The organism is Paenibacillus provencensis, assembly GCF_042678545.1.
GTDB lineage: Bacteria > Bacillota > Bacilli > Paenibacillales > Paenibacillaceae > Paenibacillus > Paenibacillus provencensis.
This window is the reverse complement of record NZ_JBHTKX010000011.1, coordinates 1-57,671: the sequence shown is the minus strand read 5'-3', so window position 1 is coordinate 57,671 and position 57,671 is coordinate 1. Positions and strand designations below refer to the sequence as shown.

Below are 57,671 nucleotides of genomic sequence, written 5' to 3'. Positions count from 1 at the left end.
CCTTTTGATAAGTGCGTTTATAAATTCTAGGTTGCAGCATCTCTCCTACCTGCCTTTATTCGATATAGATGTAACAGCTCTCTCGTCATCGGACCCATTCGTCCTTGTGATATCTCCAGTGCTGGATACCCAGCTGCCGGCAAATCCAAGATTGCAGTAATCGGAACCAATTCCTGAATGGAGCTTGTCATAAAAATTTCGTCAGCACCTCTCAGCGCCTCCCAGGTATAGCGCCCCTCAGTAACTGGGATCTTCCGTTCTTTGCAGGCTTCCAGTACGACTTCTCGTGTTATGCCCGGCAAGATACCCGTCGATAATTCTGGTGTGAATACCATCCCATCCTTCACAAAAAAGAGATTGCTGACCATACCTTCCGCCAAATGCCCTTCTGGTGTCAGCATCAATCCCTCTGCTTGAAGCTGAACGGCCTGCTCATACTGCATAAGCTCCCGCTTCGCCAAAATATTATTCATGTAATGCAGCGATTTAAATCGAACCTGCCCCTCAGGGGTATTACGTCTCGTTCGTAGAAGCTGAAGCGCCTTGCCCTTCTCATACCATTCGTCAGACATGGCAGGCAATGGTTTGGCGAATACAATGTGATTCGGCTCAGAATAATTACCTGCTGGAAGTCCCAGCAGCTCCTCCCCTGCAGAGACGGTATAACGAATATAAGCTTCCTCCAATTCATTCGCAGCAAGAAGTCTGGCAATCCATTGTTCAAGCTCATCCGGGTCAGCTGTAAAAGGAATGCCCAGCTCATTACACCCTGCAGCCATCCGTTCCAAATGCCGTCCCAAGATAGAGGGCTTACCGTGATACGTGCGAAAGGTCTCAAACAAGCCGATGCCATACAAGAAGCCGTGATCCATCACAGGGATCGCGGCTTGCTTCAATTCGGTCAACTGACCGTTCATCATCGTATATTTCATCTTAATCATCTTAAGCCTGCTTCCTTGTCCGCAGAAAATTTCGCAGCATCTGGTGTCCATAATCAGTAACAATCGATTCAGGATGGAACTGAACACCTTCAATGGGATACTCTCTATGTCTTAGGCCCATGATTTCGCCCTCTTCCGTCTCTGCCGTAATCTCCAGGCAGTCTGGCAGGCTCTCACGCTCCACCAGCAGGGAGTGATATCTCGTCGCCGTAAATGGCACCGGCAGGCCTTCAAAGACCGATTGTCCACCATGAAGGATTGGAGACGTTTTGCCATGCATTAATCTCTCTGCTCTAATCACGTTCCCACCAAAAGCCTGTCCGATCGCCTGATGCCCAAGACATACACCAAAGATCGGAATCTTGCCTTTGAAATGTGTCAGCACATCAAGACTGATACCCGCCTCATTCGGGGTACATGGTCCGGGTGAAATCAATATATGATCCGGCGCAAGCGCCTCTATTCCTTCAAGGTCTATCTCGTCATTGCGACGGACCTCAATTTCCTCACCTAGCTCACCTAAATACTGTACGAGGTTATACGTGAAAGAATCGTAATTATCAATAACTAGAATCATAATCTAATTAACCTCCTCTATTCTCTTCTCAGCTAAGCATTTGTGCAACAAATGCGATTCACGTTAGAAACGGTACATCACATTATAGTGTATGTTTCTATAGGTGTGAACTTCTAATATCAAGGAATGCAGCCTCTTCACTATATTGTACAGCTTTCATTACCGCGCGTGCTTTGTTTTTTGATTCCCGGTACTCCCGGTAAGGATCAGAATCAATAACGATTCCCGCCCCGGCCTGAATGTATCCTATTCCGTCTATTACCGTCAAGGTCCTTATAACGATGTTCAGCTCCATATCTCCATGGTAGCCAATCCAGCCGATCGAGCCGGTATAGGGCCCTCGCCTAACAGGCTCCAGCTCTTCTATGATCTCCATCGTGCGAACTTTGGGAGCACCTGTAATCGTTCCTCCTGGAAATGCAGCAGCAATGACATCAAAGGCATTTTTTCCGTCTGCAATCGTACCTTCAACTTGAGATACAAGATGCATAACATGGGAATAGTACTCAATCGTCATTAATTCAGGCACTCGGACGGTACCGTATTGTGCAACACGGCCGATATCGTTTCTTTCCAGATCAACAAGCATGATATGCTCAGCCCGCTCCTTCTCTGTATGCAGCAGCTCGCTAGCCATCCGCTCATCCTCTTCCGGCGTAGTTCCTCTTCGTCTAGTGCCTGCAATCGGCCTTGCTACCACTTGTCCATGGTCAAGCTTGACCAGCAGCTCAGGAGAACCGCTTACCAGCTCGAATTCCGGAGTACGCACATACCCCATATACGGAGATGGATTAAGCACACGAAGCCACTCGTATACATCCTCCGGAGAGGTGTGAAGCTCCTTCTGCTGGCGTAGAGACAGATTCACCTGAAATACATCGCCCTGGCTGATATAATCTTGAACTTTGCGGACGGCTTGCTCGAACGCTTCTCGGGCAAACGAAGATTCCCAGTCGGTCGTTACGTCAACAGAAGCATCTCCCTGCTGTGCCGCCAGCTCAATCCGATTTAACCGCTGCTCCAGCTCAAGCTTGTATTTCAAATCACCTGCAGCTTCAATTAGCTGCTCAGCTCTCGCCATCATTCGTTCTGCCCGAAGTCCAGCTTGATGAAATTGCTCCTCAAGAGAAAGCTCGGCATGCCTAAGCACATAAACTGCACTGAAGAGCGTCTTGCTCTCATGATCAATCATCCATACTTCATCAAACCGCATCCAGATATAATCAGGAAGCTCTGGATTATCCTCCGCTAATACAGGCAGCCTCTCAAGCGAGCGAGCAATATCATAGCTCAAGTAGCCGACAATGCCGCCGGAGAAAGGGGGGATCCCTTCTACACGAGGAGCAGTATATGGACTTATCCACTCCTCAAGTACGGGAAGAGGATCTCCTTCCAAAGTATGAGTCAGCTTTTCGTGTGCAGTAACCGTAAGATCCTCTATCTTTGCCCTATTCCCTTTGCCTGTAATAACAGATACAGGATCAAGGCCCAGATAAGTGTACCTGCCGTCTTTACCGCTCTCTAATACAAAAGCGTATGGAGAAGCTTGTTCCCAAGCGGGTTTCCATGAGCCAACTCTATCTCCTCCAGGGAAAGGCTTGCTTATTACATAAGGAAGAATAGTCCAGTCTTCCTTGCTCCAGGCCTGCCAGTGATCATATGTTGTCATTACTTTATTCATGTAAATCTTTATCCCCCAGCCGACTGATCTATTGTTTGTAAGTATACTAGAGCGCGCTGCTTTTTGAAAAGAGCGGCACTGCACCAATCTTGAATTTCAGAACATCTGTTAGGAAAACGGAAATAAAAAAAGACTGCAGGCAAACTCAATTAAGCAGTTTGTCTACAGTCTGCTCAGTTCTTAGCATGACCTAAGAACTGAGAAAAATTGCGTAAGTCAAGGTTCAGCTTACAATTAGCCTTCGAAGTTGTACAGCGGTGTGCTCAAGTAACGCTCACCATTACTTGGTACGATGGCAACGACACGTTTGCCAGCTCCAAGCTGCTTAGCTACTTGAAGAGCTGCACGAATGGCTGCACCAGAGGAAATACCCGCAAGAATACCCTCTTCTTTAGCTACTTGACGTGCAGTTTCAAAGGCATCTTCGTTCTCAATATGAACGATTTCATCATAAATGTCCTGATTCAGAATCTCAGGAATAAAGTTTGCACCAATTCCTTGGATTTTGTGAGGGCCTGGCGTTCCTCCAGCAAGAATCGGGGAGGCTGCAGGCTCAACGGCTACGATCTTGATATCCGGGTACTCTTTCTTCAGTACTTCACCAGCGCCTGTAATCGTTCCGCCAGTACCGATTCCTGCAACGAATGCATCCAGCGTTCCGCCGATGGATCCGATCGCTTCCACAATCTCAGGTCCAGTAGTTTCACGGTGAATCTTCACGTTCGCTTGGTTCTTAAACTGTTCTGCCATGAAATAGTTCGGATTCTCTTGAACGATCTCTTCCGCTTTCTTAACTGCACCGTTCATTCCTTCTGATCCTGGTGTCAGCACAAGCTCTGCGCCATATGCACGAAGCAGATTGCGGCGCTCCAAGCTCATCGTTTCAGGCATAACAATAATGACACGATAACCTTTGGCTGCTGCTACCATTGCGAGACCAATACCTGTGTTACCACTTGTTGCTTCAACAATAGCATCGCCTGGTTTAATACGTCCTTGCTTCTCAGCTTCTTCTACCATGCTGATTGCAATACGGTCTTTAACACTGGCACCTGGGTTCTGGTACTCGAGCTTAACATAGATTTCTGCGCTTCCCTCAGGCACGACGCGATTCAGACGCACAAGGGGTGTGTCTCCGATCAGTTCAGTAACGTTGTTAACAACTTTAGCCATGATAATTGACCTCCTTGAGATGGATGAAATATGAAGAATGCTGCTGCTTCTTGGTTGTTAAAATAATTCGGCTGACCACGCTGTAGAACAGAGTTAACCATGAATAGCGCGTCATGCTTCCGAATTTATAAAGAATTCATACAAGATTGATAAAAATCATTTATATTCCGAGTAAATCAGTAGGTATTTCAAAGTTAATATTATCAACCTTAGGTGCACTTGTCAATATTGCTCAAAAAAAATACTTTGACTTGGGTCTTTAGGGGGTTGTCAAAGTATTTTATAACAAGATTGTCGTCTCACTGAACTCAGACTATGATGCCTTATCCAGCTCTACGAGAATCTCTGCACCGTATTTATTCCGAAGCGACTTCTCCACTTCAGAGAGCGGCCCCGCTTCATTAAGTGCAAGCATTCGTCGAATTTCCTCCATTGCCTGCTCACGGGTCAGGGCGTTCTCTTCGTTAATATCATTGAGCCGGATAATGATATAAGCATCATCTATGAGAAGAGGACCGGCTGCAACACCGATATCCAGCTCCCTAGCAACATCCATCATCGCCTCAGGCTGAAAAGGATCATCCTCATCGATCAGGCCAAGGCTGCCCTTCGCATCCTTGCTATATTCATCGGTCGACAGCTCCTGAGCCAGCGCTTCAAAGCTTTCCCCCTGCTCCAGCCGGGACATGACCTGCTCTGCGGTCTCCGCGTCATTCACCTGAATCATGGAGAGGTCAAACTGTCTGCTTGGGGTATAGCTGTCCAGATGCTCTTCATAATACTGCTCGACTTCTGCTTCGCTGACTTCGATACCTGCAGTGGCTATTTTTTCGAGTAGGATGTGATAGGTCGCCTCCGCCTTCAAGTCTTCTATGCTAAGACCGAATTGGGTGAGCATCTCCTTGTAGTATGCTTCTTCTGAAGTGTAGCCTTCCATCGTCTCCTCCAGTTCAGCTTCTACCTCTGCCTCGGTTATTGATAACCCATTCTCTTTGGCTTCTTCCAAGACCGCACGACGATTCAGCATCTCAGTAAGCATGTTCTTACCGTATCTTGCCTTGAGCAAGTTAACCCATTCTTCCTCTGAAACATCCTGTCCAGCAATCCGGGCTACGGTCTCCTCCTGAGCCTGCATCTGAGAATCTGCTTCGTCAGAAGCCGTGTTCATTCCCTGAAGGATAAAAGTACCCATCATTACGACTGAAGCGGTCAGGACAACAACGGTTACCCACAGTCCTTTTTCCTGTTTCCTCATCCCATCTCATCTACCCCATAACGGATTAGCTTTTGGCTTGCTCAAGTATTGCTTCCAGATCCTCTTTATCAAATTGATAAGCTTCGTTGCAAAAGTGACATACAACCTCTGCTTTACCTTCCTCGATCAAGTTCGTCAGTTCTTCCTCTCCCAAGGAAATCAGTGTTTGCTCGACACGCTCACGAGAGCACTGACATTTGAACTCAATGTCCATCTGATCACGAATTTCCACATCCGGTAAGATCCGGCGCAACATATCCTCTACTTCTAATCCTTGCTCGAGCAGAGTCGTTACTGGAGGGAGCGAACCAAGTGAATTCTCAATTTCTGCAATCTCATCATCGTTTAACCCCGGCAGCAGCTGGATAATAAAACCGCCGGCAACAATCACCGAGTTATCTGTATTAACAAGCACACCAAGACCTACTGCGGATGGTGTCTGCTCCGAAGTTGCAAAATAATACGTAAAGTCTTCAGCAAGCTCACCGGAAACAATCGGGATACTGCCCCGGTAAGGCTCCTTCAATCCAAGGTCCTTGGTCACATGAATGTAGCCTGTAGTGCCGACCGCTCCTGCCACATCAAGTTTGCCCATGCTGTTGCTTGGCAAGTGAATATGGGGTTCATTTACGTAGCCGCGAACTTCTCCCTTCGCATTCGAATCGGCGACGATTTGCCCGACAGGGCCATCACCTTTAACCTGCACGGTTAGCTTTTCTTCTCCCTTGAGCATGGCACCCATCATAGCCGCAGCGGTTACCGTACGTCCCAACGCTGCCGTTACGACTGGAAAGGTATCATGTCTTCTGCGAAGCTCGTCAACCAGATGGGTTGTGCTGACCGCAAAAGCGCGTACACGTCCTCCCAGTGCCGTTCCACGTACTAGATAGTCCTTCTTGTTGTTGTCCATAGCTGTATAAATTGCCTCCTTAAATTAACTGAATGAGGATATATGCATAAATCCTCTATATGTTTATCATCATGCAGTGACGTCGATTTAATCATGCTTCGTTATTTCTTATTGTAATCGAAAAAGATAATGGAATAAAGGCAGCTAAGCTCTCGCCTTCTTCCATTATCTTTTGTAGAGAACAGGTATGATTATCCCTTGTTTCTTTCATATATAATTCGAAGCCCTTCCAGAGTGAGCATGGGATTTACCTCTTCAATCGTTCTGGTTTCGCTTGCGATCAGCTCTGCCAATCCGCCGGTTGCGATTACTTTGGGTGCAGCCTTCATCTCGTCCTTGATTCGATCAACGATTCCATCCACTTGTCCGGCATATCCGAATATGATTCCGGCCTGCATCGCGTGAACTGTATTGCGTCCGATTACTTTTTTAGGCTTCTCCAGTTCAATTCGAGGCAGCTTGGATGCACGCTGATAGAGCGCTTCTGTGGAGATTCCAATTCCCGGAACAATGGCTCCTCCCAAGTAGTTGCCCTCTGCATCAATACAATCAAATGTAGTGGCTGTACCGAAATCGACAACAACCAACGGACATTGATAACGATCTATTGCCGCTACCGCGTTTACGATACGATCTGCACCGACCTCGCGCGGGTTCTCATAACGGAGATTCAGACCCGTTTTGATTCCCGGTCCTACCAGCAGCGGTTTTTTACCAACATATTTGATGCACATCTCCTCCAGCACATTCACGAGCGGTGGAACAACAGAAGAGATAATCACGCCTTCTATTTTGGAAGCAGATATACCTGACATCTGAAATAAGTTATGGATCATAACACCATACTCGTCTACCGTAGACTGCCTGGAAGTACTAATGCGAAAATGGTGAAGGAGCTCCTTCTTCTTATAAATACCGAGTACGATATTGCTGTTTCCTACATCTACAACAAGAATCAAAGAGGATTATCCTCCTTTCTTTTCATTTAAATCTAAACTGATATCAAGGCTTTCGAAAGAGTAGGTTAGTCTGCCGACTGAAATAATATCCACTCCCGTCTCAGCAATACCACGAATGGTAGCAAGCGAAACATTGCCCGAAGCTTCTATTTTAACATGAGGTGACCGGCTGTGGATACGCTGAGTTGCTTCGCGCATCATAATGAGGTCCATATTGTCCAGCATTATGATGTCAGCCCCTGCTTCCAAGGCTTCATCTAACTGTTCAAGCGACTCGACTTCGACCTCGACCGTCATTGTATGAGGTATAGCTGCCCTGGCACGCTGAACAGCCTCTGTAATCCCGCCTGCTCCTTTGATGTGATTATCTTTGATCATGACCGCATCATATAGTCCAAACCGGTGATTATGACCGCCTCCGACGCGAACAGCATACTTCTCAAGTAAACGATGACCTGGTGTTGTTTTCCGCGTATCGACCAGCCTTGTGCTAAGGCCTTCCAGGGCATCCACATAGGAGCGTGTTCTTGTCGCAATTCCGGACATTCTTTGCAGCAAATTCAGAGCAAGCCGTTCTCCGGTCAGAAGACGGTGTGTGCTTCCTTCCACTTCTGCTAGTATTGTTCCCTTGGTTACCGCATCACCATCCTGGACATATGCGGTAAACGCGAGCTCTGGATCTACGATCTGAAATACGAGCTCAGCGACTGTCATTCCTGCAATGATACCTTCATCCTTGGCGTGAATTACAGCTTTGGACTTATGTCCTGGCGGGATGGTCGTCAAGGAAGTAACGTCACCTGCTCCCACATCCTCCTGCAGCCAGCCTTTAATTGATTCCTTCAATACTTCATTATATCCATTAAGCATGACTTACTTCCTCCACAATCTCCCGATCCCGCTGCTGAACCGTATGCTTTTGCCAATGATGATCATTTCTCACAGGATGATCCTCGCGGTAATGGGCTCCCCTGCTTTCTTTTCGGTATAGGGCGCCCTCTGTAACCAGCAGTGCACAGGTCAGCAAATTTGCGAATTCGTATTCTTCTTGCTTATCAAGCTTTGTATTAAAAATAGAACATTCCTGCTCAAGCAGAATCTTACCCTTTAGCAATCCCGATTCGGTTCGGCGCAGTCCTACTTGTCTAACCATGACCTTCTGCAGAGCCAGTCTTCGTACATGCACGGAATCGTAAGCACCAGTGATAAGCTCACGCTGAACACGAAGTCCGAAGGCATGCTGCTCCGTGTCAGGCAGTTGTCTGATTCTATCGACAATGCGTTTGCCAAATACAATAGCCTCTGACAAGGAGTTGCTCGCCAGCCGATTAGCTCCATGAACCCCAGTCGAGGATACTTCGCCGCATGCGAATAGTCGAGGAATACTGCTCTCTCCGTGCAGATCCGTCTTTACACCGCCCATCATATAATGGGCTGCTGGTGCCACCGGAATCCAGTCTTTTGTCATATCAAGGCCATAGCTCATGCAGTTCTCATATATCGTTGGAAAACGGCGCTTAATGAGTTCTGGCGTCTCATGTGTAATATCAAGATAGACATGTGTCGCATGAGTGTCTTCCATTTCACTTACGATTGCACGAGCAACCACATCTCTCGGTGCAAGCTCCAGCTGAGGGTGATATCGCTCCATGAACCGATTTCCGTGTATATTCCGCAGAACAGCTCCTTCTCCTCGAACTGCCTCCGAGATCAGGAATCTAGGCGCCTCTGGATAACATAATGAAGTCGGATGGAACTGGATAAACTCCATGTCCCGAATCTCGGCTCCTGCCCGGTAGGCCATGGCTACTCCATCTGCAGTAGCTACCTCGGGGTTGGTTGTATATCGATACAACTGCCCTGCTCCACCGGAACAGAGAACAACGGCATCTGCTTTCACAAAAGTACGCTGTCCATTCAGAGCCTGGACAAGAGCGCCGATACACTCTCCATCTGCTGTAATTAGATCGATTACAAAATGCTCATCCCATACGCTGATTGACGGATGCTCTGCCGCTTCTTTGGCCAGCGCTCTTACGATTTCATATCCTGTTGCATCTCCATTGGCATGCAATATCCGGCGATGGCTGTGAGCACCCTCCTGTGTCAAAGCAAGCTCGCCGTTCTCGATATCAAAAGCCGTGCCCAGCTGGATGAGCTCCTGAACTCGGTCCGGTCCTTCACTGACAAGTACCTCCACCGCTTCGCTGCGACACAATCCCGCTCCTGCCGTTAATGTATCTTGCATATGATACACGGGTGAATCGTCCTCAGCCGTCACGGCTGCAATGCCCCCTTGCGCATATCTCGTATTGCTCTCAAGGAGTGATTTTTTGGTAATCATGAGAACCTGGTGGTCTCTGCTTGCCTCAATCGCTGTATAAAGTCCGGCAATGCCTGAGCCTATAATCAGAATATCAGTTTCGATTTGAGGCAGATCATTCAAATCGAAATTAACCAAGTAAGAAGGAATCATCGTTTGCTATCTCCCGTCTCTTCATAAAAAGTAGACTGCTGAAAACATAGTGAATTATTTCACCTGCAACATACGCTCAAGGGATAAACGGGCACGATCGGCTACATCCTGCGGCACATAAATCTCAGGCTTCATCGTTTCAAGCGCCTTGACCAGCTTCTTGAGATTATTCACCTTCATATTCGGGCAGACCAAGAACTTCGTTGCAAAGTGGAATTCCTTGTCCGGACTATCCACTCGAAGCTGGTACCCTGTTCCATCTTCCGTGCCTACAATAAATTCTTTGCAAGCAGAGTCTCTGCAATATTCCAAAATAGCTGTCGTACTTCCAACAAAATCACCCATCTCAACGACTTCTGGACGGCACTCTGGATGAACAACAAACTCTGCATTTGGATATTTGGCGCGCATTTCAACGACGTCTTTTACGGTCAGCATGTCATGAGTGTTGCAATATCCTTCCCAGATGATCATCTTCTTGTCTGTATGCTGCTGTACATAATGGCCCAAATTTTTATCGGGAACCCATATAATTTCTTCTGCATCCAAGGATTGAATGACCTTAACCGCATTGGAGGAAGTACAGCATATATCGGTCTCTGCCTTGATCTCGGCTGAGGAGTTTATATATGTAACCACCTTCGCATTCGGATGCTGTGCTTTCAGCTTGCGCAGTCCATCCACATTCACCATGTCAGCCATGGGACAGCCGGCTCTTTCATCTGGAATAATGACTTTCTTGTTAGGTGCCAGAATCTTCGCGCTCTCTCCCATAAAGTGAACACCGCAGAACACAATAACATCGGCATCGGTCTGAGCTGCCTTCTGAGCAAGCAGGAATGAATCGCCCCGAAAGTCAGCTACCTCTTGAATTTCATCACGCTGATAATAGTGTGCCAAAATAATTGCGTTGCGCTCTTTCTTTAACACCTCAATACGTTTTTTCAGTTCACGATTCATTTCTGCCTTACGCTCTAATGCTAATGCTTCCACTTGAAGACCCTCTCCCTTATATAAGCAATAGATAAAAAACCGCTTTCACCTTTGTGATGTCATCGCTTGTTATTTGATTCACAAAGTACGACATACGAATACCATAGGTGGATCAATTTCATTCTCATTGAACGAGCTATAAAGTTGATTCAGGTTTACACCTAATTTACATAAGGTTCCTCTATGTGTCAATTCACAAAATTGTCGCAAATTAAGGGTCATGGTCTATGTTAAATCAAAAAAACCGAAGAACGCTCCTGCGTTCTCCGGTTTAATCTCTTTTATGACTTGTTCATTACGTTGTTGGCTTGTTATTATCCGGTGAATTTGCATCACCAGACTCTGGGTTGGATGGTGTTGTGTCAGGCTCTGTCTGACTAGGACCATCATTGGAAATATCACCAGCCTGGGATCCGTTGTTCTCTTTGCCTTGAATACGGACACGCACATCACCGACATTGTCGATTACAGGCTCGCCGTTCTCCGAAGAACCTCCGGACGAATCAGTACCTTTGTCTGTAATGGCACCTTTCTCAATCAACTGCTTAATATCTTCAAGATCAAGGGTTTCTCTCTCCAGAAGCGTTTCAGCAATCAGGTGTACTTCTTTAGAATGCTTGCTAAGCAGTTCTTTTGCTTGCTCATAGCATTCTGTAATCATACGTCTCATCTCTTGGTCAATTTCATGGGCAATCGCATCACTATAGTTTGGCTCATGTCCAAAATCGCGTCCCAGGAAGACTTGTCCCTGAGAGTTGCCAAATTGAAGAGGTCCGAGCTTCTCACTCATACCGTATTCCATAACCATGCTGCGTACAATGCCTGTCGCTTGTTGGAAGTCACTATATGCACCAGTTCCGATTTCACCGATAAAGATTTCTTCGGCAGCACGTCCGCCGAGCAAACCTGTGATACGGTCAAGGAGCTCCGGCTTCGTAGCAAGCATACGATCTTCTTTAGGCATCATAATAACATATCCGCCTGCACGTCCACGTGGGACAATCGTTACTTTATGAACCATATCGGCATTCTCCAAGAAATATCCGACAATCGTATGACCCGCTTCGTGATAAGCGACAATACGCTTCTCGCGATCACTGACTACACGGCTCTTCTTCTCTGTACCGACAATTACACGGTCAATCGCTTCATCCATTTCACGCATGGAAATGTCTTTGCGATTACGTCTTGCAGCAAGTAGCGCTGCTTCGTTCAGCAGATTCTCCAGGTCTGCACCTGTAAATCCGGTAGTACGCTTCGCAATAACATCCATCTTAACGTCTTTTGTAAGTGGTTTGTTGCGCGCATGTACTTTCAGAACCGCTTCACGGCCTTTGACGTCCGGACGATCTACCGTAATTTGACGGTCAAAACGTCCTGGGCGGAGAAGGGCAGGGTCAAGAATATCTTGACGGTTCGTCGCTGCAATAATGATAATACCTTCATTTGCACCAAAGCCGTCCATTTCGACGAGCAACTGGTTGAGCGTTTGCTCACGCTCATCATGACCGCCGCCGAGTCCGGCGCCGCGCTGTCGACCTACCGCATCGATTTCATCAATGAAGATGATACATGGTGCATTCTTCTTCGCATTCTCAAACAAGTCACGTACACGGGATGCACCGACACCGACGAACATTTCGACGAAGTCAGAACCCGAAATACTGAAGAACGGTACACCTGCTTCTCCTGCTACCGCACGAGCAAGAAGCGTTTTACCTGTTCCCGGAGGCCCGTTAAGCAGAACCCCTTTTGGAATTCTTGCGCCAACCGCCGCAAATTTACGAGGATCCTTCAAGAACTCAACGACTTCGACAAGCTCCTGCTTCTCTTCGTCAGCTCCTGCGACATCCTCAAAAGTAACTTTCTTCTTCTCTTCGTTATACAGACGTGCACGGCTCTTGCCAAAGTTCATCACTTTACCGCCGCCGCCCTGCGCCTGATTGAACAGGAAGAAGAACAGAACAAACATCAAAATAAGAGGTATAAACGATGTTAGCAGTGTCAGCCAGATGCTGTCACCTTCCATCGGTTGTTGCGCTAGTTCAAAGCCATTGGTCTCGCTGGCCTCAACGACTTCCTGTACAGCAGTCTCAGTGTAAGGGATATACGTAATGAAATTCTTTGGTTCGCCTTCAGCTACTTCTTTGTATTGACCTGTTACACGATATGTGTAACCGTCAAATTGGAGGCTCAGATTCTCTACGTTGTTAGTGGATAACTCCTGCCGAAACTGATTGTATTTAGGGGTATCAGCCGCTTCATTTCCACCATTAATGACTTGGTAGATGCCGACCACTACTAAAAATAAAATTAAATAAAAGCCAGAATTCCGGATGAACCGATTCATCCCCTACCTCCTCTCAAGACACTTAAATTATTTTAACATAGCCATTCTGCCCTTCTCAACAAAGGGAGGAACGTCATCCTTACTCAATGGCTGGGATATCAGCTAGTGTAAATTTCCGGTTTCAAAATCCCGATAAAGGGTAGGTTCCGGTATTTCTCTGCATAATCCAAACCGTATCCGACTACAAATGCATCAGGCAGCACGAAGCCTGTGTAGTCAGCCTCCAGATCGACTTTCCGGCCTGAAGGTTTATCAAACAAGGTTACCACCGTGGTTGACTTGGCTCCTCTGCGCTGCAGAAGATCAATTAGATGGGTAAGTGTAAGACCGCTGTCAATGATGTCCTCCACAATGAGGACGTCACGGTTCTCAACGCTAGCGTCAAGATCTTTAATAATTTTGACAACACCTGACGACTTGGTAGAAGCACCGTAGCTCGAAACGGCCATAAAGTCCATCTCAACTGGAACGGTTATGCTCTTCACCAAATCAGCCATAAATATAAACGCGCCTTTAAGTACACAAATGACTAAAGGATTGCGATCTGCATATTCCTTGCTCAGGATTTCTCCCAATTCCTTAATCTTGTTCTGAAGCTCTTCTTCACTAATCAATACTTCTTGAATATCGTTCTGCAACGTCGCGAACCTCCTAAGTTATACTATGAAAGTCATACCTGCACCATTACTGTCACTCGGGCCCACTAAAGTTCCTCCACCAGCATTCGAATGATGGACGTGGAATCTTCACTTACCGGGAAATGAATCGAGCGACGTACGCCCGGAATCCAGATGATGTTTCCGGCACCATCGCATATTACGGGAATACGAGAACGCAGGGACGGAGGAATTTTGGCATCTATAAAAATATCTTTAACCTTTTTGCTTCCGTTTAATCCCATCACTTTCATGGTATCTCCAGGCAATCGCGAACGAATCGTAAGCGGCCATATGAATGTATTCGCATCAAACAGCGCTTCACTAGCAGAAACCGGCCTGGATCGATTACCCAGACAGGATAAATGAAGTCTTGTGCCGATTTCAGTAAGATCCAATTGAGTGTCTCCATCCAAGAAATCCAACTGGTAACTATAATGCTCTAATACAGAAGACCTCTGGGAAGAAAAAATGATATTATCATATTCCCGAATGCAAACAATTCCTTGGCCAATATCGTGGCTCCACGTGGTGGGCTCATGCTGAACCGCACCTCTGCGAATGGTTTCAATCCTCGAAAAATCAACAAAATCATCGTTCGAAGGCAGATAATTTAATATTAATTTAATCAACCTCCGTTGTAAAGCGACATGTAGCTTCTTAAAATCAGTCACTTTAAAGGTTAGGTTGCCCTCTGAATTTCGAACCATTTCGGAATACGTCTGCCGGGAGATGGTATTCATATAATCATCTTCAACACTCATGACCTCAGCCAAGCGATTAAGTGACTCCGTAAGCTGATCATTATATTGCCCCAAATAAGGAAGTACATCCAGTCTAATCGCATTTCTTCTGTACTTCGTGCTCATATTGCTGCTGTCAATAACATAGGGCAGATCATATTGTTCACATTGATGAACCAAGTCCGTCTTGTTAATACGCAAACAAGGACGAATAAGTTCCACGTTTTTTTCAAAACGTTTAATTTTTATTCCGGTGAGTCCCGAAGGACCACTCCCCCTCAGCAAATGAAGCAGAACTGTCTCCGCCTGATCATCCGCATGATGAGCCAGAGCAATACTATCCGCATTGTATTTGGCAGCTATCTGATGGAGAAATTCATACCGCTTCTCTCGCGAAGCATCCTGTGCGTTCCTTCCGCTGTCTTGGACATACTGGGGTATATTTACCCTTGTCATCTCGAACGGAATCAATAGAGACTCGGCGAATTCCCTCACCATCTCCGCCTCCTGATCAGACTCTGCCCGAAATCCATGATGAACATGAGCACAGATTAGTGTAAGCGGTGTGTGATATTTCGAAATTTGATGCAGAATATGTAAAAGAGCCACAGAATCCGCTCCTCCGGATACTGCGACCACGATCCGGTAACCCGGCTGCCATAAATCAAAAGTCTCTGCCGTTTCCAGCACCCGAAGTGCCGTATTGCTCAGCTTGCTGCGTCCTTCCATGCTGCTCCTTCTTTCTATAAATCAAGGTTAGCCTATGTACCCCTAAAACACATCAGCGGAGCAGGAACATAATAGCTCCAGCCATGATTAGAGCAGATAATGCAAACGATGGAATTAACCACCTAGGAGCGGGCTCAGATCTGGACTCACTTTGCCGTTTAACTGGTCCATACACATGCTTCTTCCAATGCAGAAATGCCATTTCCGCATTTTCAAATTTTCCTTGTACTGCTTGTCCAAGCCAGCCTTTATATGGAGAGAGCCTCTCGCTTCGCAGAATCAATGCAGACAATGGACCCATTCCCCTTAACTGGGGAAGACTTTCTCCGGCAAGCCGCTGTAGTTCATCCCCCTCCAAGAGATGAATCAACAGGAGAGCAAAGGAGAATACGTCATATCCAGGATCAGCCACGCGGCTTCCCGCGTTCCAGTATCCCCTATCGTACCATTCTGTAAACTGTTTAGCACTGCGTCCGGCAGGACTTACTCCGCCGTAATCAATGAGCTCAACCTCCCCATACCGGGTGACAAGTACATTTTGCGGCTTTAGATCACAGAATATAAAGCCCATGCGATGCAGCTCGGCCAGCTTCTTCAGCAGCCTTAAACCTGTTATCGTTATCCAGTCCGAGCCATGCTTCCGAATAAAGTGATGAATGGGTTCGCCTCTAACATACTTCATCACGTAGAAAGGAATATCGGTACCATTGATTCGATAATCATCCACTTCCTTAAGATAGGAAGCGGACTTGCGTCCAGCTTGAGAATATTGACTTTCGAGCGATGTCAGGACATTAATTTCTGACTGCAAGTCTACTCCATTAAAGCCCATCTTCAACGCATACCGGCCTCCACCCGGTTCACGCTGAACCAAATAAACGATCCCGTTTGCTCCCTTACCCAGCGTTCTCAGGATAACATACTTGCCCTGTTTCCATTTGCCGGTTACCACTGTTCCAGGAGAAAAATCAGGACCCAGCGGCATAGTCACCCAGCATCCCTTCTTTAGTCCCTTGATCATAAGATATAAGCTCGTGTTCGTTTAGTGTACCATAACGGTAATAATCCATCACCTTTAATATTGCGGGTCCTGTAGGGGTTGCTCCCCTCATCTGGAGTCTGTTAAACATCGAGCGCAGGGCATAAACATCCTCAGTCCAAGGTATATCAATGACAGCCTCCTCGCCCCCATGCTTTCCCGGAAAGTGAAATACAGAAATTTGACTTATACCTTCACGCGCTTGAAGGCTCAGCATCAAATCTCGGATTCCTTCCTCGACAGCCGGAAGCTTAGGCTTCATGCTCGCGCTTGCATCAATTAGAAGCGCAACCTGCAAGGGAGTCGTTTCACTTAAGTTGTCCATTACCTTCACAACCTCCGCGCGCTGATGCGGTGGAAGCTCGGATAACGTCCCTTTTCCCAAAATTTGCTTCAACTCTTTATTAACCGCCATTTCAATGGTCTGAACCACGGTTTTGCGTGTCATCATCTGCATCGTCTTCGCCAAATGAGGCGTACCGACGATTCGGCTGATGCCTCCGCCTGCCTTCGCGATTTCATCTATTTCCTGACTTCCCAGCTCTCCAATGGTCCCATAATCCACTACGCCAACCACATTGACGGTAATGCCCTCCTCCAAGGCATGAGCCGCTGCAAGAACCGGACTTGATCCAACATTCGAACATCCATCTGTAATCAGCAAAATCTGCTTCATCATTCATTCCCCTTTCAAATCAACTGGATTATTCCTATTATTTCCAGTATTGAATTGATTCAAACGGGGGGATTTTTTTCTTCTATATAATAGGTCCTGATCAGCTGACGGTTCTTGGTCGCTCCATTCGATCCATTCCCGGAATTCGGAGTGTTGACCATTCAGGTCTGAAGTGATCGATTTTGCCGACCACAACGGTCATGTCATCATGAATTTTATTTTGCTGATAACGAATAACTCTCTCTAGTAGAATATCGGCAATTTCCTGTGGATCTTCACTATCCAGCTCCTGAATCATCCGCTTCATCCACAATTCTTTATTCACCGCATAGCCGGGCGCATCATAGATGCCATCGGTCATCATAATGACGATATCCCCCGGGTTCAGCTGGATACTGACGAGATCGACCTCAATATCTTTAATAATCCCTATCGGCAGGTTGCTGGCAGATACGGGAATGACCTCATCCCCTCTCTTAATGAAGCTGGGTGTCGATCCGATCTTCAAGAAGGTGGACTGGGCAGAATACTGATCGATCAGTGCCATATCCACTGTGGCATAAATCTCTTCCGGAGACCGCAGCATCAGAATTGAATTGACAGACTTAATTGCTAGCTTCGCATCCATCCCGGATTGAAGAAGCTGCTCCAAGATATTAAGAGCTGTGCTGCTCTCCATTCTCGCTCGTTCACCATTGCCCATTCCATCGCTTAACGCAACAGCAAAAGTTCCATTCCCGAGCTCGACTGTGCTGTAGCTGTCACCAGACAAGAGTCCTCCTCCCTTGGCTGCGCCAGCTACGCCTGTTGTCACTTCATAGGTTTTTGCCGAACCGAAGGTAACGGTCGCCAATCCCTGTTTCGGTAAAGTCATGACCTCCTCTACTACAGCAATATGTTCATCAAGAATATCGGACAGCAGTGGTGCAATAATTTTTCGGCATTCATCAAATCCTCTCGTATAAGCATGTACAATCTCAATCTCGACATGACCTGCGTCCAGGTTAATGATGTCGATGCTGTGAATGGATAAACCGAGCTGCTCCAAGGCGGAACGAATCTGATCCTCCTGCTTATGCATAATCGTTGTTTCGCGCTGGATCTCACGTGCCAGGTCCTCCATTACCTGAGACACGCCGGACAATTGCTCGGCAACCAGCACACGGCTGTCGTATATTTGCCGCTTCCATTGCATATTATCTTGGTATAGCCCATATTGACGCTTCATCACCTCTAAGACAGCATCCGTCTTGGCACATGATTTAGTCCAGGATGCAGGAATATCCCTCGCTTCAAAGTCTGGATTCTCTTCAATCGCCGACATCATTTCCGTCATGTACTTATAAGTCTGATAGAACTTGCCGTCCCAACACTGAGACTGCTTGAAGCAAGCAGCACAGGTCCCGTCAGCCACAGCATTCATAAAATGCTCCATATCCTGTTGTCCTTGCTTGATCTCAGGTGCCTCCGACATCTGATCAAAGCTCTTAGACAGCTGCTTAAACACCTGTGAGAACCGGGTTACTCGTTCAGCTGTCAAATCCCGAATCCGCTTCGCATATTCATGCTGATTATGGCTGTGGTCCTGCGTCCCAGGCACATATTTCGATATGACATTTAATATACTCTTCGGTGTCAGCAAAAAGAGCAATATTGCGGCACAGCTCTCATAGGTTGATGTGATCACATCTCCCGTTCCGCCTAGATAAATGGCCAGAATGGAGGAGCCAAGCAGCATCCCAAGCGAGACAGCCAGCTTCTTTCCTTCCTTCAGCATCCCCGCCAGCATGCCGGAGAAAGCAAGCAAGCTCATCTGATATATCGCTGACATATTGGCAAGACTCAGAATTAGTCCCGTGATTACCCCGACCGATGCGCCAAGCGGTGCACCTCCCATTAGAGCAAAGACAAGAATAAGATATCGTGACAGCACATTCTCAGCGGATAGATTATATACCGTAAAACCGACAGCCCCTGTCATGACGGATGCCAGTAGAATTATAAGACACAGGATCTCCTCGCTGCGGAGGTTTACATTTTTCTTGCGATAAGTGAACACGGGAATGGCCTGAATAAACACAAGGGTGAGCACGAAGCTGAGTATGGCATCGATCGTCATCATTAGGACCGCGTACCATGTGAATGAGGGTCCGATCAGGACGGTAAACAAATTGACCATAAAGGCTGAAATGAATACCATCACCGGTGCGTAAGACAACTCGGTCTTGCCAAAAGACGAGAGCCCTCGATAGAGGAGATAGAAAATACTGACCTCGGCGGCGATCGTAAATAGTGTGGGATAGGGAGCGAAAAAGCCTCCGGCCAGAATAGCGATCCCTACCGGGAGCAGAAAATCTCTTCTCAGGAACATAATGACGGCGAAGTAGGCTATGGCAAAAGGAGATAACTCGTCCAATATCATAGCCTTGCCGAGCAAAAAACCCATTACCGTCAGCAGAATCATCCATTTCTTCTCCGCAATGAACTGTACGGCCTTCAGCGATCCCGCCCAGGATTTTATTCTCGTGCCTGCTTCTTTACGAATGGCTTTGCCTCCTTTGCCTGTTCTCAGTCCAGGGAAAGGTATTACATTCCACTTGTCCATTACTTTGGCACCCCAATCGTTTGATTTGATGGTACCCATTATAGTCAGCTTGTTCTGTGAAAGTTTGTCAGAAACACAAACCGTGCCAAAAGAAATTTCCGACAAAAATAGGGAGTGTGCGAAAGTTCAGAGAAGCGTAGGCGAATGAAGCAACGGTATAGGCTTGTCCCTTTCTGTTCGTATCAAATTCGTATGTATTTGCCGGATGCGCAAGTCTTCTGTCCGCCTAAATCTGCTAGCGATATGAAAAGAGAATACCGGAATTCGCTTGAAACCTGTCGGACGATTCCTCACAAGCGACAAAAAAACCACAGACTATAAAAAGTCTGTGGTTCTTCTATACGATACAATCTATGCGTAAGATCAGGTTGATAACTTACATACGTTTCGCGCCGCGGCCTCCACGTTTACCTTCAGTGTTCTTCTTCAGCGACGAAATTCGCTCTTCACTGTCTTTCAGGAAGCGTGACATTTTATCCTCGAATGAAGGCTTGCCAAACGAAGGCTTGCCGGCAGAAGGTTTGTAAGGACGCCCTCCCCGTTCACGATTGTTATAGCTACTGCCGCCACTACCGCTGCTGCTGCCGCCGCCGAATCGTTCTCTGTCTCCACCAGTACGTTCCGGTCTTGGTGCTCTTGGTGGACGAGCCTGCTGTTGTACTTCACCTGCAGGGCGATCTACTGCCTGCTTAATGGAAAGTCCAATTTTGCCGTCTTTATCAACGTTAATGACCTTAACGGTTACGACGTCATTAATCTTCAGGTGATCATTGACATCCTTAACGTAATTATCGGCGATTTCCGAGATGTGAACGAGACCCGTGACACCTCCTGACAGATCCACAAATGCTCCAAAATGCGTGATGCCTGTCACTTTGCCCTCTAACTTGGTGCCCACTTCAATTGCCATAGAATAAAATGATCCTCCCTTAAAATTATACAACCCGATTTTTGAATCTGTTGCGGTATGTCAATTATACCTTATGCCCCAAAGCAAGGTCAACTGAGCCGACGCCTGCTTTGCAGCCTATTTTACGGTTATATTTGCATCAAATACCAGTAATTTTGACTGAATGTGATGTACCTGCCTGTCCTATTCATCTACTGGATAAATTGGTGTTTCACCCGGCATAAACATCCCGTACTTCTTCCGTGCCAGCTGCCCGATGTATTCAGGATCCTTCAGCCGCTCCACTTCATTGGACAGTTCGGTCTTCTCCTTCTGTGCCTCAGCATTAATCTTTGTCGCCTGCTCAAGCTTGGCACTCTTGTCCGCCATTTGAACAGATTGACTATAGAAAGTGTACACTGCCCACCCTGTAAAGCAAACCATAAAGGTAAGCCACAGCATGATTCGCCTGCGTGCCCCCGTAGTTGTTGATTTATGGGCGTTTCCTTGAGATGTACTTCGAATATGGCGCCCAGACGGTTTACTCATCCGTGGAACCTCCTTCATCATAATCAGGGCGATCTAGAACCAATAGGTCCACCACTCTTTAATTCGAACCCATACACGTTGCAGCCACATCGGCGTCTTCCATCTGCTGAGGAGTGGCCGGAGCGGCAAATAAAGCAGCTTCAATATCGGTCTGATCAACTGGTACAGCATCCTGATAATAAAAATAAACGCAGCCATTATAAATCCGAATAAAATGCGCAGGACTCTTATAATCCCTTTGATCGGAAGAACAAACAATACATTTAATATCCGGTAGATGCCGTATGCCAAACGTTTTACAATTCCAATTAACATTACCACAAATTTTTGAATCGTAACACTTAAAACCAAAAAATAGATCCAAACCCCTATGAACAGACCTAAAAAGACATAAAACCTCAAGTCTCCATGGTTAACTGTATAGAGTGTTCGAAATATAAATAAGGCTGCGATCAGCCAGTACATCAGATCAAGAATATGGATGCTCCACCGCGGAAATCTTAACTGACCCGACAGTACCCGGTAACTGTCATACACGATTCCCATAATCCCTCCGGAGAGGAGCATCCATCCCAGCGTAAGCCATTGAAGCTCAGGATTCATCGAAACAGCTTGCCAAGAAGCCCCTTGCCAGATTTAGCATTAGAACCGGGATCTAGATATACAAGGGAGCTGACGTACCCTTCAATTGAGAGCAATCCTTCCTCCAAGCTGAGGTTCTTAATATGTAAATTGTTGCCCCGAATTGTCAGATGACCAAGCTCTGTCTTCAGCAGAAATTCCTCGCTGTCAAAGCTCTCTACATTCATGACACCCGTAATATCGAGCAGCTTCCGATTCTGAATCGTCATGCTGTGCTGTTTCAGCTTCGTTTGTTCCATCATGGCATGTACCCCTCCCTTCTTACACCTAGCTTATGGGCAAGATACACAGATTAGAACATACCATGAATAGAAAAAAGCACTCTATCCAACCGAGGGATAGAGCGCTCTTCTGTTATGTTGACGGCATTTAAAAATCAAGTCCATTATTCTTGGCGATGGCTTCTTCCTTCACCACAGAGAATAAGCTGGATGCCTCTTCCTTACGTGTGCTTTCGGCTAATCTTTCGACGCGAACAGTAACGAGCTTCTGCCCGAATTGGACCGTAATCTCGTCACCCACCTTAACACTAGTGCTAGGCTTAGCTTCGCGTCCATTAATCAGCACTCTCCCCTGCTCAGAGACATCCTTCGCCACGGTACGGCGCTTAATCAGCCTGGACACTTTAAGAAATTTATCAACACGCATTTACTTTACGGCTTCTTTAAGTTTATTACCCGCTTTAAAAGCTGGAACGTTAGAAGCAGGGATTTCAATCGCTGTTCCTGTTTGCGGGTTGCGTCCCGTACGTCCGGAACGTTTACGAGTTTCGAAAGTACCGAAACCGATCAATTGAACTTTATCCCCACCTGCAAGTGCATCTGTAATTTCACCAAGGAAATTGTTAAGTACAGATTCTACGTCTTTTTTAGTTAATCCGCTCTTTTCAGAGATGTTGTTGATCAGATCTGTTTTGTTCATGTTTAAAAGCCTCCCAAATTAAAGAAAATGATACGCAACTATAGTGGAGCGTATTAACGCTGTCCTGTCACGTAACTTTACTATGTTTTCTATTCTTGCTTATACCGGAAAAATCCTTCTGTGATGGATCTTTTTTTGTGACATGCCCGGTATTTGTCCCATGGTTTGATCAAGAATACGATATTTTAGGGGCCATTGTCAAACAAGGCCGCCTCAGCAAAATAGGAATGCTATTCCAATTCCCTGTTCGTTGAATCCATTTCTCACAATACCTTTGAGTTGTGAACCATGTTCCATCAAATGTCTTTCAGCACTTTCTTTGCTTCCTGCCAGTATCCTTCCATCTCGTCTAAACTGCTGTCATGAACCGTTCGTCCCTGCTCTGCCAGCCGCTCCTCGATGTAGCGGAATCTGCGGCTAAATTTGCGGTTGACAGCAGACAACGCCTCTTCCGGGTCAGCATCAATGAACCTTGCGATATTAACGGACGCAAACAGGATGTCACCCAGCTCAAGCATTTGCTCCTGCGGAGACTGCCCTTCGGCAATAGATTCCTTCAACTCAGCCAGTTCCTCCTCGACTTTAGCGATGACGCCGCTCACGTCATCCCAGTCAAACCCGACTTTGGCCGCTTTCTTCTGCAGCTTGTATGATTTCATTAATGCCGGGAGATCTCTTGGGATGCCTGCCAGGGCCGATCTGTCTTCGCTCTCTTGACCTTTGCGCTTCTTCTCCTCCAGCTTCATCGCTTCCCAGTTTGCAAGCGCCTCGCCCGCATCCTCTGCTTGATTATCGCCAAAGACGTGCGGATGACGGAAGATCAGCTTATCATTCAACGTTTCAATCACATCATACACGTTAAATGAGCCTAGCTCTTCCTCCATTTGGGAGTGAAGCATGATTTGCAGGAGCAAGTCTCCGAGCTCCTCCTTCATGTGGTCCGGATCATCATCATCAATGGTTTCGAGCACTTCATAGGTTTCCTCGATCAGATTCTTACGGATCGAAGCATGGGTCTGTTCACGATCCCATGGACAGCCTTCCGGACTGCGAAGAATGGCCACAATCTCATGCAAGCGACTGAAGGTACGTCTCCGGAGCTGCTCATCGTATCTTCTCGGTACATAAATCAAGGAGAGATTGCCGTATCCCTCTACCCGATCGAGCTCATATAATGGAACTTCATGAATTTGCTCCTGACCCTCCACTCCAAGCGCATGGCAGGCATATACAAGGGTATCGTCAGGATAGACCTCCATTAGGCTCAGCTTCACATCAGAAGCGGTAAACATATCATATACCTGTCCTATTACCGTATGAAGCTGGGGATGAAACAGGCTTGCGTCAATGACACCGGCATCGAGCAGCTGAAATCCTTCTATCGGATCAAAGCCGAGTCTTGTGAAGGCTTCATCCAGGAAGCTCTCCCCACCGAGCACAGTCAGCTCGATTCCCCGCTCCGGGCAACGCTCCTTCAGCAGACGAACTGTAGCTTCCGCTACCATGGGATGCCCGGGTACAGCGTACACAATTTCTTCCCCTGCGGCCGCTCCGGCTGCCAGGTTCACCAGCTCCTCCGTTATGGCATCATAGACTTCGGGAAAAGAACTCTTGGCTTCATATATATTATCGAAAGAAGCAATCGTTAATTGTAGATCTTTCAGATCATTAAACACGGGATGATCGAATGTCCGTGCATAGATACGCGCAGCTTGCTTCAACCTCTTCAGTATTCCAAGCGTCAGCTGGTCTTCTCCTCCCGAACCAAGACCAACAACCGTGATCGCTCCGCTCATAAGCATTACCTCCAAAATAGTTTAAGTCGTATTTACTATAACACAGCATACATGCAGACATCAGATGACAGGCAGCAGCCACAATAGCATAGGGGGATTGGGATCACCCTGTGCTTGTCTTGCTCACAGCAGCTTCATCTTCTGAAGCAGCTGAGTGAGCTTCGCTCCCTTCGGCAGCACGGCAATCTCTGCTGCCGTAATCAGCTTCGTGCGGATGGCTCCCAGCACGAAGACAAGGACGCCTGCAGAGACGCCAAGCAGGCTCTGGACTAGCGCGGTGATCCTTCCATCCGCGCTAAACCCGGCGGCGCTTGTGCACAGCACAGCAGCGCCTGCGGATACAACCGCCGCGAAGGCTGCCATAGCGGCGGTAACCAGCGCCGGCTTGTATAACGCGGCGCTCAAGGACACGCGCAGCTGCAAGAGTCTTGCCAGCAGCAGCGTGTTCATGGCGGCTGCCGCTGCAAAGGCTGCCGCGGACGAGATTGCCGCTCCGCTGATTCCGAGCGGCGGCACGAGTATAAGGTTCAGCAGCGTCTTGATCGCTGCTGCCGCCAGCATGATGAGCGCAGGCGCTTTGGCGCTGCCGAGTCCCTGCAATAAGGCTGCGGCGATGACGCTAACGGTGCTCCCTGCAGCAGATAACGCGAGTATACGAAGCGTCATTGTTCCTTCTGCATTCATATACAGCATACGGTTAATAGGCTCTGCCAGCACCAAGATGCCCACGCTAGCAGCAAGGCCAATCAGCCAAAACCACTTCAAAGCCAGGCTGCTGTGTCTTTGGATTCCGGCTTGATCCTGTCTGATCTTGGCTTCTGCCAGAGCGGGAACGAATAATACTGATAACGATGTAGCCAGCATAGTGACAAGCTGGACAAGCGGCAATCCCCGATTATAAATGCCGAACGTCTGCATCGCTTCCAGATCGTTCAGCCCTTCTTGCTTTAACAGACGGGGGACGGTAAAGGTATCTACCATATTAATTAGAGGCACGGCGACTGAGCCAAGAGCAATTGGGATCGCATACCTCAGTACGGTACGGAGCAGCGCGCCCGTGGATTTCCTCTCCCGGTCCAAAGGCTGCGCCCCTATACGAGCACTTTTCTGACTTTTTCGAAATCCATTTGAGCGAGATCGTATCAGCCAGAATATCCACATGACGACAAGACCTGCCGCGCCTCCTGCTGCTGATCCCAGCATAGCACCAGCGGCAATACCCTCTGCACCGACGCCATAACCCATGAGCACAAATAATAGAATCAACATGACGGTCACACGTATCGTCTGCTCCGTAACCTGGGACACGGCGGTCGGCACCATGTTCTGAAGCCCTTGAAAGTAGCCTCTCAGACCTGCCATCACGGGCACGAATAATAGGGAGAGAGAAGCTGCCCGTACGGATGCAATCACCTCGCTGTTATCGATCAGGCCTCCAATAAGCGGTGCACTCCAATATGTAAGCACACAGAGACATCCGCCTATGATGGCAAGCAGTATGGTGGTCGCCTTCAGTACTCTTCGGCCTTCCTCTTCGTCTCCTCTTGCTTCTGCCTCTGCCACAAGCTTGGATACAGCAATAGGGAAGCCTGCGGTCGCCAGTGTAACGAGCATGATATAAAAGGGATAGACTGTGTTGTATATACCAAATACGCTGTCCCCTGCGATATTTTGCAGCGGGATCTTCTGCAGTGTTCCAATCAGTTTGGACAAGATGGCAGCGCTGCTCAGAACAAAAGCCCCTTGAAGCAGCTTTTTGCTTGAATCCGATGAGTTCATATATGTATACCTGCTTTGTTCTATAGAATGAAGGTGAAGTATATGAACCTTATTATACGAGCATTTCGCATAAATCCCAAAACAAGCTTCAAAAAATGCAAAAAACTCCTGCCTATAGGAAGGCGGGAGTTTTTCTAACACACTACTGCTCCATTTGTTTTCCAAGGAATGCGGCAGCAGTTTCAGCCATTTTGGTCTCTAGCTGAGACATTTTAGTGGATTCGTCCTTGTTGTACATAATGACTGCACCAATCGGATCTCCTCCCGATATGATCGGTGCCACTACATAGGAAGACAAAGGTTCGATATGATCTTTAGCTAATTCATAAGATCCGTTGCTGTTCTCAAGCAATGTCTTGCGGTTATCCATTGACGTTTCTAACATATGACCAATCTGCTTATCCAAATATTCCTTCTTGGATCCGCCTGCCACCGTAATAATCGTATCCCGGTCTGAGATTAACGTTACATGGCCAGTGCTTTCATACAGTGATTCTGCATACTCCTTCGCAAAATCCCCCAGTTCTCCAATTGGAGAGTATTTCTTCAGAATGACCTCGCCGTCACGGTCAACAAAAATCTCGAGCGGGTCTCCCTCGCGAATTCGCAAAGTACGGCGAATCTCTTTCGGAATAACCACACGACCAAGATCATCAATACGGCGGACGATACCAGTAGCTTTCATTTACATGTTGCCCCACTTTCTCGAGAAGATTTTTCAACTACTGTTCCTTTTTATGAGGAGGGTCCAGGGTAGTTAAGTGTGATTTCTATATAGAGAGAACTAAAGAAAAATATGTTCATCACGGGTAACAGACCAGCCTTTTGTGAAGGGACCCCTAGCAATAACTTTAGGGTCAGTCCGGCCACCAGATCCACCTCTGATCAAAATAATGACGATGCAGAACTTTAGTTCAATCTATCTAGACCATAGTATTCTTCTGTTCCCAGTTCCTTATACATGAAATATACAATAAGTTCCTAAGTGCAAGATCCGTTGAAATAAAAAAGAAAAGACGCAGTTTCCCGCGCCTCTATCTTGTTCTTATTTTCCATCTGTATTCGATTCTGTACTCTCGCCTTCTGCTCCTGAATCTGCTGCACCTTCATCGCCTGTCGATCCTTCTTCAGAACCTTCAGATCCAGCATCAGTGCCCTCAGTCCCTTCAGTACCTTCTGTTCCTTCCGTCCCCTCTGTACCTTCTTCAGCAGCCGGATTCGCAGGTAGTGTAATCTCGCCTTCAATGACTCCATCCACTTCATTCGTCATAAATTCCTGAATTTCTGTGTTGACGACAGAGCTTTTGAGCAGCTTCGTTTGCGCTTCTGTCAATTCTTCAAGTGTTGGCTCTGTACGTTTCTCAACCTTAATAATATGGTAGCCATAATCGGTCTCGACCGGCTCTCCAATGACACCTTGCTCTTGAGTTTTTGCTGCTTCCTTGAAAGCCTCTACCCAATTCGTAACTGGTGTGTCCTCATACAGCCCGCCATTTTCCGCAGATCCCGGATCTTCGGAGTATTCCTTGGCGATAGCAGCAAAATCCTCACCTTTATCCAGCTTGGCTTTTACTTCCTTCGCAAGCTTAAGAGCTTCCCCTTCTGGGCGTGCTTCACCTGACTCAGGATCCGTATTGCTGATCAGCACATGACGAACACTTGCTGTAATAAATTGATCTTTATTGGCTTCGTATTCTGTCTTGACCTGCTCGTCGGTTACATCCTGTGATTTGTACTCAATTAAGCTCAAGACACGCGTCATATAATTCTTAAGCTCGTCCTCTGTTACTTCGTAATCCTTAAGCATTTGATTCCAGGCTTCATCTCCGCCAACCTGGGTTTTCATTTGAGTGATCTGGGCTTCTGCCTCTTCAACGCCTTTTTCCCCAGCTTCTTGAGATACGTCTTTACTCAAATATTCATATGCTACCTGCTGCTTCACAAACATCTCGCGCATTTCATCCATTTGCAGGTACGCCGCAATCGTTGGATTCATGAACTCCATAATCTTGAGCTCTGAATTGAATTCTTTCTCCGTGATTTCGCCGCCTTTATATTTAACAACCACACTGCTCGTGTCGCCTTCAATTGAATTATTGAAACTGGTGCTGCCTCCTCCAGTATCATTGCTTCCGCATGCAGCCAGAAGAGATATCGATAGAGCGCCGACAGCCGTCACCGCGATCGTCTTCCAGGTTTTTCTGTTATTTTGCAACATCCTGTAGTTCCCCCTTTGATTTGAATGCATCCTTCAAGGCTGCAAGAAACTTCTCTAATGTTTGGAGCAATTCTTGATCACTCAGACCCTTGCCTTTAACATGTACGATCATGCTTTGTCCTTGTTCAAATTGTACACGTCTTTCGAATTGATTGCCAATCCGTGCTAGCTTTGCACCATCCACCGCTTTTTCGCGTCCTTCATAGAACTTCACAGAGATTTGATCACCGCGCTGTACAATCGTCTCGATGCCATACTTCTTGCCATACATTTTGAGTCTGGCAACGGACAGCAGATTCGTGACGGCTTCCGGCAGATCGCCAAACCGATCAACCAGCTCATCCTCAAGCTCCATTGCATCATCAAATGCAGCCAGAACCGCGACCTTTTTATAAATCTCGATCTTTTGAATACTGTCATAGATATAATCAGACGGCAGATAAGCATCAATACTGATATCGATCGACGTGCTCCAGCTCTGCTCCTGCGGTGCTTCTTCGCCGAGCATCGTTACTTTACGTCTATTAATCTCTTCTGACAACATCTGAGAGTACAGATCGAACCCGACAGAGGCGATGAAGCCATGCTGCTCCGCACCAAGCAAATTCCCGGCCCCGCGGATAGACAAGTCGCGCATCGCAATTTTGAATCCAGAGCCAAGCTCTGTGAATTCCTTAATGGATTGCAGCCTTTTCTCTGCTACTTCGGTAAGCACCTTGCCTCTTTGGTACGTAAAATAGGCATATGCAATTCGGTTCGAGCGCCCTACCCGGCCGCGCAGCTGATACAGCTGGGACAAGCCCATTTTATCTGCATCATGTACGATCAAGGTATTTACGTTTGGAATATCTACCCCGGTCTCGATGATACTCGTGCTGACAAGCACATCAAATTCGCCATCAAGAAAATCGAGAATTGTTTTTTCCAGTTCAGATTCGGTCATTTGTCCGTGACCAACCCCCACTCTTGCCTCAGGGACAAGTGCGGAAATCTCTGCTGCCATCTCCTGTATACCTTGTACCCGATTGTACAAATAGTACACTTGACCGCCTCGTGCCAGCTCCCGCTCAATCGCTTCACGAACCAGCGTTTGACTATGCTCTACAACATAGGTTTGTACGGGGAACCTGTTCTCTGGCGGTGTTTCAATAACCGACAAATCCCTTACACCCAGCATCGACATATGCAGTGTTCTCGGAATCGGAGTCGCTGTCAGTGTAAGCACATCGACATTTGTCTTCAGCTTCTTCAGCTTCTCTTTATGCGTTACACCGAATCGCTGCTCCTCATCCACGATTAACAACCCGAGGTCCTTAAACACAAGATCCTGAGAGAGCAGTCGATGTGTACCAATAACGATGTCAATAGTTCCTTGCTTAATCCCTTTAGCGGTCTCGTTCTGTTCTTTGCGTGTACGGAACCGGCTAAGAACGCTGATATTAAACGGATACCCGGAGAAACGCTCGCGGAACGTCTCATAATGCTGCTGTGCCAGAATCGTCGTCGGCACAAGCACGGCAACCTGTTTGCCTTCAATAGCCGCCTTGAATGCAGCACGAATAGCGACCTCTGTCTTACCGTAACCTACATCTCCACACAGCAGTCTGTCCATCGGACGACTTTGCTCCATATCCTTCTTGATTTCCTCAATAGCTCGGACCTGGTCTCTCGTTTCGTCATACGGGAACATGTCCTCGAATTCCTGCTGCTCAGCCGTATCCTTATCGAACGCATACCCCGGAGAGGATTGCCGCTCCGCGTAGAGCTTAATCAGGTCATCTGCTATATCCTGGACTGAGCTGCGGACTTTATTTTTGACACGAGTCCACTCATTCCCGCCCAGCTTATAGATCTTCGGCTCCTTCTCTTCGGAACCGACATATTTCTGAATGAGATCAATCTGCTCAATCGGAACAGACAGCTTGTCGCCGCCTGCATACAAAATATGCATGTAATCTTTATGGATACCGCCTACTTCAAGTGTGCCGATACCCATATACTTACCGATTCCATGATTTTGATGTACTACGTAATCTCCAACCTTGAGCTCACTATAGCTCTTGATCCGTTCTGCATTGTCCACATTACGCATCGGCTTTCGTACTTTACGCTGTTTCTGAGAGAACATCTCTCCCTCTGTGATGACAGCCAGCTGGATAGAAGGCATTTCAAATCCGCTCTGCAGATTGCCAATGACCATGTTTGGCTCATGGATGTCATAGTCCTGCAGCACTTTGCGCATCCGGTCAAGCCGTTCCTCTCCGCTAGCCATCATAACTACGTTGACTCCAGCTTTTTTCCAGCGCTCCATCTCCGCCTTGAGCACATTCATTTGACCATGGAAATCCTGCATACTGCGGCTGACCATATTCAGAATGTTCTGTGGCTGTGTGTTTGGTACCTGACGCAGGAAAATTGATACAAATAAAGTCTGGAACGGCCGATGGTACAGCACCTCATCATGGTCAAGCGAGAGCGTAAGCTGCGGCAGCGTTTTGCCATTTTGCAGCAGATGAACACTCCATTCGGATTCGTCGCGTTCGAGCTGCTTGCCCGTCTCCAGAAGTCGTGCCGGCTCATCCATGATTAAAATGGTATCCTCAGGCATGTAGTTATAAATGGTTTGCTTCTCAGGGTACAGCTCTGTTACATATTTATATATCTCCGGAAAATAGACATGCTCACGCAGCAGCTCGATTTCACGATGGATCTCCTCGCGCAGACGCAGCTTCGCTTGGCGATCCGTTGTTTTGTCGAGTTGCTCTTCAAGCAGAATGGCAGTTCGATCTGCAGCCTGTTCCATTCTCTCCTGACTTGCAATCAGTTCCTTACACGGTGTTATAACCACTTGCTCTACTCGGTCAATTGACCGCTGATCTGCGGGATCAAATGTCCGTATGGAGTCAATTTCATCATCAAACAGCTCAATACGATAAGCCAGCTCAGCAGTGAGTGGGAAGAAATCGATAATTCCTCCACGCACACTCATCTCACCTTGTGATTCAACACGCTCAACGCGTTCATATCCGAGCTCAACCATACGCTTGAGAAAATGCTCCAGCTCAATCGTCCCACTCTGCTTAAGGGCGATCTCTGCATTAGCTATCACCTGCGGAGCAGGCAGGTAGCGTCTAGCACCAGAGAGCGGAATCACAACAATGCCCCGAAAACCGGCTGCACACTTCAGTAAAACCTCAATGCGCTGAGCAAGTGTTTCAGGACTGGAAATCGCTGCTTCTGCAGCAATTAATTCATTGGCCGGGTAGAGCAGCACTTGGTCAGCGGAAAGCGCTTCCTGCAAGTCTTCTGCCACTTTCTGTGCCGCAAACATATTATGTGTTACCACGAGCATCGGTCGATCCAACTGTTTATGCATAGCTGCCATCATTACCTGGCGAGCTGAACCCGATAATCCGGAGATAAGCTGCTCCTTCATTCCTGACCGAATACCGGAAGTTATCGATTCAAAATCGGAATCTTTAGTAAAAGCTTCAATAAGTGCTTGTAGCAAAAGGGGCACCTCTCTTATAACTTACTTTACTATTAATATAACCTGTAACGGTTATACAACTGTAAACATATGGATAATGAATCTGATTTTATCATAATCTTTTTTGACTAACCTTACCAGCAAAAGTGGAGAGGCCGCAGTCAGATAACTGAAAAAAAAGCCTCAGCAAACGCTGCCAAGGCCGCAAGGCTGGATGCATAATTCCCATCCTTAAAGCACACTGTTCTATGCTTTTTGATTCCCAATTAACCGCTATTGCAGCGGGCTTGTTAACAGACTAAGCTCTGGGTTAACCAGTATAGCCTCATTACAGTAGTCACACGTAATGTTTACCAGCATTTCGCCTTTTGAATTATAGGCTATTATATCCCTTCGTTCGGCAGGGGTCAAGAAATGAAGACCCAGTCTTGCTTCTGTTACTTCGGATGAATCAATCTGTCCGATTGAAGTTCCACAATGCCTGCAGACATAATGAATTGGCATACTCAATACCCTCCTGAAAAGAAATGATATCTTCTATTCTTTCCAGAAATCACGAGTTTATATAATCCATTGAAAATCCTTCTGTAATTCAATTGATTCAGCTCGGCTGATTCAATTGAATTTCAATGTATATTCAGTTGATTCAGCCCCGCTGATTCAATTGAGTTACAATCTATATTCAGTTGATTCAGCCTCAACGATTAAATTTCGCCATCGTCCGTTCAAAAGTATCCTTCATAGCATACTCGAGGGCGTCACAGGTTGCTTCAATCATAGATTGGACGGCCTCCTGCTCCTTCTTCGCAAACTTAGACAGAACATAATCTACAATTGCGTAGCCTGGCTCCGGTCTCGAAATGCCCATACGAACACGATTGAACTGCTGTGTCCCTGTATGCTGAATAATGGATTTGATTCCATTATGGCCGCCGGCACTGCCTTGGTATCTGAGCCGAATCTTGCCCACTTCAGTGTCCATATCATCATAGACTACAATGAGATCTTCAAGGGCAACCTTATAATAATCCATATATGCTCTGATCGATTCGCCGGAGAGATTCATATACGTCATTGGCTTAATCAGCACAGCCTTCTCCCCTTGTATCATTCCTTCTCCGATGAGAGCCTTGCACTTGCTCTGATTAATAGTGATGCCATGGCGATCTGCCAAAGCGTCGAGTGCCATGAATCCTATGTTATGCCTCGTCTTGGCATATTCGGAACCGGGATTGCCAAGTCCCACTATCCATTTCATATGAGAGGCTGCCTCCTTCATATTTCATATTGCTTCCTTGCCAGCGCACAAATCTTGAACTACCAATTGGACTTACACGCAGTTTCACTTTACAATAAAAACAATTGTTCAGATTCGATCAGCATAACAGCAAGAAAGGATGAACCGGTCATGCGCCATGATATTGAACGTTTAACGCAGCCGTCCCAATTTCAGCACCATTTGGAACAGGCCATACCGGTGCAAGTGTATGACCACGGCAACCATGTCGAGATCGGATACATTACTATTTATGATGAGTACTTTGTTGAAATTAACGGTGCTCTGTTTAACCGATCTCATCATCAGTTCATTTCAAGGCCCGGATATTAAATAACCGGGATACGCCGACAGGGGTTACATTGTCGTCCTAGACGACAACGTAACCCCTTTTTCTTGTTTCATGCAGATCTTTATTCGATTTCAAACAATTTACTAATCGACAATTCCTCGTGAACCCGAATAATGGCTTCGCCAAGCAATGGAGCGACGGATAAGACATTCAGTTTCTTCGTTGGATTCGGATGTGTAATTGGAATCGTATCCGTTACAACAACTTCCTTCAGCGGTGAATTCTCCAGACGCTCCATAGCAGGGCCTGACAATACAGGATGCGTACAGCAAGCGTACACTTCTTTGGCTCCGCCTTCCATAAGTGCGTTGGCACCCAGCACAATAGTACCCGCAGTATCGATAATGTCATCGATCAAGATCGCTGTCTTGCCTTCAATATTACCGATAATATTCATAACTTCACTCACGTTAGGCTCCGGTCTGCGCTTGTCGATGATCGCAAGCGGAGCGTTCAGGAAGTCAGCCAATTTACGTGCGCGTACAACGCCGCCATGGTCAGGAGACACGACAACAGGATTCTCAATTTGCTTGGAACGGAAATACTGTGCCAAGATCGGAACCGCCAGCATGTGGTCTACCGGAATATCGAAGAAGCCCTGAATCTGCATGGCGTGCAGGTCCATCCCGATGACGCGTGTCGCTCCCGCTTTTTCAATCAGGTTAGCTACAAGTTTAGCTGTAATCGGATCTCTTGAGCGTGCCTTCCGATCTTGTCTTGCATATCCATAATAAGGAATGACAACATTGATCGTTTTGGCGGATGCACGCTTCAAGGCATCAATCATAACCAGCATTTCCATCAAGTTGTCGTTTACAGGGGCACAAGTCGACTGAACAATGTAAACATGACTGCCACGTACACTTTCAGACAGCTTCACTTGAATTTCACCGTCGCTAAAGCTAGTGGTACGGGACTCACCCATAGGAATACCAATGTAATCAGCAATTTGGTGTGCGAGCTTCGGGTTCGAGTTACAAGTAAATATTTTTAATTTGGAATCAAAATAAGTCATAAAATAAAAAACCTCCGTGCTGGTTCATTGGAATCTATTTTTAGATCTGCTGTGTCTAAACGTCGGCGCTGCTTTATCGCGAAATGCAGCAAAAATTAGGATTTAACGTTATTCTTCTTGGCTTTCGCACGTCCGCGAATCTTCTCTGCATAGCCAGGTTTATTCTCTTGACGGGTTCTTGCAATAGCAAGGTCATTCTCCGGAACAGCATGCGTAATGGTCGAACCTGCAACAACATAGGCGCCTTTACCTACTTTGACAGGGGCAATCAAATTCACGTTACTGCCGATGAAGGCATCATCTTCAATTTCTGTGACAGCTTTATTATATCCATCGTAGTTCACAGTTATCGCGCCGCAGCCGATATTCACATTCTTACCGACATTTGCATCGCCTACATAGCTGAGGTGAGAGACCTTCGAGCCATTGTCAATGGTCGCATTTTTGATCTCGACAAAATCGCCAACCTTCACTTGTTCTCCAAGCTTGGTTCCTGGACGCAAATATGCAAATGGCCCTACGGTTGTTTCATTACCCACTTCGGCATCGACCAATACGGATTGTTTAACGGTAACGTTATCGCCAATAACACTGTTCTCAATATCTGTATTCGGGCCAATGACCGATTGCTCTCCAATCTTGGTGCTGCCCTTCAGAATCGTTCCAGGGTACAAGACAGTGTCTGCGCCAATCTCTACATCCGCACCAATATAGGTGGAAGAAGGATCAATAATCGTTACCCCGTTCAGCATATGCTTGCGAGTAAGACGTTCGCGCATAAATCCTTCGGCTTCCGATAGAGCTACACGATCGTTTACACCAATCGATTCTGCTGCATCATAAGTCATGAAGGCCTCAACTGTTTCGCCTGCTTCACGAAAAATACCGACAACGTCAGTGAGGTAATATTCTTGCTGTGCATTGTTGTTCGTTACTTTATCCAGAGCTTCAAACAATTTTGCATTGTCAAAGCAATAAGTGCCTGTATTTATTTCTTGAACTGCATTTTCTGTTTCATTGCAATCCTTCTGTTCAACGATCTTCATTACAGAGCCATCTTCGCCCCGAATCACACGGCCATAACCCGCTGGGTTGTCCATATGAGCGGTCAGAACAGTAGCTGCAGCACCGCGGCTTTCATGCAGCTGCATCAAGCCTTCAAGCGTTTCACTTGTAACGAGCGGGGTGTCGCCGCAAATGACAATCGTGGTTCCTTTCTCAGAACCTAGCAAATCCTTAGCCTGTTTAACGGCATGTCCCGTGCCAAGCTGCTGCTCTTGTAATACGTATTCTGCGGAAGCTCCCAAGTAGGATTGCACAGCCTCTGCTCCATGTCCTACCACGACAACGTTACGAGTCACGCCTGCACGTTTTACGGTATCTAGAACGTGGCCGACCATCGGTTTGCCGCATACAGGATGCAACACCTTATATAATTTGGACTTCATTCGTTTGCCCTGCCCGGCGGCAAGTACAATAGCCATTTTCTTCAACATCCCGACCTCCTGCGCTGAAATTGTAATGTTATCCATTCTGCTGTTACAGAACGATAAGGATCCCATTTTTCGTTCACTTTGAAAGGAATAACGGTCTAGTCAACATCAAATTGGGCACAAGCAAGCAACCCATAATCCAAATTATGGGAGATAATTGATTGGTGCTCCAATATTGCTCATTAATGAATATACTTCATTCTTGAAAAAAAGAAAAGAGAGCCATAAAATGACCCTCTTTTCTTTCGAACCCCAATAATGTTCTTAAGCGCCTTCTTCGATAACCTCTTCCTCCGTCGCAGCACGTTCGTATTCAGCTAAAACAGCCGCTTGAATCTTCTCGCGTGTACCGGAAGAAATCGGATGGGCGATGTCACGGAATTCTCCATCGGGAGTCCGTTTGCTTGGCATAGCAACAAACATTCCGTTGTTACCATCAATAACGCGAATGTCATGAACGACGAACTCATTATCGATCGTAATCGAAGCTATAGCCTTCATTCTCCCCTCAGAGTTAACACGGCGGAGTCTGACATCTGTAATCTGCATGTGTGTTCACCACCTTTTTCCATCGGAACTTGGTGTATAATTCCACACAGCATGCAGAAACTCCTTCTTTTTATTTCCATAAAAATATCCTAATTTAAGGAATTTTTTGAGTTTTGGTGCGATTCAAGGGCTATTCGACAAAACTTGCGAAAGATCGATAGAAATCCTTCTGCATCGGGGAAGTTTATGTCACTCGCTTCGATTGAAATAATTACCCGGTACTACCGTGATTTGTTTCGTTTTGGGATCCACAGCCGTCAGGGTTGCCAGTGAAACATAATCATGAAGCAGACGTTCTTCAGAATCGACTTCGCCCGACTCAACAAGCACGCCGACTCCTGCCACTTCCGCATTGAACTCGCCCAATAAGTCGATCATACCTTGCACTGTTCCTCCCGCCTTCATAAAATCATCGACGATGAGTACGCGAGACTTCTCTGGGAGTGCCCTTCTAGACAGGGACATCGTGTGCAGACTCTTGTGAGAGCCGGATACGTAATTGATACTAACAGCTGAGCCTTCTGTCACTTGATGATCTCGTCTAACTAGGACTACAGGAAGATTGAGCTGTGAGCCTACCGCATAAGCAAGCGGAATTCCCTTGGTCTCTACAGTCATCACGACATCAATGTTTCGTCCTGCAAATGCCGTAGCCATAATCTTGCCGATCTCGTTCGTGGTAGCGGGCTGACCAAGCAGATCAGACATGTACAAATATCCGCCAGGTAGAATCCGATCCGGCTGTTCGAGTAATTCACATATATTCTGTATGAAGGATAAAGAACGTTCGTAGGACATCTTGGGCATAAACTTTACCCCGCCCGCTGCGCCAGCGAGTGTCTGCAGGTCCCCCATTCCTTCATCCTCAAATACTTCTTTGATAATGGCAAGGTCTTCGCTGATCGAAGATTTCGCCGCACCATAACGCTCTGCAAAAGTCGTTAAGGGAATCAGTGTATGTGGTCTCGAAAGCAAATATTGTGTCATTTCTACTAAACGAGCGCTTCGTTTTAATTTCTTCACGTCGATTCCTCACGATCTATCTCCAAATCCGAATGTTTATAATTCAATATATCATTTTTGTACGTATTTGTACAACAATCAATTTGTTTTTATACTATAAATGGAAAAAACAAAGTTTATGTCAGTAATCTTACTGCATACACTTCTTTGCAAAATCCTCGCAGGCCATTATAAATCCTCGGCACCTTCGATTCTTTCGATACAAGACCGAAGACGGTAGGTCCACTTCCAGACATGAGAACTCCGTCAGCTCCGAGCTTAATCATGGCTTCCTTCAATTGGCCTACTTCTGGATGCAGCTGCAAGGTCACATCCTCTAATACATTACCCAGTTCCTTACAAACCCCTGCAAAAGACTGATTGCGAATCGCATCTTCCATTCTTTTGGCGGATGGATGTCTCTCAATCTGATCGCTGCGTACACGACCATATACCTCTGCTGTAGATACGTTAATCGGCGGCTTCGCCAGCACTACCCAGCATTGCGGTGGATTCGGAAGCTGATGAAGCTTCTCTCCTCTTCCTGTAGCTAGTGCTGTTCCTCCTGTTATACAAAAAGGTACATCCGAGCCGAGCTCCGCACCCAGGAGCCTCAGCTCTTCATCAGATATACCAAGACCCCACAGCTTGTTTAAACCTCTCAGGGTTGCCGCAGCGTCACTGCTGCCGCCTGCAAGACCGGCTGCGACGGGAATCTTCTTATCCAGGTGAATGTATACACCTTTCTTGACATCGTATCTATCCTTCACCAGCTTGGCAGCCTGGAAGGCCAAGTTCTTCTCATCCAGGGGGATATATCCCGCCTGACTTGATATCATGATTGTATCCCGCTTGATTTCTGACATTTCAATCCGATCAGCAAGATCAACCATGGTCATAATCATTTCTACTTCATGATAACCATCGCTTCTTTTATGTAATACATCCAACATCAAATTAATTTTCGCAGGAGCTTTTTCATAAATTTTCAAGGCGACTCACCCACCCTCAGCTATTCCCTCAAGACAACTTAACATATTATATCAAAAGCGGGCTGTCAAGTCATATTTTTACCTGCACAATTGCTTCATTCTTTTAAAATATATAAAAGCCCCCTGTTGTATTCAGGGGGCCCTTCTTCGTTATTCTTGACCTTTGCGTGCTGCCTGCTCTGCAAGCTGTATAGCCCTCTTCACCATATTGCCTGCATCCTTGGCTTTTATCCCGCCCCATCCTTCTTGTTGAACGGTATCATAAAAGCCCAGGTCCTTGGCCAGCTCATACTTGAGCTCTTCTGACATTACACTGCGTCTTCTGCGGCTCATAAGGCTTCCTCCTTATTAGGGGACTCATAATTTCATGTTTCGATCGTTATTATGCCTCATGCGGGTTAACAATATTCGCAGTGGATAAACGTTTGTTAAGCCTATGCTTATACGCCCTCCTTAAGCACGCACCAGCTCTCTCACACTTAATAAGACGGAGCTGGAAGCTAATCCTCTCACTTGCGCAATAAAAAAAAACGGCCCCGTCCATAAATGGACGAGAGCCGCCTTGAAATCAAGCTTACACTTCGTTGTACGATATTTCGCTGATCACTTGCTCAGGATCATATACTGAAACCTGTACTGTTTCAGTCAATATATCGGCGTAACTGTAAGACACCCGTTTAAACGTTTGCTGTTCTTGATCTAGCTTCACAATAAAAACAGAAGGGTACGTTTCTTCCAATACACCAGTACGCTCAATTGTCTTGCGGCGTCCACCGTTTGCACGAAGTAGAATCTTCTGGCCAACATGAGCGTCGAGACTGCGTTTGATATCCAATAGCGAATTTTTAGCCATGGCTAACGACCACCTCTTTCCTTGTCCATTATACAAGGACTTTCAGAGTTTGTCAAATGATCAATTATATCAGCATCAAAATTGAGTTGTCAACGAATATTTTAGCAAAATTATCGCTTTAACATAGCACAACGCTTTTCCAATCCCATTTGCTTCTAGCTCACTGATTTTTAACACGATTAACCCTTGTTAAACGAAGCAAAAAAAGACCCCTTCAAATTAAGGAGTCTATATGCTATATATACTTCTTCAGTAAGCTTTAGATAGCCGCTGGCGAGACCTTAAGGGTGGACAGATCCTGAAGGGGCGGTAATCCAATCCGATAGCTCCCTCTGGACTCAAGTCCACCGACACCTTCACTGCCGCTAATGGTGTGATGGATGATATCATTTATGTTAATGGTATCCTTCACCGAGGTAAACGCCGCCTTCGCTGCCACATACACGGGATCAAGCGCATGTATTAATACCCTGCTAGGGCTGCTGGCGAAATTTGCTCCTGCACGAATCAGTGCTTCGAAATGAGACTGACATGCACCTGCAACGATCGTCAGCGCATCCAAATGCCACTCATATTGTCTGGCTACCTGGACGGCTGCAATGAAGTTGGATGAGTTCTTATAATGATTGATGTTATACAGATCATAGGGCTGTCTGCCCTTTAATACCCCATCATGGCCTGTAATGACAACAATATCAGGGCGTGAGCGTGGCAAGAGCCGATATAACGTATCCGCCATTGAAGCTTCATGTACATAATGTCCTTCGGCAGGTACACGTAGTCTGTCATACAATGCCATACTTTTCTTAAGATAATTGGGGTCTCCATCCAAATGGAGCACCTTGCCAGGCATTTCAAAAAAAGAAGGAGACTCTGTCTGTGTGTTCTTGTTCCACTCATCAACCAACCCCGCCTGGTTACGCTGTGCTTGCTCCAGACGATGCTTCTGCAATAGCGAGTAAGATTCATTTGCTTTAATATGTGCCAGCCTGGTTTTGTTCGTCTCTGGCTCATATGGCACTCTGATCAGATCATTCAGAGGAGAATCCGCAAAGAGCCTGAATTCGGTCCCTTTAATGTATGCTTTATTCTCCTTGAGGCCCTCCACTCGGAACGTGATATCTCCCCCATACGATTTCCGAACGACCAAGTCTCCTATATTCATCAACGTTATCACCTCTAACCCTATGTTATGGGCGAGGCAGGGCTTTGGTTCATCTCTTTTTCTTAATTTCCGGAAACACGAGTGATAAGCTTGTTAGAGCCTTATTCCGGCTTCCAGCAAGACATCGCTTAAACGAGCATACTCCTCAATACTGAGTGTCTCCCCTCGTCTCGTAGGTTCAATCCCAGCCGCCTCCAGCATGGGCTCCAGCTGGTCTCTGTTTTCTTTTGTAAAGAAACGACTCTTTAGATTATTAGCAATTGTCTTCCGTCTCTGTGCAAATGAAGCATGGATAACTTCAAAGAAAAACTTCTCATCCTTCACTTCAACGGGAGGCTTCTCTCTTACCTTTAACTTGATGACTGCGGATTCAACATTAGGCTGCGGAATAAATACCGTGTGGGGTACGATGCATACCAGTTCAGGCTCACTGTAATATTGAACCGCGATGCTGAGCGTCCCATAATCCTTCGTTCCCGGGGAAGCAGCCATTCGTTCTGCAACTTCCTTCTGAATCATGACAACAATGCTGTCGAGCGGCAGCTTCTCCTCGAGAAGCCTCATCAATATAGGTGTCGTTACATAGTAAGGCAAATTAGCAACAACGCTGACCTTATCCATACCCGCGAAATTTTCAGCAAACAATTCAGGAAGATCTGTTTTAAGAACATCTCCATGATGTACATATATATTAGAGTAAGGTTCCAGCACTTCTGTAAGGATCGGAATCAAGCGTTGGTCAATCTCAACCGCCGTCACCTTCCCTGCACGCTGTGCAAGCTTCTCTGTCAGTGCACCGATTCCCGGTCCAATCTCAAGTGCCCCCTTATGTTCATTGAGATCAGCTGCATCCACAATTTTATGAAGAATATTTTGGTCGATCAGAAAATTTTGTCCCAGGCTTTTTTTGAAAGAAAACCCGTGTCTTGCAATGATCTCTTTCGTTCGTCTTGGCGTTGCAATCTCATCTATATTTTTCACGTTCTCACGATCCCTCACGTTCTATTTGCTCTAGTGCTCGTACAAATTCCTCACGGCTAATCTGGAACATCGTCAGCCGCTTATGCAGCTGCTTGCCATTACAATATCCTATACCCAGAATGTTGCCCAGCATCATACGCCGATTCGCAGCGTCCTTATGGACGATAAGTCCAGCTTCGATCAGATCTTGCCAGTCTATAAGCGGCTCTGCACCATCATAGGTTGTATGCACCTTGGACAGTGCTGCCCGTATTGAGTCGGGAGATGCATTCTCTACACCAATATCGCCTTTGCGGGTCGCATCCTGCTCCTTAATGAACGCATGCTTCACGCCAGGAATCTTGTTTGATATAATCTTGCGAATTCGCTCGCCTGCATGATCGGGGTCCGTAAAGACGATAACACCCCTTCTTTGCTGGGCAAGCTCGATTTTTTTAAGTATTCGGCTGTTTATAGCGGAACCGCCGGTTTCAATCGTATCTGCATCCACTGCACGCTTGATGGCTACGGTATCATCTCTGCCTTCAACGACAATGATTTCTTTAATCATGACCACATGACTTCCTTTCTAAACAAAAAGAGAAGAGGAAAAGCTCCTCTTCTGCATGTTAAGGGGCAAACGATAGACTTGCTGTCTAAACTTTCGTTCACCTTATATAGCATCACCTAATCTTGTTGTTAATACTATAACATCAGGGACGTGATTGTAAAATATATTTTAATTCAGTTCCGGCTTCACCGGACCGATAACGTATACTGTTTTACCTTTTTTACGGCCAAAATGGATAGCCTGCTCTAAGCTGTCATAATACACATCAATTTTGTTGCCCTTAATTGCGCCGCCTGTATCTTCAGCACGACGGAATCCTACGCCTTCAATGTATACCCACCATCCAAGAGGGATCACATCAGGGTCAACTGCGATAGTACGTCCTTCCTGTACACGCGTGCCGGAAGCCGTCTTCGTACCAATACCCTCTTGTTCAGAGGAATAAGCCGTCATAGATACATTGCTTAGTACTTTTTTGGCCTTAAACGTAACTCCGTCCTTCGTGACGGATTCGCTGTCACTGGAAGCAGATACCTTCTTCACTTTATCAGCAAGGCTTGCTGATGATTTCGAAGAGGAAGCATTAGAAGATTTAGCTGCAGCTGTGGATTCAGTCGTGCTTGCAGCGGCAACTACGGTCTCCTGAACAGGTTCAGGCTTCTTCTTCGTTCCTACGGCAATGACTTTGTCAACACGGTTGGATTCAACCTTCTTGCCCGTCATTTTCTTGGACACCAATTCGCCATCCTGGAAGGTCTTCTCGATCGTCTGAACGATTACACCTTCCTTGCCGCTCTGAATGACCCGGTTATCGCCCTTGTACAAGCTTGGGTCAGCCGTTTTGATCACCTTGAACGGAATGGAAGCTTCCTGTGTTGCTGTTTGCTTGGTCACCCGGACTACTCGAATATTAAGATCCGCCTTCACCGCAGTGTCAGCAGCGGGATATACTTTATCATCTTCTGATACTTCGATGCTATGTGCAGCAAGTGCTTCCTTAACTGTATCTTGTGTCGTATAAATTTGCTCTGTCTCACCGTCTGCCGTTACGTTAATCGCTACAGCCCGGTTAATAGTTACTCGATCCCCATCTTCAATCTCATCACTCAAAGACATCGAGACTTCGTCATGCGGACTGACTGCGATTGAATGCTCATCCAGCACTTCACTAAGCATTCCTTCACGCGTTTCCAAGGTTTGAGCCTTGCCGTCCACGACGATTGAAATTTCCTTGCCTCCCTGACCATACACAATGAGTGAGATCATGACTAACAGTGCGATTGAGAAGATTGCGACTAGTGTGATCTGACGCAGATTCTCATGCTTCCATCGCAACGCGAAAGACTTGCTGGATGATGGTGACTCATGGGTCTCCTCTAGTTGGAAATTTCCCACTTCCTCCGTCCTCCTTCATAGTCCCGCCGTCAAGAGTATTGCATGATTGTATTTGACGCGACTATACCGATTTGTCTACAAAACCGGAGAAACTCCCGTCCGATTCTGCATCATGTGCCACTCTTCGCAGCATGATGTCACCTCCTGTTAACCAACAGTATGACGACAATGTAACTTTTATTCTCCTAAAGCAAAGAAGCCAAAAAAGAGTTTAAGAGGAACTCTTTCGTGGCTCCGATAAGTCCAAATGAGAATATCGGAAACATCATGCACGAGTTTTGCCTCTTCAATACGCTTACGGGGTTAGCTGTCGGGTTCGGGCGTAAGAGTCGCCCTCGCGTCAGATCCAGGCTGCTCATGGCAGCTGTCCTTTACGTTCACCCCAAGACTCAAATGTTGAAATCAAATACAGTGGTCCATGAAGAGAGACAACTCTCTTAATTTTAAATCTTCTGCCTAGCAGCAGACCACTATATCGGTTCCCCCGTTCTTTGTTTAATACAAAAGATTCAGCGAGAATGACTCATGAAGTGAATTCAAAGTGGTAAATCAAATGAATGTAAAATGGACTTTACCAACAATCAACAATTCACTGAAACGATGATATCCTGTTTCGATGCATGTTGTAAAGCAGTATTCAACTATGTTTTTCTAAATAATTGGTTAAAAATTTGTAATAATCAGCGGAAAACTCTTACAAAAAGTTTAATCGCTCCGTTTTACTCACTTTTTCACCTGTTTTTCTCTCTATTTTATCAAATACCAAATCGTTCCAGTGCATTTGCGGTCGTAATCTCTGCTAATTCCTCCACAGAAATGCCCTTCAGCTCTGCTGCCATTTCTGCCACCAGGGCCACATGAGCAGACTCATTTCTCTTGCCGCGGAATGGATGTGGTGTCAGGTATGGCGAATCCGTTTCGATCAAGAGCCGGTCAAGGGGTACTTTTGCTAGCACTTCCTTGGGCTGCTTTGCATTCTTGAACGTAATCGGCCCTCCGAAGGAGATATGAAAACCCATATCCAGCGCCATTTTTGCTGTTTCCCAGCTTCCTGAGAAGGAATGCATCACTCCGCCCACTTCATGTGCTTTCTCTTCACGTAGGATTCGAATAATATCTTCATGCGCATCTCGGTTATGAATGACAATCGGCATGGCGATCTCTCTAGCCAGTCCAATTTGTTGGCGCAACACCTCATGCTGAACTTCCTTGGGAGAAGTATCCCAATGATAATCCAGACCGATTTCACCGATCGCAACGACCTTCTCGTGTTTACATAATGATGCAATCCATTCCAGATCTCCATCCTTCATCGTGATGGCATCGACAGGATGCCAGCCTACTGCCGCATAGATAAAATCATAGGTTTCGGCAAGTTTCATCGTAGAAGGTATCGTTTCCCGGTTAAATCCTATATTAATCATGCGGGTAACCCCCTTTTCGACAGCGCGCTGAATCACTTCCTCGCGGTCAGCGTCGAACTCAGGGGCATCCAAATGTGTATGTGTGTCGAATAACATCATATAATCTTACTCCTTTCAAGGGCTGTATCTTGTCTCACATTATTTAAACATTCCTGCAATTTCCGGAGGGAGCTTGGGCAATGCATTCATCAGCTTCTCATGAGGGAAGTAGAGATGATAATTTCCTTTTTGCATGCCGCTTATGGAGCGTACAATTTCTGAAACCTCGGATATATCTCTTTGTCTTTCCTGCTTGTCTAGAATAATGATCTGTCTCTTGCTCCCCGCAATATCAGGTCGGAACACATCATACGGCAGATCCGTAGGAAAATCAATTTCAAGATCATAGGTTGGATTCAAGCCTGCCTTGAGAAATGCATCTTCAATCTGCTTGATATCCTTCTGCTCGATATAATCCACTTCAACATATTTATAGAGCTTACGGTCCAAGAACCGGGTACAAAGTTCACTTAGAATCGGGTCCTTCTCATCAGTCCATTCATTAAAAGCAGCTTGAATCGTGGATTCATCAATACGAAGATAATCTTTGACCGATATATCCCCCTTAATCAAATGAAGGAGCGGTCTAAGCATGAAGCCGAATGTGTAGCCTTCTGTTACCAGCTCCTTAGCTCTTCTAAAGATTTGACGCAGAACAATTTCAGAACTTCGAGTTACCGGGTGGAAATATACCTGCCAATACATCTGATATCTCGACATTAGATAATCCTCAACTGCATGCATTCCTGAATCTTTAACGACAACTCTCCCCTGGTAAGGGCGCAGCATACGGAGTATCCGATCAAGGTCAATTGTTCCATAATTCACTCCAGTATAATAGGCATCTCGCAGCAAGTAATCCATTCGATCTGCATCGAGCGGACTTGAAACCAGGTTGACAACGATAGGCTTATCATACGTCTTGGCAATGACAGAAGCGACCTTTTGGGCGAAATCAGGACCTACTGTATTTAGTATCCGGCCCACTTCGGTATCTCCCAGTATGATTTTACAGGTCCACTCTTCATGATCCATATCAAAAGCCTCTTCAATCGAATGAGAAAAAGGACCGTGTCCAACGTCATGCAATAAAGCTGCGCATAGAGCGACCAATTTCTCTTCCTTCGGCCAATCGGGATATTCATTCCGTTCAAACTGAGATATGATCTTCCTTGTAATTTCATACACACCTAAAGAATGAGAAAAGCGGCTGTGTTCTGCTCCGTGAAAAGTCAAATATGTAGTGCCCAGTTGTCTAATTCGGCGAAGACGCTGAAATTCCGGGGTATTAATAAGCTGCCATATAATCGGATCCTGAACATGCACATAGTTATGAACGGGGTCTTTAAATACTTTCTCTTCGTTAAGCTTTTGCTCCATCGATTATCAGCTCCTTTTTCAACTAAATTCTTATAACAAAATTCAATTGTGTGCAACTAAAGTAGGAATTCGACTTTATCCTTGCATCTTACTTGATTATTTCGACATTATACGACATAATTTGTCGAATAGTGCTGCGGTTTTGATTTCCAAATCGACACGCGTTATAATAATAGATAGGTACTAGAAAATCATCGTTAATACCAGTACTCATTCTATTTCTTCATACAATGTTAATGCAATTCTTTATTTTTAATGTTGACTGATTTGGGAATGGTTGGTATGATGATTAGCATAAAACATAAAATAATGTCGAATCATGACAGTAATAAGCGATGGCGAGAGGAGTTAGTATAAAATGATGAAATCTACAGGTATTGTAAGAAAAGTTGATGAACTGGGCCGGGTTGTTATACCTATCGAATTGCGCCGTACACTCGGTATTGGTGAAAAAGATGCACTTGAAATTTACGTAGACGGTGAGCGCATCATGCTTAAGAAATATGAGCCTGCTTGTATTTTCTGCGGCAACGCTGAAAACGTAACGTACTTCAAAGGTAAAATTGTTTGTCACGAATGTATTTCTGAAATTCCAGCACCGGTGACAAATTAAGTAGAATAGGTTATAATCAATTTGGTAGAGAAAAGCATACCTTCAATCAGTAATCATTAACGATTCCTTTAATATAGATGCTCGCTTTTCTTAAGAATATATAATTGTTATTTCTAACCTTTTTCATATCTCCTTAGGCACCTTCCTCGTCAGATACATTCTGCCGAAGAAGGTGTTTTTTTCTTTCATTCAATATGAGGGCTATTCTTCCTCTTTTAATAAAGCATTATATACATCTCTTTTGGAAAGCTCCCGATCTGCAGCTGTTCTCTTCATTGCGTCCTTGCGAGTATTGCCTTCCTTCTCATAGCGCTCCACATGCTCTGTAAGACTTAACTGCTGCCACCACTCATTCTGCAGCTCTTTCTCTTCATCCTGACTTCTTCCCTCTATAATCAAACAATATTCACCTAGAGGAGGATGTTCCTCAAGCCATTCAATACATTCCTCTAGATTCCCTCGCACATACTCTTCGTGACGCTTGGTCAGCTCTCTTGCGAGCACAGCTCTTCGGTTTCCCCATATCTCCAGCATAACGGCTAAAGTTTTTTGTACCCGGTGTGGCGACTCATAAAACAAAAGGGTCCCCTGCGATGCTCCAAAACTCTTCAGGATGGCAGTAATGTCCTTTTTCTCACGAGGGAGAAATCCGACAAAGGTAAATCTCTCGGTTCCAAGACCGGATGCAATTAGTGCGGATAGAGCAGCGTTCGCTCCTGGCACTGTCACCACAGGAATATTCGCCTTAATTGCGAGACTGACCAGGTCTGAACCAGGGTCTGAAATGGCCGGCATACCCGCATCGCTGACGAGAGCTAAATTTTTTCCTTCTATTATATATCGGATTAATTCAGGTCCACTGGCATCCTTGTTGTGCTCATGATAACTAAACAACAGCTCCGGGCTGATCTCAAAATGAGTTAATAGCTTTCGGGTCTGTCTCGTATCTTCTGCAGCAATGATGTTACAAGTCTTCAAGGTATTTACAGCTCGATAGGTGATATCTTCTAGATTGCCGATCGGTGTACCTACAAGATACAGTGTACCCGTCCCTTCCTTCTGATCAAAGCTCTTCTGTACTTGCATATTCATAGCTAACTCCTCTCCAGTTCCACGTTTCACTGATACTGCTTCAACATATGTCCAGCAGCTATCATGGACTCGGATAGTAAATATCCATAATTTCTTTGCAGTATTCCCCATTTTCGTTATACACGATTAGCGGAGGCAGCATTCTGACATCCGGTTTGCCATCTCGTAATGCCTCAATGAGCACCATATTCGCCTCTTTGTCGATTCGTGGATGGACCATGCGAATTCGTTTTGGCTCCAATCGGTATTTACGCATTAGGGTGATGATTTCACCGATTCTCTGGGGTTTATGTACCATAGATACTTTTCCGCCTGTACGCACCAAATGCATACAAGCTGTTAGTACTTCCTCCAAAGTACAGTGGATCTCATGCCTAGCAATTGCCTGATGCTCATTCAGTGTAATATCACTGCCGTTTAACGGCATATAGGGCGGATTCACGGTAATGGCATCATAACCGCCATAACCTGTAATGCTAGTCAGTTCTCTCAAATCTCCTTCCCGAATCATAATCTGATCCCCTAGTCCATTTAGCATCACACTTCGTCTAGCCATGTCAGCAATTCTAGGCTGAATCTCAATCCCTTCGATGGTTGCCTCTGTTCTTGTGGACATTAGGAGAGGAATGACTCCATTCCCTGTACAGAGATCTAGGACCTTTCCCCGTCTAGGAAGGACTGCGAATCTGGCCAGCAATACAGCGTCCATAGAGAAGCTGAACACCTCATCACTTTGAATAATACGCAAATCATGAGTTAACAGATCATCTAATCGTTCAGATGGCTGTAACTTAACCTTGTATATGCTCATTTTGATACCTGCCTGATTATTATTAATAGTGTGTAATGAATCGACCTTGATGCATAATCCAATCCGCTTAAGCTTTTTAAAAGAAAAGCCGTAGGGTATCCCTACGGCTCGTTACTTATTCAAAAATGACAGACAGAACAAACAATCACCTTCTGTACGTAAATGACCATAATAAACGTTACAAATATGGAAACCTTCGTAATACAATCTTGCTAAATTGTCGTACCCCTCTCCAACAACCTCTTCGGTAGTCTCGGTCGCGGGAACTAATTGTACAGGATTTTTGGGAGCTGGTGCAGGCGTCTCCGAAGAGGACTCCCGCTTTAGGACCTTGCGCAACTGTTCATTTTCCAGCGTCAAACGTTGGTTCTCTTCGAGCAGTTCCTTTACAATCATTTTTAATTCGCCAAGATCATTATTCATTTGTCCCATTTGTGTTTCCATTTCAAGAATGTGCGCAAAAATCGATTTTTTCTCCAAGATCCCACCCCGAAAGCAAACATAATGGTTACTTGATGACAACGTCATCCATAGAAAGCTCTTTTACTTTGTTGATCTCAAACAATTGAACATGTACCTTACGGTTGCCTGCGTGAATACCAACGACCTTGCCCTCACCTAGCGAGGTTACGACAAGCTTGCCGACCGCAGGAAGCTCTTCCTTAACACTCTCATAATTATCATGCTCAAATTTCAAGCAACACATAAGTCTGCCGCAAAGTCCAGATATTTTGGTTGGATTAAGGGACAGACTCTGATCCTTAGCCATCTTAATGGATACAGGTTCAAAATCACCCAGCCAGGATGAACAGCAGAGTATCCGTCCACATGGACCGATGCCTCCCAGCATCTTTGCCTCATCACGAACACCAATTTGGCGGAGCTCAATCCGTGTCCGAAAAATACTGGCCAAATCTTTAACTAACTCTCTAAAATCGACACGTCCTTCTGCCGTAAAATAAAATATAATTTTATTTCGATCAAATGTGAATTCCACATCGACAAGCTTCATCTTAAGTTCGTGCTCTTTGATTTTATTTAAACAGGTGCCAAATGCGTCTTTCGCAGCAAGCTTGTTCTCTTCCACCACTTTGGCGTCCGTGTCGCCTGCAATACGAATTACCTTCTTAAGAGGTAATACAACGTCAGATTCACCAACGACTTTCTTTCCTATAACGACTTTGCCGTACTCAATCCCTCTCGCTGTCTCTACGATGACGCTAGAATCTTTTTCAATAGGAAGATCGAGGGGATCAAAGTAATAAATTTTGCCCGCTTTCTTAAAACGGACACCGACTACATTATACAAACAAATTAACCCCCTTGTATGCCAATAAATCTCTATCGAAGCCTGAAGACAGGGCCGCAATCGAGAAGCGCATCATGTTAGGACTGTGCTAGGGTATAGAATGAACGTCCCTGAGATGTAGTCGCCTATGCTGACGAGCTCTACCTCAAGAGGCTAGTCCAATTAGTAATTGTTCTACACATAGCTGACCATTCACATTATACCGCAGCTTCTTTCTGCATTCTGCAGCCAAGTCCATATAGGACACCCACTGTTCGGTTGTACGAGTCATGGCAATGGTAGAGAGTGTATTGATTTGATCTATAAAAATAACGTTCTCCTGCTTACCGTAAATAATATAAAGCATGTCCTTGAACCATAAATGAAACAGTTCAAACATGAGTTCAAGATGTTCTGAAAGCCCTGTCTTGAACAGCTTCTGCTGGGCAGAAATCAGCGCTATATCGCCTCTGGACAGAGATTCTTTCCCTAATTGTAACACTACATTTCTAATTTCTGCAAACCAATTCTGGTCAAGCAAATTCTTGCAAGATTCAAGACCGGCGCTTAAAAATGAAGCTGTTCGGACAAGCGCGGGAGCGTATCCCTCCTTCTGCAGCATCTCCTGAATCAGGTCTGGATTCAGTGCCTTAAAGGGGATCTCCTGCGTTCGAGATAGAATCGTAGGGAGCATAGCTCCTTTGTTGCTCGTAATCAGTATTCCTACTGCCGGCACCTGTGGCTCCTCCAGGAACTTGAGCATGCTGTTGGCAGCTTGAACCGTCATTTTATCCGCCTGATCAATAATATAAATCTTAGGATTATTATTTTCAGACCGATAAGCAAATATTTTTTGCAAATCACGAATCTGATCTATTTTGAGGCTTGCGCTCTCAGGCTCTACATAATGGAGGTCTGGGTGATTACTATGTTTAACCTTTCGACACTCCAGACATTCACCGCATGCATCCTCTGCATTTTGAGTGCAAAAAATAGTTTGGGCAAATGCTGTTGCCATCTGACGTTGTCCGCTACCGGATGGACCACTGAATAAATAAGCATGACTGATCGCGTTTTTGCGGAGTCCGCCCTGCAGCATTTGTTTTGCTGTATCTTGCCCCAAAATTTCACGAAATGACATGAGTTCCTCCCCTAATAAAAAAACTGCTGCGGTCTAGAACTTCACTAAATAAATATGGATCTACACACTAAAAGTCAGCATGAGATATTATATATCATTTAGAAGAGAAGAACCAAAGAGATCATCCATCTCCGATCCTCCCGGAAACCATCCTCTAACTCCGAAATGGCTTCACCATAAAGTATCAACAGGATGGATATCACTTAGTTCAATCATCTAATCTCCATTATATCATGCCACGCAACCATTTTAATTTTAGTCTTCACAAAAAAAACATTTTCCATTTCTGCATTTTGTATATCCAAAAACTACGCAATCATATACTACACTTTGTATTTATCTATTTCCTCAGCTGCATGATAAGCAAATCAACCGCTCATCTTCTCTACAAAAAAACAAGCGATCGAAATCACTTGTCTTTGGATACGTCACAATATGAAATCAAAAGCTCAAGTTAATCAGCATTCCCCGAATCTCGCCGATTTTTTGCAGAAGCTCAATCTTCCCCTGCTCACTCTGAAGCAGCTCCTCCGCCATAGCAACCAGAGCGGCATCCACTTCATCCAGCAGCAGGTACTTCTTACCGCGCCCGCGACGATCCCAGCCTTTGGTCTGCTTCGCAGCTATGCCTCTTCTGACCGTGTCGTCTAAGAATCGTTTAACCAGCTGCTTATAAGCCTTGAGCTCCCGTATCGTCATCGATCTTGCTAATCGATCACCTTGAAGCTGAATTTCATTCAACCGGCGAGACAGCTCTGCCTGTGAAGCTCGATCGCCTTGCTGCTGCATCATATCGGCAAAGCCTTTATTTTGCACGGGCTTGGTATTATTCTCATTCGAATTGATACCGCTCTGAAGTGGTCTGAATCCTGGATTGATTTTCACAAGATATCCCTGCTTTCTGTTGCATAAAGACTGCTCTTAGAAATGTTCAAATCGATCAACCGGCAGAACGAACACGGTCGCTCCCCCTACTTGAACCTCTACAGGAAGTGGTAAATAGGAGTCCGTCGTCCCACTCATTGGCGTAACCGGAGTTACGAGCTGCTCTCTTACCTTACAGCTGCTGCGGATCACATTCATCACCGATTCTACCTGGCTGTCATCCACCCCGATCATAAATGTAGTGTTCCCTGCCTTCAAAAATCCACCTGTACTCGCGAGCTTCGTTGCACGAAAGTTAGCTTTGACCAGTGCACTAGATAAACGATTGCTGTCTTTATCCTGAATAATCGCAACAATGAGTTTCATCTCGAAACGCCTCCTCTAATTAATTTCCTGCTTAGTCCTTATGCTCCAAACCGCCTTCAACCGAATATCAGTCTTTAGAATGAAACATAAGTCACTGCTTTATTCCAGAGTAAGCCAACCTTGCCCATGGCAACATGACCTTCAATGATATAATGAGTCTTCCCCACTAAGGGAGTCTGACTAATAATAAAAAATAAAGCTTTAGCACTTATGAAGCATAATTCATCCTACCAAACGGAAAAGACTTCTTCTTAAATGAATCAATCCCATTTCTTATCAAACAGGTATTATTTTAATACTTAATAATTAGACATATACCCTCAAATATCCTTTATTACGCACCTTAGCTTCGTAATTAAACTACAAAAAACCTCTTCTTGTGACAAGGATGCGTCAATGATTTGGATCCGATCCGGGTCTTGCTTAGCAAGAATAAGATATCCCTCTCTTACCTTGTCATGAAACGATAGATTCTCCATATCAAGCCGATTCACTTCACGTCCTTGATTGGCAGCAATACGTGCTAATCCTTGTTCCGGAGTAATGTCAAAATAAAGAGTCAAATCGGGTGACAAGTGATCTGTGGCAAATTCATTAATGGAGCGGACTTCCTCCATACCAAGACCTCTAGCATAACCTTGATAAGCTAGACTGCTGTCAACAAAGCGGTCAGACAATACCATCACGCCATTTTGAAGGGCAGGAATGACCTTCTCCGCAAGATGTTGTCTACGAGCGGCTGCATAAAGCAATGCTTCAGTGCGAGCATCCATCGTCGTATGCTCAGGATTCAATATGATGGATCGGATTTTTTCCGCAATATCAATTCCACCGGGCTCGCGCGTTATCAGGTAAGGGATTTTTTTGTCTTCTAGATGCGCGGACAACTTCTTAATCATGGTCGTTTTACCGGATCCTTCTCCACCTTCAAATGTAATAAACTTTCCTATCGGCAATGTGTATCTCTCCTAAACTACGTTTTCATCCTTGGATTTATTTAAATCATTTAGCGTTATAAAATTGAACCATTTCAATCTAAATATAGCTGATTATTTGTTTTTTTTGGGGTTTATGCAAAATCCATATCTATATAAATAAATGTAATCATAAATGTTTCTGTTGTCATTTGTAAATATGAATTCATGGTGATGCCAACGTGCTTGGGCTACTTGAGATTCATTCCGTAGGCGTATCCCACAGATAGTTGATTGAAATGGCTTACTCTAGCTCATATATGACTAATAGGTGGCGTGGGTAAATTCAGAGTGTTTAACATGGTTCATTCGAATGCTTAGCCCTATGTTTTATCCCTATCTCTCATCCTGGATGCTTACCCTTACGTCTAAACCCACTTTCCCTAAGCTCCCTCTGTCTGTATACTTAGCAATACTTAGAAGACCTATGACAAAAGGGGTTTTAGCTTTTTTCTTGTATGACGAGCAGTTGGTTTAGATTTGCATCTTGTGTCCCTTGGCATTTTGCCCCCGCATTGCGAAGTGCAATTAAACGCTCCTTCATTGCTTCATCAATACGCTCTCCTGGATACAGAATAGGAATACCGGGCGGGTAAGGAATTACCATTTCTGCGGCTCTGCGGCCAGCACATTTACTGATTTCAACAGATTCGATATCTTCTTCCGATCTTGTTCGCATACTGAAAGGGACCGGACAGGAATAGACACCAGATTGCAAAATGTTCCACGTGGAAACAGGATTGTTGTTTGCTGCGGTATGATCTTTTTCTCTGGGCTCCTTCTCTAACGATATATGCACAAGGGCCTCTAAAAGGTGCATGGCATCTTCATCTGTAGAGCCTAGACTAAACAGGAGGACGACGTAACGGTCGTCACTCATCTCTGGCATGCAGCCGTGAGCTTCAAGCTCTCGCTGCAGCTCGTAACCGCTCAGATCCCCTGACTTGTCATAAATGACAAGTTTAAATGGGTCCTGAGCGGTATAACCTGCAGCCGCTGTTGCAGACGGCTGCAGCATACCGTAGCGCGGCATGGAGTGTATGCCGCGCCTTGCTGTATTCACGGCAGCAAGGCCAGCCGTGAAAGCTTCTGCGCCGTGCACGTGTAGATGCCGGCGCGCCAAGTCAAGCGAAGCCATGAGCGGGTACGAAGGGCTTGAGCTCTGGATCATGGACAAGCGCTGCTTCAGCAGTGTCCGATTGATCCGCTCTCCCTGTACATGCAGCATGGCTCCCATCGTCATAGCAGAGAGCATTTTATGAGTGGATTGGACCACGCCATCTGCTCCAGCTGACAACGCGGATGCCGGGATATCCGGATGCATTCCATAATGTGCGCCGTGTGCTTCATCCACAAGAAGCGGAACATGGTGTTGGTGACATATCTCTGCAATGGAATTGATAGAGAAGCCCATTCCATAATAGTTAGGCATCGTAATCAATACAGCCTTTGCTTGCGGATAGGCTTCAAGAGAAGCCCTAACCGTATCGGCAGAAGGAGCTGTGGCTAACCTGGAATTGTGATCCATCTCCGGTAACATAAAGACTGCCTCAGATCCGGCTAGCATTAATCCATGTAATACTGATTTATGAACATTCCGCTGAACGAGTATAAGATCACCTGGTTCTGTACATACCGTAAGGAGTAAGGCGATATTTCCTGAAGTGCTGCCTCCTACTAGCCAGTAGCTCTCTTCAGCGCCAAAACAGTCTGCAGCAAGTTGCTGAGCCTCTAAAATGACACCCTCAGGATGATGTAAATCATCTGTTCCTGTTATTTCGGTCACATCGATACTCATAACGTCATGCATTAATCGGCTGTAATCATCGGAGTAGACTTGTCCATTTTTATGACCCGGAACATGATAGGTTCGTTGTTGAGTTGATTTGTATTTCAAAAGTGCTTCGTATAAAGGTGCCCTATGCTTATCCATCTTGTTTCCCATAGATTATCATGAAACCTTTCTGTTATTATCCTTAAAGGTATATGATATCAAACTACTCTTGACCCATCCAAGTAAATTTAAGAAATATAAAAATAAAAAGGCCTTTCACAGACCTTTAAAATAAGTTCATATATAAGACTTGTCTATTATACATTATTTTGATGCAGCCAAATCTGCTTTAACTGATGAATAAAAAAAAGATACTTAGCATCCTGCGCGTCAGTGTGTACCATCTCCGTCTCACAATCTGTGCAAATAAACTCTGAAACTATAAAAATGCCTTCCTTTTTACGCTGCTCACAAACAATGCATGTATGTTCCATTTGTTGTGTTTCCATACGATCCCACCTTTATTCCTTTTGCTATCAGTATGGTACAGTTTCTACTATTTTAAACCTTTTCATAGTGAAACTCTACTTTATTTCCATAACATATGCTATTCAACCTAATATGCATAGGTGTCTGTACCTAATTATTTGTAACATTTAATTTTTTCCAAACAGTGATCCGATATATATTATATAAATTCGGTCTTTTGATTTCCGAACAGCTCGTATCAAGAGTCTTTTTCTGCTTTGAATAGGGGGTTATGAATCGAATGTCCGCAGTAATCGGAGATCAAGCTACTTACTATCAATATCGTCTTATCCGCAAGATCAATATATCCAGGCCAATATTACTTAGTTACTTAAGCTTAACATTCATTATGCTGCTCGCCAGCTTCATCTTCTTTTCTTGGTCTGGACTTTGGTATTTCCTTTTGTCCTGCGTAACCATGGTATGGATTCATTATTTGGTTGCTCGCTCTACTCTTCTTCTTAGTAATCGCCAGCTTAATCGGTGGCAGCGGTCCTGGAGAGTTCCCTGGGTGGGATTGATCCCTTCCCAACATATTGCTTACCCCTTTTTTAGCCGTATTCATTTACATATGACCTGGATTGGCCTTGTCTTTATCTTTGTTTTTATCATCGCTTCCCCTCCTGCTTTTGCGATGAATTTGTTTTTTTGGCATGTATGGTTGATGGCGCCACGCCTGATGTGCATCCTATGGCTATTCAGAGAAAGAAAAGACGGCTATCTAAAAATAACCCAACAAGAAGTAGCCTACTATATTCAATAAAGAGCTGATGAACAATCATCCTATGCATATGAAAAAGACCTTCACTCTTGTGAAGGTCTAGTTACTGTCTACGGTCTTAGGTTTAATAATGGAAGGGTCAAGTGTAGGTACCAATACCGTCAGATAACCATTATGCAAGGATAAATGAACACGGGTGCTGTCTTTTATAAAAATGCGAGGAGCGGATTCAGTGTTGTTCGTATCCTCGGCTGCCGTATCTTCTGTCCAGCCCCACTCTATAATTTCATTAATATATTCTTGAGGTATATCTGAATTCTTCCCTACACCAGGCAAAGTGTATTGTACATAATCCATTTCTGGATTATTCGATGCTCGATCCATTCGATTGGCTTCTTTAGGTACTGGAAAACTATTTACATTCACTGCACCCTCGTATGAGTCCCATGAAGTGCCTTGGCTGCAAGCAGTAAGGATTATAGTGAAGCAGATGATAGCATAGAGACATAGCATTCTGTAACGCAGTCGAAATTCCCCCTTTGTTGCGAAGTGACACGATCTCTATGTTAAATGAACCCTATTCTATTATAACTTCTCAGTTGTTTTAATCCGTAACAAAAATGTTACTACCTATTACATATTAGAGTCATATATAAAAATAGACAAAATAAAAACCACCGTCGTCATCGACAGTGGTTCTTTGCTTGGCAACGTCCTACTCTCCCAGGACCCTGCGGTCCAAGTACCATCGGCGCTGGAGGGCTTAACGGTCGTGTTCGGGATGGGTACGTGTGGAACCCCTCCGCTATCGCCACCAAACAGGATTTTTCGAAGCATACGCTTCTTGAAAAATCATCTGAAAAATCCATTCTTCACGTTAGAATCGGTACATCACATAAGTGTGTATGATTCTATAAGTGTGAACTTTTCAATCCAAGGATTTACTCCCTGAAAACTAGATACGA

At 45.6% G+C, this 57,671-nt stretch carries 57 protein-coding genes, 1 rRNA gene and 1 riboswitch (1 of these 59 running past the window's edge); of the genes, 3 read left to right on the top strand and 55 right to left on the bottom strand.

Annotated features, from left to right (window positions below):
• From folP to pth, 30 genes are all read right to left on the bottom strand, one after another.
• Positions 1-40, bottom strand: the 5' portion of a protein-coding gene (folP, locus tag ACFQ3J_RS25915) for a dihydropteroate synthase (RefSeq protein WP_251584777.1). 818 nt of this gene lie to the left of the window's left edge; 40 of the gene's 858 nt are visible here — the first part of the coding sequence; the start codon lies at positions 38-40; its stop codon lies beyond the left edge, outside the window.
• The gene (locus ACFQ3J_RS25910) at positions 27-932 is read right to left on the bottom strand and encodes an aminotransferase class IV (protein WP_251584795.1); all 906 of its coding nucleotides are present in this window, start codon (positions 930-932) and stop codon (positions 27-29) included. The genes folP and ACFQ3J_RS25910 overlap by 14 nt, the downstream gene beginning before the upstream one ends.
• 10 nt (positions 933-942) lie before the next feature.
• A complete protein-coding gene (gene pabA / locus ACFQ3J_RS25905; protein WP_251584775.1) occupies positions 943-1,518 on the bottom strand; it encodes an aminodeoxychorismate/anthranilate synthase component II in 576 nt (191 codons plus the stop codon).
• A gap of 97 nt (positions 1,519-1,615) precedes the next feature.
• Complete coding sequence (locus ACFQ3J_RS25900; protein WP_251584773.1) at positions 1,616-3,199, bottom strand: anthranilate synthase component I family protein; 1,584 nt, start codon at positions 3,197-3,199, stop codon at positions 1,616-1,618.
• Between the two features lie 234 nt (positions 3,200-3,433).
• A complete protein-coding gene (cysK, locus tag ACFQ3J_RS25895) occupies positions 3,434-4,372 on the bottom strand; it encodes a cysteine synthase A (RefSeq protein ID WP_091161525.1) in 939 nt (312 codons plus the stop codon).
• A gap of 313 nt (positions 4,373-4,685) precedes the next feature.
• Positions 4,686-5,627, bottom strand: coding sequence for a peptidyl-prolyl cis-trans isomerase (locus tag ACFQ3J_RS25890; protein WP_251584771.1), 942 nt, complete (start codon positions 5,625-5,627; stop codon positions 4,686-4,688).
• Between the two features lie 25 nt (positions 5,628-5,652).
• A complete protein-coding gene (gene hslO, locus ACFQ3J_RS25885) occupies positions 5,653-6,537 on the bottom strand; it encodes an Hsp33 family molecular chaperone HslO (protein ID WP_251584769.1) in 885 nt (294 codons plus the stop codon).
• 191 nt (positions 6,538-6,728) lie between these two features.
• Positions 6,729-7,496 (bottom strand): type III pantothenate kinase, encoded by a 768-nt coding sequence (locus ACFQ3J_RS25880; RefSeq protein ID WP_251584767.1) that lies wholly within the window; start codon positions 7,494-7,496, stop codon positions 6,729-6,731.
• A 6-nt stretch (positions 7,497-7,502) separates the two neighbouring features.
• Positions 7,503-8,366, bottom strand: coding sequence for a carboxylating nicotinate-nucleotide diphosphorylase (nadC, locus tag ACFQ3J_RS25875; protein ID WP_091161518.1), 864 nt, complete (start codon positions 8,364-8,366; stop codon positions 7,503-7,505).
• Complete coding sequence (nadB, locus tag ACFQ3J_RS25870; protein ID WP_251584765.1) at positions 8,359-9,972, bottom strand: L-aspartate oxidase; 1,614 nt, start codon at positions 9,970-9,972, stop codon at positions 8,359-8,361. The genes nadC and nadB overlap by 8 nt, the downstream gene beginning before the upstream one ends.
• A gap of 54 nt (positions 9,973-10,026) precedes the next feature.
• Positions 10,027-10,965, bottom strand: a complete 939-nt coding sequence (gene nadA, locus ACFQ3J_RS25865) for a quinolinate synthase NadA (RefSeq protein ID WP_091161514.1) — start codon at positions 10,963-10,965, stop codon at positions 10,027-10,029.
• A gap of 295 nt (positions 10,966-11,260) precedes the next feature.
• Positions 11,261-13,315, bottom strand: coding sequence for an ATP-dependent zinc metalloprotease FtsH (gene ftsH, locus ACFQ3J_RS25860; RefSeq protein WP_251584763.1), 2,055 nt, complete (start codon positions 13,313-13,315; stop codon positions 11,261-11,263).
• 98 nt (positions 13,316-13,413) lie between these two features.
• A complete protein-coding gene (hpt, locus tag ACFQ3J_RS25855) occupies positions 13,414-13,953 on the bottom strand; it encodes a hypoxanthine phosphoribosyltransferase (protein WP_091161511.1) in 540 nt (179 codons plus the stop codon).
• 65 nt (positions 13,954-14,018) lie between these two features.
• Positions 14,019-15,443 carry a tRNA lysidine(34) synthetase TilS gene (gene tilS / locus ACFQ3J_RS25850; protein WP_251584761.1) on the bottom strand — a complete coding sequence of 475 codons (1,425 nt, stop codon included), beginning with the start codon at positions 15,441-15,443 and terminating at the stop codon, positions 14,019-14,021.
• A gap of 52 nt (positions 15,444-15,495) precedes the next feature.
• Positions 15,496-16,434 carry a serine/threonine protein kinase gene (locus ACFQ3J_RS25845; protein WP_379294333.1) on the bottom strand — a complete coding sequence of 313 codons (939 nt, stop codon included), beginning with the start codon at positions 16,432-16,434 and terminating at the stop codon, positions 15,496-15,498.
• Positions 16,412-17,158 carry a VWA domain-containing protein gene (locus ACFQ3J_RS25840; RefSeq protein WP_251584791.1) on the bottom strand — a complete coding sequence of 249 codons (747 nt, stop codon included), beginning with the start codon at positions 17,156-17,158 and terminating at the stop codon, positions 16,412-16,414. The genes ACFQ3J_RS25845 and ACFQ3J_RS25840 overlap by 23 nt, the downstream gene beginning before the upstream one ends.
• A gap of 100 nt (positions 17,159-17,258) precedes the next feature.
• Complete coding sequence (gene spoIIE, locus ACFQ3J_RS25835; RefSeq protein WP_251584759.1) at positions 17,259-19,763, bottom strand: stage II sporulation protein E; 2,505 nt, start codon at positions 19,761-19,763, stop codon at positions 17,259-17,261.
• A gap of 376 nt (positions 19,764-20,139) precedes the next feature.
• Positions 20,140-20,673 carry a S1 domain-containing RNA-binding protein gene (locus tag ACFQ3J_RS25830; RefSeq protein WP_091161502.1) on the bottom strand — a complete coding sequence of 178 codons (534 nt, stop codon included), beginning with the start codon at positions 20,671-20,673 and terminating at the stop codon, positions 20,140-20,142.
• A gap of 183 nt (positions 20,674-20,856) precedes the next feature.
• Positions 20,857-21,201, bottom strand: a complete 345-nt coding sequence (locus ACFQ3J_RS25825; RefSeq protein ID WP_251584757.1) for an FtsB family cell division protein — start codon at positions 21,199-21,201, stop codon at positions 20,857-20,859.
• A gap of 33 nt (positions 21,202-21,234) precedes the next feature.
• A complete protein-coding gene (gene yabQ / locus ACFQ3J_RS25820; protein ID WP_251584755.1) occupies positions 21,235-21,804 on the bottom strand; it encodes a spore cortex biosynthesis protein YabQ in 570 nt (189 codons plus the stop codon).
• Positions 21,801-22,085 carry a sporulation protein YabP gene (yabP, locus tag ACFQ3J_RS25815; protein WP_091161497.1) on the bottom strand — a complete coding sequence of 95 codons (285 nt, stop codon included), beginning with the start codon at positions 22,083-22,085 and terminating at the stop codon, positions 21,801-21,803. The genes yabQ and yabP overlap by 4 nt, the downstream gene beginning before the upstream one ends.
• Positions 22,086-22,212: 127 nt before the next feature.
• Positions 22,213-22,491, bottom strand: a complete 279-nt coding sequence (locus tag ACFQ3J_RS25810) for an RNA-binding S4 domain-containing protein (RefSeq protein ID WP_091161495.1) — start codon at positions 22,489-22,491, stop codon at positions 22,213-22,215.
• The gene (locus tag ACFQ3J_RS25805; RefSeq protein WP_091161493.1) at positions 22,492-22,764 is read right to left on the bottom strand and encodes an HU family DNA-binding protein; all 273 of its coding nucleotides are present in this window, start codon (positions 22,762-22,764) and stop codon (positions 22,492-22,494) included.
• A gap of 296 nt (positions 22,765-23,060) precedes the next feature.
• Positions 23,061-24,560: a bifunctional methyltransferase/pyrophosphohydrolase YabN gene (locus ACFQ3J_RS25800; protein ID WP_251584753.1), complete on the bottom strand. Its 1,500-nt coding sequence runs from the start codon at positions 24,558-24,560 to the stop codon at positions 23,061-23,063.
• 123 nt (positions 24,561-24,683) lie between these two features.
• The gene (locus tag ACFQ3J_RS25795; RefSeq protein ID WP_251584751.1) at positions 24,684-26,339 is read right to left on the bottom strand and encodes a putative polysaccharide biosynthesis protein; all 1,656 of its coding nucleotides are present in this window, start codon (positions 26,337-26,339) and stop codon (positions 24,684-24,686) included.
• 142 nt (positions 26,340-26,481) lie between these two features.
• The gene (gene spoVT / locus ACFQ3J_RS25790) at positions 26,482-27,024 is read right to left on the bottom strand and encodes a stage V sporulation protein T (protein ID WP_091161488.1); all 543 of its coding nucleotides are present in this window, start codon (positions 27,022-27,024) and stop codon (positions 26,482-26,484) included.
• Positions 27,025-27,384: 360 nt separating this feature from the next.
• Positions 27,385-28,557: a peptidylprolyl isomerase gene (locus ACFQ3J_RS25785; protein ID WP_251584749.1), complete on the bottom strand. Its 1,173-nt coding sequence runs from the start codon at positions 28,555-28,557 to the stop codon at positions 27,385-27,387.
• Positions 28,544-32,068: a transcription-repair coupling factor gene (mfd, locus tag ACFQ3J_RS25780; protein WP_379294326.1), complete on the bottom strand. Its 3,525-nt coding sequence runs from the start codon at positions 32,066-32,068 to the stop codon at positions 28,544-28,546. Before mfd ends, ACFQ3J_RS25785 begins: the two co-directional genes overlap by 14 nt.
• Positions 32,069-32,320: 252 nt before the next feature.
• A complete protein-coding gene (locus tag ACFQ3J_RS25775) occupies positions 32,321-32,551 on the bottom strand; it encodes an anti-sigma-F factor Fin family protein (RefSeq protein ID WP_091161483.1) in 231 nt (76 codons plus the stop codon).
• A 193-nt stretch (positions 32,552-32,744) separates the two neighbouring features.
• Positions 32,745-33,305, bottom strand: a complete 561-nt coding sequence (gene pth / locus ACFQ3J_RS25770; RefSeq protein WP_251584745.1) for an aminoacyl-tRNA hydrolase — start codon at positions 33,303-33,305, stop codon at positions 32,745-32,747.
• Between the two features lie 150 nt (positions 33,306-33,455).
• On the opposite strand from pth, the gene ACFQ3J_RS25765 reads away from it, so the two are divergent.
• A complete protein-coding gene (locus ACFQ3J_RS25765; protein ID WP_251584743.1) occupies positions 33,456-33,656 on the top strand; it encodes a hypothetical protein in 201 nt (66 codons plus the stop codon).
• An 80-nt stretch (positions 33,657-33,736) separates the two neighbouring features.
• On the opposite strand, the gene ACFQ3J_RS25760 is transcribed toward ACFQ3J_RS25765, so the two are convergent.
• From ACFQ3J_RS25760 to ACFQ3J_RS25700, 13 genes are all read right to left on the bottom strand, one after another.
• Positions 33,737-34,690, bottom strand: coding sequence for a ribose-phosphate diphosphokinase (locus tag ACFQ3J_RS25760; protein WP_091161480.1), 954 nt, complete (start codon positions 34,688-34,690; stop codon positions 33,737-33,739).
• 95 nt (positions 34,691-34,785) lie between these two features.
• The gene (glmU, locus tag ACFQ3J_RS25755) at positions 34,786-36,186 is read right to left on the bottom strand and encodes a bifunctional UDP-N-acetylglucosamine diphosphorylase/glucosamine-1-phosphate N-acetyltransferase GlmU (protein WP_251584741.1); all 1,401 of its coding nucleotides are present in this window, start codon (positions 36,184-36,186) and stop codon (positions 34,786-34,788) included.
• Positions 36,187-36,447: 261 nt separating this feature from the next.
• Positions 36,448-36,732: a septation regulator SpoVG gene (gene spoVG, locus ACFQ3J_RS25750; RefSeq protein ID WP_047914164.1), complete on the bottom strand. Its 285-nt coding sequence runs from the start codon at positions 36,730-36,732 to the stop codon at positions 36,448-36,450.
• 189 nt (positions 36,733-36,921) lie between these two features.
• Positions 36,922-37,755: a pur operon repressor gene (gene purR, locus ACFQ3J_RS25745; RefSeq protein WP_091161478.1), complete on the bottom strand. Its 834-nt coding sequence runs from the start codon at positions 37,753-37,755 to the stop codon at positions 36,922-36,924.
• Positions 37,756-37,871: 116 nt separating this feature from the next.
• Entirely contained in the window at positions 37,872-38,726 is an 855-nt protein-coding gene (gene ispE / locus ACFQ3J_RS25740) for a 4-(cytidine 5'-diphospho)-2-C-methyl-D-erythritol kinase (protein ID WP_091161476.1), read from the bottom strand.
• 150 nt (positions 38,727-38,876) lie between these two features.
• Positions 38,877-39,059 (bottom strand): small, acid-soluble spore protein, alpha/beta type, encoded by a 183-nt coding sequence (locus ACFQ3J_RS25735; RefSeq protein ID WP_091161475.1) that lies wholly within the window; start codon positions 39,057-39,059, stop codon positions 38,877-38,879.
• Between the two features lie 241 nt (positions 39,060-39,300).
• Complete coding sequence (gene veg / locus ACFQ3J_RS25730; protein WP_091161473.1) at positions 39,301-39,579, bottom strand: biofilm formation stimulator Veg; 279 nt, start codon at positions 39,577-39,579, stop codon at positions 39,301-39,303.
• Between the two features lie 259 nt (positions 39,580-39,838).
• Positions 39,839-40,744 (bottom strand): sporulation peptidase YabG, encoded by a 906-nt coding sequence (gene yabG / locus ACFQ3J_RS25725; protein WP_091161471.1) that lies wholly within the window; start codon positions 40,742-40,744, stop codon positions 39,839-39,841.
• Between the two features lie 93 nt (positions 40,745-40,837).
• The gene (rsmA, locus tag ACFQ3J_RS25720; protein ID WP_311288224.1) at positions 40,838-41,725 is read right to left on the bottom strand and encodes a 16S rRNA (adenine(1518)-N(6)/adenine(1519)-N(6))-dimethyltransferase RsmA; all 888 of its coding nucleotides are present in this window, start codon (positions 41,723-41,725) and stop codon (positions 40,838-40,840) included.
• 4 nt (positions 41,726-41,729) lie between these two features.
• Complete coding sequence (gene rnmV, locus ACFQ3J_RS25715) at positions 41,730-42,275, bottom strand: ribonuclease M5 (protein WP_091161469.1); 546 nt, start codon at positions 42,273-42,275, stop codon at positions 41,730-41,732.
• Positions 42,276-42,443: 168 nt separating this feature from the next.
• Positions 42,444-43,670, bottom strand: a complete 1,227-nt coding sequence (locus ACFQ3J_RS25710) for a ubiquitin-like domain-containing protein (RefSeq protein ID WP_251584739.1) — start codon at positions 43,668-43,670, stop codon at positions 42,444-42,446.
• A 277-nt stretch (positions 43,671-43,947) separates the two neighbouring features.
• Positions 43,948-44,195, bottom strand: a riboswitch (cyclic di-AMP (ydaO/yuaA leader).
• A gap of 230 nt (positions 44,196-44,425) precedes the next feature.
• Positions 44,426-45,193, bottom strand: a complete 768-nt coding sequence (locus tag ACFQ3J_RS25705) for a TatD family hydrolase (protein WP_251584737.1) — start codon at positions 45,191-45,193, stop codon at positions 44,426-44,428.
• Positions 45,194-45,232: 39 nt separating this feature from the next.
• The gene (locus tag ACFQ3J_RS25700; protein ID WP_251584735.1) at positions 45,233-46,513 is read right to left on the bottom strand and encodes an HD domain-containing protein; all 1,281 of its coding nucleotides are present in this window, start codon (positions 46,511-46,513) and stop codon (positions 45,233-45,235) included.
• Between the two features lie 358 nt (positions 46,514-46,871).
• On the opposite strand from ACFQ3J_RS25700, the gene ACFQ3J_RS25695 reads away from it, so the two are divergent.
• Positions 46,872-47,126 (top strand): AbrB/MazE/SpoVT family DNA-binding domain-containing protein, encoded by a 255-nt coding sequence (locus ACFQ3J_RS25695; protein WP_047914173.1) that lies wholly within the window; start codon positions 46,872-46,874, stop codon positions 47,124-47,126.
• Between the two features lie 201 nt (positions 47,127-47,327).
• Here the strand turns inward: ACFQ3J_RS25695 and rsmI are convergent, their stop codons facing one another.
• From rsmI to ACFQ3J_RS25645, 10 genes are all read right to left on the bottom strand, one after another.
• The gene (gene rsmI / locus ACFQ3J_RS25690) at positions 47,328-48,218 is read right to left on the bottom strand and encodes a 16S rRNA (cytidine(1402)-2'-O)-methyltransferase (RefSeq protein ID WP_379294317.1); all 891 of its coding nucleotides are present in this window, start codon (positions 48,216-48,218) and stop codon (positions 47,328-47,330) included.
• Between the two features lie 61 nt (positions 48,219-48,279).
• Positions 48,280-49,029, bottom strand: coding sequence for a tRNA1(Val) (adenine(37)-N6)-methyltransferase (locus tag ACFQ3J_RS25685; RefSeq protein WP_285850434.1), 750 nt, complete (start codon positions 49,027-49,029; stop codon positions 48,280-48,282).
• Between the two features lie 111 nt (positions 49,030-49,140).
• The gene (gene yabA, locus ACFQ3J_RS25680) at positions 49,141-49,509 is read right to left on the bottom strand and encodes a DNA replication initiation control protein YabA (protein WP_091161542.1); all 369 of its coding nucleotides are present in this window, start codon (positions 49,507-49,509) and stop codon (positions 49,141-49,143) included.
• 28 nt (positions 49,510-49,537) lie between these two features.
• Positions 49,538-50,338 carry a PSP1 domain-containing protein gene (locus tag ACFQ3J_RS25675; protein ID WP_091161461.1) on the bottom strand — a complete coding sequence of 267 codons (801 nt, stop codon included), beginning with the start codon at positions 50,336-50,338 and terminating at the stop codon, positions 49,538-49,540.
• Between the two features lie 145 nt (positions 50,339-50,483).
• Positions 50,484-51,458 (bottom strand): DNA polymerase III subunit delta', encoded by a 975-nt coding sequence (gene holB, locus ACFQ3J_RS25670; protein WP_091161459.1) that lies wholly within the window; start codon positions 51,456-51,458, stop codon positions 50,484-50,486.
• 441 nt (positions 51,459-51,899) lie between these two features.
• The gene (locus ACFQ3J_RS25665) at positions 51,900-52,343 is read right to left on the bottom strand and encodes a YaaR family protein (protein WP_091161458.1); all 444 of its coding nucleotides are present in this window, start codon (positions 52,341-52,343) and stop codon (positions 51,900-51,902) included.
• Positions 52,344-52,379: 36 nt separating this feature from the next.
• Positions 52,380-52,709: a cyclic-di-AMP receptor gene (locus ACFQ3J_RS25660; protein WP_047914178.1), complete on the bottom strand. Its 330-nt coding sequence runs from the start codon at positions 52,707-52,709 to the stop codon at positions 52,380-52,382.
• Positions 52,710-53,029: 320 nt separating this feature from the next.
• Positions 53,030-53,608 (bottom strand): dTMP kinase, encoded by a 579-nt coding sequence (gene tmk / locus ACFQ3J_RS25655; protein WP_244533692.1) that lies wholly within the window; start codon positions 53,606-53,608, stop codon positions 53,030-53,032.
• Between the two features lie 517 nt (positions 53,609-54,125).
• On the bottom strand, positions 54,126-55,616 hold the full coding sequence (locus ACFQ3J_RS25650) for an aminotransferase class I/II-fold pyridoxal phosphate-dependent enzyme (protein ID WP_251584733.1): 1,491 nt from the start codon (positions 55,614-55,616) through the stop codon (positions 54,126-54,128).
• Between the two features lie 158 nt (positions 55,617-55,774).
• Positions 55,775-55,966, bottom strand: coding sequence for a sigma factor G inhibitor Gin (locus tag ACFQ3J_RS25645; protein ID WP_251584731.1), 192 nt, complete (start codon positions 55,964-55,966; stop codon positions 55,775-55,777).
• Between the two features lie 260 nt (positions 55,967-56,226).
• On the opposite strand from ACFQ3J_RS25645, the gene ACFQ3J_RS25640 reads away from it, so the two are divergent.
• Entirely contained in the window at positions 56,227-56,748 is a 522-nt protein-coding gene (locus ACFQ3J_RS25640; RefSeq protein WP_251584729.1) for a hypothetical protein, read from the top strand.
• Between the two features lie 57 nt (positions 56,749-56,805).
• Here the strand turns inward: ACFQ3J_RS25640 and ACFQ3J_RS25635 are convergent, their stop codons facing one another.
• Complete coding sequence (locus tag ACFQ3J_RS25635; protein ID WP_139237051.1) at positions 56,806-57,132, bottom strand: hypothetical protein; 327 nt, start codon at positions 57,130-57,132, stop codon at positions 56,806-56,808.
• Positions 57,133-57,408: 276 nt separating this feature from the next.
• Positions 57,409-57,525: ribosomal RNA gene (gene rrf / locus ACFQ3J_RS25630) — 5S ribosomal RNA — on the bottom strand.
• Positions 57,526-57,671: the final 146 nt, after the last annotated feature.

Bases quoted from the DNA above. Each gene is read 5' to 3' on its own strand.
- ACFQ3J_RS25840 (WP_251584791.1), bottom strand. From the start codon at position 17,158: ATGAAGCAGATTTTGCTGATTACAGATGGATGTTCGAATGTTGGATCA.
- rsmI (WP_379294317.1), bottom strand. From the start codon at position 48,218: ATGAATATGCAAGTACAGAAGAGCTTTGATCAGAAGGAAGGGACGGGT.
- ACFQ3J_RS25910 (WP_251584795.1), bottom strand. From the start codon at position 932: ATGAAATATACGATGATGAACGGTCAGTTGACCGAATTGAAGCAAGCC.
- veg (WP_091161473.1), bottom strand. From the start codon at position 39,579: ATGGCTAAAAATTCGCTATTGGATATCAAACGCAGTCTCGACGCTCAT.
- tilS (WP_251584761.1), bottom strand. From the start codon at position 15,443: ATGGAAGGACGCAGCAAGCTGAGCAATACGGCACTTCGGGTGCTGGAA.
- spoVT (WP_091161488.1), bottom strand. From the start codon at position 27,024: ATGAAAGCTACTGGTATCGTCCGCCGTATTGATGATCTTGGTCGTGTG.
- ACFQ3J_RS25645 (WP_251584731.1), bottom strand. From the start codon at position 55,966: ATGGAAACACAACAAATGGAACATACATGCATTGTTTGTGAGCAGCGT.
- glmU (WP_251584741.1), bottom strand. From the start codon at position 36,186: ATGTTGAAGAAAATGGCTATTGTACTTGCCGCCGGGCAGGGCAAACGA.
- yabP (WP_091161497.1), bottom strand. From the start codon at position 22,085: ATGATGGAACAAACGAAGCTGAAACAGCACAGCATGACGATTCAGAAT.
- nadC (WP_091161518.1), bottom strand. From the start codon at position 8,366: ATGCTTAATGGATATAATGAAGTATTGAAGGAATCAATTAAAGGCTGG.
- ACFQ3J_RS25695 (WP_047914173.1), top strand. From the start codon at position 46,872: ATGATGAAATCTACAGGTATTGTAAGAAAAGTTGATGAACTGGGCCGG.
- holB (WP_091161459.1), bottom strand. From the start codon at position 51,458: ATGTCATTTCGTGAAATTTTGGGGCAAGATACAGCAAAACAAATGCTG.
- ACFQ3J_RS25825 (WP_251584757.1), bottom strand. From the start codon at position 21,201: ATGAGTAAACCGTCTGGGCGCCATATTCGAAGTACATCTCAAGGAAAC.
- ACFQ3J_RS25890 (WP_251584771.1), bottom strand. From the start codon at position 5,627: ATGAGGAAACAGGAAAAAGGACTGTGGGTAACCGTTGTTGTCCTGACC.
- ACFQ3J_RS25705 (WP_251584737.1), bottom strand. From the start codon at position 45,193: ATGATGTTATTCGACACACATACACATTTGGATGCCCCTGAGTTCGAC.
- ACFQ3J_RS25900 (WP_251584773.1), bottom strand. From the start codon at position 3,199: ATGAATAAAGTAATGACAACATATGATCACTGGCAGGCCTGGAGCAAG.
- ftsH (WP_251584763.1), bottom strand. From the start codon at position 13,315: ATGAATCGGTTCATCCGGAATTCTGGCTTTTATTTAATTTTATTTTTA.
- ACFQ3J_RS25765 (WP_251584743.1), top strand. From the start codon at position 33,456: ATGCGCCATGATATTGAACGTTTAACGCAGCCGTCCCAATTTCAGCAC.
- hslO (WP_251584769.1), bottom strand. From the start codon at position 6,537: ATGGACAACAACAAGAAGGACTATCTAGTACGTGGAACGGCACTGGGA.
- cysK (WP_091161525.1), bottom strand. From the start codon at position 4,372: ATGGCTAAAGTTGTTAACAACGTTACTGAACTGATCGGAGACACACCC.
- tmk (WP_244533692.1), bottom strand. From the start codon at position 53,608: ATGATTAAGAAGTTGTCCGCGCATCTAGAAGACAAAAAAATCCCTTAC.
- ACFQ3J_RS25805 (WP_091161493.1), bottom strand. From the start codon at position 22,764: ATGAACAAAACAGATCTGATCAACAACATCTCTGAAAAGAGCGGATTA.
- ACFQ3J_RS25760 (WP_091161480.1), bottom strand. From the start codon at position 34,690: ATGACTTATTTTGATTCCAAATTAAAAATATTTACTTGTAACTCGAAC.
- pth (WP_251584745.1), bottom strand. From the start codon at position 33,305: ATGAAATGGATAGTGGGACTTGGCAATCCCGGTTCCGAATATGCCAAG.
- ACFQ3J_RS25775 (WP_091161483.1), bottom strand. From the start codon at position 32,551: ATGCCAATTCATTATGTCTGCAGGCATTGTGGAACTTCAATCGGACAG.
- spoVG (WP_047914164.1), bottom strand. From the start codon at position 36,732: ATGCAGATTACAGATGTCAGACTCCGCCGTGTTAACTCTGAGGGGAGA.
- ACFQ3J_RS25685 (WP_285850434.1), bottom strand. From the start codon at position 49,029: ATGAGCATATACAAGGTTAAGTTACAGCCATCTGAACGATTAGATGAT.
- ACFQ3J_RS25735 (WP_091161475.1), bottom strand. From the start codon at position 39,059: ATGAGCCGCAGAAGACGCAGTGTAATGTCAGAAGAGCTCAAGTATGAG.
- pabA (WP_251584775.1), bottom strand. From the start codon at position 1,518: ATGATTCTAGTTATTGATAATTACGATTCTTTCACGTATAACCTCGTA.
- ACFQ3J_RS25650 (WP_251584733.1), bottom strand. From the start codon at position 55,616: ATGGATAAGCATAGGGCACCTTTATACGAAGCACTTTTGAAATACAAA.
- yabG (WP_091161471.1), bottom strand. From the start codon at position 40,744: ATGAATATAGGAGACTTGGTCGTTCGGAAATCGTATGGGGGAGATATC.
- ACFQ3J_RS25785 (WP_251584749.1), bottom strand. From the start codon at position 28,557: ATGTTGCAAAATAACAGAAAAACCTGGAAGACGATCGCGGTGACGGCT.
- nadB (WP_251584765.1), bottom strand. From the start codon at position 9,972: ATGATTCCTTCTTACTTGGTTAATTTCGATTTGAATGATCTGCCTCAA.
- ACFQ3J_RS25810 (WP_091161495.1), bottom strand. From the start codon at position 22,491: ATGCGTGTTGATAAATTTCTTAAAGTGTCCAGGCTGATTAAGCGCCGT.
- ACFQ3J_RS25640 (WP_251584729.1), top strand. From the start codon at position 56,227: ATGTCCGCAGTAATCGGAGATCAAGCTACTTACTATCAATATCGTCTT.
- ACFQ3J_RS25800 (WP_251584753.1), bottom strand. From the start codon at position 24,560: ATGAGCGGAGCGATCACGGTTGTTGGTCTTGGTTCGGGAGGAGAAGAC.
- ACFQ3J_RS25830 (WP_091161502.1), bottom strand. From the start codon at position 20,673: ATGGCAATTGAAGTGGGCACCAAGTTAGAGGGCAAAGTGACAGGCATC.
- ACFQ3J_RS25700 (WP_251584735.1), bottom strand. From the start codon at position 46,513: ATGGAGCAAAAGCTTAACGAAGAGAAAGTATTTAAAGACCCCGTTCAT.
- rnmV (WP_091161469.1), bottom strand. From the start codon at position 42,275: ATGATTAAAGAAATCATTGTCGTTGAAGGCAGAGATGATACCGTAGCC.
- spoIIE (WP_251584759.1), bottom strand. From the start codon at position 19,763: ATGGACAAGTGGAATGTAATACCTTTCCCTGGACTGAGAACAGGCAAA.
- ACFQ3J_RS25795 (WP_251584751.1), bottom strand. From the start codon at position 26,339: ATGAACTCATCGGATTCAAGCAAAAAGCTGCTTCAAGGGGCTTTTGTT.
- yabQ (WP_251584755.1), bottom strand. From the start codon at position 21,804: ATGAATCCTGAGCTTCAATGGCTTACGCTGGGATGGATGCTCCTCTCC.
- ACFQ3J_RS25660 (WP_047914178.1), bottom strand. From the start codon at position 52,709: ATGAAACTCATTGTTGCGATTATTCAGGATAAAGACAGCAATCGTTTA.